At 63.8% G+C, this 56,398-nt stretch carries 53 protein-coding genes and 4 tRNA genes (1 of these 57 cut by a window edge); 41 read left to right on the forward strand and 16 right to left on the reverse strand.

Annotated features, from left to right (window positions below; all coding sequences use genetic code 11):
* Positions 1–133: 133 nt before the first annotated feature.
* Positions 134–3,370, reverse strand: coding sequence for an Rne/Rng family ribonuclease (locus HDG32_RS25110; RefSeq protein WP_184071587.1), 3,237 nt, complete (start codon positions 3,368–3,370; stop codon positions 134–136).
* 724 nt (positions 3,371–4,094) lie between these two features.
* Here HDG32_RS25110 and HDG32_RS25115 point away from each other — a divergent pair.
* Genes HDG32_RS25115 through HDG32_RS25130 form a run of 4 tightly spaced genes read left to right on the forward strand, consistent with a single transcriptional unit; the run spans position 4,095 to position 7,239 of the window.
* Positions 4,095–5,144 carry an RluA family pseudouridine synthase gene (locus tag HDG32_RS25115; protein WP_184071589.1) on the forward strand — a complete coding sequence of 350 codons (1,050 nt, stop codon included), beginning with the start codon at positions 4,095–4,097 and terminating at the stop codon, positions 5,142–5,144.
* Positions 5,137–5,796 (forward strand): HAD-IA family hydrolase, encoded by a 660-nt coding sequence (locus tag HDG32_RS25120; protein WP_184071591.1) that lies wholly within the window; start codon positions 5,137–5,139, stop codon positions 5,794–5,796. The genes HDG32_RS25115 and HDG32_RS25120 overlap by 8 nt, the downstream gene beginning before the upstream one ends.
* On the forward strand, positions 5,793–6,209 hold the full coding sequence (locus tag HDG32_RS25125) for a Rieske 2Fe-2S domain-containing protein (protein WP_184071593.1): 417 nt from the start codon (positions 5,793–5,795) through the stop codon (positions 6,207–6,209). The genes HDG32_RS25120 and HDG32_RS25125 overlap by 4 nt, the downstream gene beginning before the upstream one ends.
* Positions 6,210–6,237: 28 nt before the next feature.
* Positions 6,238–7,239, forward strand: a complete 1,002-nt coding sequence (locus tag HDG32_RS25130; RefSeq protein WP_184071743.1) for a S49 family peptidase — start codon at positions 6,238–6,240, stop codon at positions 7,237–7,239.
* A 111-nt stretch (positions 7,240–7,350) separates the two neighbouring features.
* On the opposite strand, the gene HDG32_RS25135 is transcribed toward HDG32_RS25130, so the two are convergent.
* A complete protein-coding gene (locus HDG32_RS25135; protein ID WP_184071596.1) occupies positions 7,351–8,070 on the reverse strand; it encodes an SAM-dependent methyltransferase in 720 nt (239 codons plus the stop codon).
* Entirely contained in the window at positions 8,067–8,684 is a 618-nt protein-coding gene (locus HDG32_RS25140) for a Maf-like protein (RefSeq protein WP_184027985.1), read from the reverse strand. The genes HDG32_RS25135 and HDG32_RS25140 overlap by 4 nt, the downstream gene beginning before the upstream one ends.
* Positions 8,685–8,992: 308 nt before the next feature.
* Here HDG32_RS25140 and HDG32_RS25145 point away from each other — a divergent pair, with 308 nt between their 5' ends.
* From HDG32_RS25145 to nagZ, 22 genes are all read left to right on the forward strand, one after another.
* Positions 8,993–9,649 (forward strand): DUF177 domain-containing protein, encoded by a 657-nt coding sequence (locus HDG32_RS25145; RefSeq protein WP_184071598.1) that lies wholly within the window; start codon positions 8,993–8,995, stop codon positions 9,647–9,649.
* Between the two features lie 102 nt (positions 9,650–9,751).
* Positions 9,752–9,931: a 50S ribosomal protein L32 gene (gene rpmF, locus HDG32_RS25150; RefSeq protein WP_006401275.1), complete on the forward strand. Its 180-nt coding sequence runs from the start codon at positions 9,752–9,754 to the stop codon at positions 9,929–9,931.
* A 123-nt stretch (positions 9,932–10,054) separates the two neighbouring features.
* The gene (gene plsX, locus HDG32_RS25155; protein ID WP_090801179.1) at positions 10,055–11,161 is read left to right on the forward strand and encodes a phosphate acyltransferase PlsX; all 1,107 of its coding nucleotides are present in this window, start codon (positions 10,055–10,057) and stop codon (positions 11,159–11,161) included.
* Positions 11,161–12,150, forward strand: a complete 990-nt coding sequence (locus HDG32_RS25160; RefSeq protein ID WP_184071600.1) for a beta-ketoacyl-ACP synthase III — start codon at positions 11,161–11,163, stop codon at positions 12,148–12,150. Before plsX ends, HDG32_RS25160 begins: the two co-directional genes overlap by 1 nt.
* Before the next feature lie 118 nt (positions 12,151–12,268).
* Positions 12,269–13,204, forward strand: a complete 936-nt coding sequence (gene fabD / locus HDG32_RS25165; protein ID WP_184071602.1) for an ACP S-malonyltransferase — start codon at positions 12,269–12,271, stop codon at positions 13,202–13,204.
* Between the two features lie 114 nt (positions 13,205–13,318).
* Positions 13,319–14,068 (forward strand): 3-oxoacyl-ACP reductase FabG, encoded by a 750-nt coding sequence (gene fabG, locus HDG32_RS25170; RefSeq protein ID WP_090801174.1) that lies wholly within the window; start codon positions 13,319–13,321, stop codon positions 14,066–14,068.
* A 152-nt stretch (positions 14,069–14,220) separates the two neighbouring features.
* On the forward strand, positions 14,221–14,460 hold the full coding sequence (gene acpP / locus HDG32_RS25175) for an acyl carrier protein (protein WP_004197638.1): 240 nt from the start codon (positions 14,221–14,223) through the stop codon (positions 14,458–14,460).
* A gap of 256 nt (positions 14,461–14,716) precedes the next feature.
* Positions 14,717–15,973 (forward strand): beta-ketoacyl-ACP synthase II, encoded by a 1,257-nt coding sequence (gene fabF, locus HDG32_RS25180; RefSeq protein ID WP_184028047.1) that lies wholly within the window; start codon positions 14,717–14,719, stop codon positions 15,971–15,973.
* Positions 15,974–16,095: 122 nt separating this feature from the next.
* The gene (locus HDG32_RS25185) at positions 16,096–16,488 is read left to right on the forward strand and encodes a hypothetical protein (protein WP_409259013.1); all 393 of its coding nucleotides are present in this window, start codon (positions 16,096–16,098) and stop codon (positions 16,486–16,488) included.
* 101 nt (positions 16,489–16,589) lie between these two features.
* A complete protein-coding gene (rpoE, locus tag HDG32_RS25190; protein ID WP_006051939.1) occupies positions 16,590–17,189 on the forward strand; it encodes an RNA polymerase sigma factor RpoE in 600 nt (199 codons plus the stop codon).
* Between the two features lie 93 nt (positions 17,190–17,282).
* A complete protein-coding gene (locus tag HDG32_RS25195) occupies positions 17,283–17,897 on the forward strand; it encodes a sigma-E factor negative regulatory protein (protein WP_184071604.1) in 615 nt (204 codons plus the stop codon).
* A gap of 4 nt (positions 17,898–17,901) precedes the next feature.
* Positions 17,902–18,942, forward strand: coding sequence for a MucB/RseB C-terminal domain-containing protein (locus HDG32_RS25200; RefSeq protein ID WP_184071606.1), 1,041 nt, complete (start codon positions 17,902–17,904; stop codon positions 18,940–18,942).
* A 37-nt stretch (positions 18,943–18,979) separates the two neighbouring features.
* Positions 18,980–20,491, forward strand: a complete 1,512-nt coding sequence (locus HDG32_RS25205; protein WP_184071608.1) for a DegQ family serine endoprotease — start codon at positions 18,980–18,982, stop codon at positions 20,489–20,491.
* Entirely contained in the window at positions 20,488–20,760 is a 273-nt protein-coding gene (locus HDG32_RS25210) for a glutaredoxin family protein (RefSeq protein ID WP_184061411.1), read from the forward strand. Before HDG32_RS25205 ends, HDG32_RS25210 begins: the two co-directional genes overlap by 4 nt.
* Before the next feature lie 229 nt (positions 20,761–20,989).
* Complete coding sequence (gene lepA / locus HDG32_RS25215; RefSeq protein ID WP_184071610.1) at positions 20,990–22,783, forward strand: translation elongation factor 4; 1,794 nt, start codon at positions 20,990–20,992, stop codon at positions 22,781–22,783.
* Positions 22,784–22,801: 18 nt separating this feature from the next.
* Positions 22,802–23,695 (forward strand): signal peptidase I, encoded by an 894-nt coding sequence (gene lepB, locus HDG32_RS25220; RefSeq protein WP_184071612.1) that lies wholly within the window; start codon positions 22,802–22,804, stop codon positions 23,693–23,695.
* Between the two features lie 185 nt (positions 23,696–23,880).
* Positions 23,881–25,161 (forward strand): ribonuclease III, encoded by a 1,281-nt coding sequence (gene rnc / locus HDG32_RS25225; protein ID WP_184071614.1) that lies wholly within the window; start codon positions 23,881–23,883, stop codon positions 25,159–25,161.
* A gap of 54 nt (positions 25,162–25,215) precedes the next feature.
* Positions 25,216–26,115 (forward strand): GTPase Era, encoded by a 900-nt coding sequence (gene era / locus HDG32_RS25230; RefSeq protein ID WP_026225953.1) that lies wholly within the window; start codon positions 25,216–25,218, stop codon positions 26,113–26,115.
* A complete protein-coding gene (gene recO, locus HDG32_RS25235; RefSeq protein WP_184071616.1) occupies positions 26,102–27,016 on the forward strand; it encodes a DNA repair protein RecO in 915 nt (304 codons plus the stop codon). Before era ends, recO begins: the two co-directional genes overlap by 14 nt.
* Complete coding sequence (gene pdxJ, locus HDG32_RS25240; protein ID WP_184071618.1) at positions 27,013–27,777, forward strand: pyridoxine 5'-phosphate synthase; 765 nt, start codon at positions 27,013–27,015, stop codon at positions 27,775–27,777. The genes recO and pdxJ overlap by 4 nt, the downstream gene beginning before the upstream one ends.
* A 24-nt stretch (positions 27,778–27,801) precedes the next feature.
* The gene (gene acpS, locus HDG32_RS25245) at positions 27,802–28,269 is read left to right on the forward strand and encodes a holo-ACP synthase (protein ID WP_184071620.1); all 468 of its coding nucleotides are present in this window, start codon (positions 27,802–27,804) and stop codon (positions 28,267–28,269) included.
* A 64-nt stretch (positions 28,270–28,333) separates the two neighbouring features.
* Positions 28,334–29,362, forward strand: coding sequence for a beta-N-acetylhexosaminidase (gene nagZ, locus HDG32_RS25250; RefSeq protein WP_184071622.1), 1,029 nt, complete (start codon positions 28,334–28,336; stop codon positions 29,360–29,362).
* Between the two features lie 110 nt (positions 29,363–29,472).
* Here nagZ and HDG32_RS25255 read toward each other — a convergent pair whose 3' ends face one another.
* From HDG32_RS25255 to earP, 4 genes are all read right to left on the reverse strand, one after another.
* Positions 29,473–30,855: a sigma-54 dependent transcriptional regulator gene (locus HDG32_RS25255; protein WP_184071624.1), complete on the reverse strand. Its 1,383-nt coding sequence runs from the start codon at positions 30,853–30,855 to the stop codon at positions 29,473–29,475.
* Positions 30,856–31,043: 188 nt separating this feature from the next.
* Positions 31,044–31,250, reverse strand: coding sequence for a CsbD family protein (locus HDG32_RS25260; protein WP_090801149.1), 207 nt, complete (start codon positions 31,248–31,250; stop codon positions 31,044–31,046).
* Between the two features lie 273 nt (positions 31,251–31,523).
* The gene (gene efp / locus HDG32_RS25265) at positions 31,524–32,081 is read right to left on the reverse strand and encodes an elongation factor P (RefSeq protein ID WP_027198331.1); all 558 of its coding nucleotides are present in this window, start codon (positions 32,079–32,081) and stop codon (positions 31,524–31,526) included.
* 395 nt (positions 32,082–32,476) lie between these two features.
* Positions 32,477–33,670, reverse strand: a complete 1,194-nt coding sequence (gene earP, locus HDG32_RS25270; RefSeq protein WP_184071626.1) for an elongation factor P maturation arginine rhamnosyltransferase EarP — start codon at positions 33,668–33,670, stop codon at positions 32,477–32,479.
* A 262-nt stretch (positions 33,671–33,932) separates the two neighbouring features.
* On the opposite strand from earP, the gene uvrC reads away from it, so the two are divergent.
* The 8 genes from uvrC to HDG32_RS25310 all read left to right on the forward strand — a co-directional run bounded on the left by uvrC (position 33,933) and on the right by HDG32_RS25310 (position 39,981).
* Positions 33,933–36,164, forward strand: a complete 2,232-nt coding sequence (gene uvrC / locus HDG32_RS25275; RefSeq protein ID WP_184071628.1) for an excinuclease ABC subunit UvrC — start codon at positions 33,933–33,935, stop codon at positions 36,162–36,164.
* Between the two features lie 203 nt (positions 36,165–36,367).
* Positions 36,368–36,961, forward strand: coding sequence for a CDP-diacylglycerol--glycerol-3-phosphate 3-phosphatidyltransferase (pgsA, locus tag HDG32_RS25280; protein WP_062127799.1), 594 nt, complete (start codon positions 36,368–36,370; stop codon positions 36,959–36,961).
* A gap of 197 nt (positions 36,962–37,158) precedes the next feature.
* Positions 37,159–37,234 (forward strand) — tRNA-Gly (locus HDG32_RS25285).
* A gap of 61 nt (positions 37,235–37,295) precedes the next feature.
* A tRNA-Gly gene (locus HDG32_RS25290) sits at positions 37,296–37,371 on the forward strand.
* A gap of 128 nt (positions 37,372–37,499) precedes the next feature.
* Positions 37,500–37,573 (forward strand) — tRNA-Cys (locus HDG32_RS25295).
* Positions 37,574–37,853: 280 nt separating this feature from the next.
* On the forward strand, positions 37,854–38,411 hold the full coding sequence (locus HDG32_RS25300; protein ID WP_260336590.1) for a hypothetical protein: 558 nt from the start codon (positions 37,854–37,856) through the stop codon (positions 38,409–38,411).
* A 180-nt stretch (positions 38,412–38,591) separates the two neighbouring features.
* Positions 38,592–39,341 (forward strand): TraB/GumN family protein, encoded by a 750-nt coding sequence (locus HDG32_RS25305; protein ID WP_184071630.1) that lies wholly within the window; start codon positions 38,592–38,594, stop codon positions 39,339–39,341.
* 139 nt (positions 39,342–39,480) lie between these two features.
* Positions 39,481–39,981: a GNAT family N-acetyltransferase gene (locus HDG32_RS25310; RefSeq protein WP_184071633.1), complete on the forward strand. Its 501-nt coding sequence runs from the start codon at positions 39,481–39,483 to the stop codon at positions 39,979–39,981.
* Positions 39,982–39,992: 11 nt separating this feature from the next.
* Here HDG32_RS25310 and HDG32_RS25315 read toward each other — a convergent pair whose 3' ends face one another.
* The 3 genes from HDG32_RS25315 to HDG32_RS25325 are packed head-to-tail and all read right to left on the reverse strand — an operon-like array spanning position 39,993 to position 42,021.
* Complete coding sequence (locus HDG32_RS25315) at positions 39,993–40,877, reverse strand: cytochrome c oxidase assembly protein (protein ID WP_184071635.1); 885 nt, start codon at positions 40,875–40,877, stop codon at positions 39,993–39,995.
* 39 nt (positions 40,878–40,916) lie between these two features.
* Positions 40,917–41,378, reverse strand: coding sequence for a copper chaperone PCu(A)C (locus HDG32_RS25320; protein ID WP_184071637.1), 462 nt, complete (start codon positions 41,376–41,378; stop codon positions 40,917–40,919).
* A gap of 28 nt (positions 41,379–41,406) precedes the next feature.
* Positions 41,407–42,021 carry an SCO family protein gene (locus HDG32_RS25325; RefSeq protein ID WP_184071639.1) on the reverse strand — a complete coding sequence of 205 codons (615 nt, stop codon included), beginning with the start codon at positions 42,019–42,021 and terminating at the stop codon, positions 41,407–41,409.
* 486 nt (positions 42,022–42,507) lie between these two features.
* On the opposite strand from HDG32_RS25325, the gene otsB reads away from it, so the two are divergent.
* Both otsB and otsA read left to right on the forward strand, forming a co-directional pair.
* The gene (gene otsB, locus HDG32_RS25330; protein WP_184006249.1) at positions 42,508–43,257 is read left to right on the forward strand and encodes a trehalose-phosphatase; all 750 of its coding nucleotides are present in this window, start codon (positions 42,508–42,510) and stop codon (positions 43,255–43,257) included.
* Between the two features lie 53 nt (positions 43,258–43,310).
* Positions 43,311–44,789 carry an alpha,alpha-trehalose-phosphate synthase (UDP-forming) gene (otsA, locus tag HDG32_RS25335; protein ID WP_184071641.1) on the forward strand — a complete coding sequence of 493 codons (1,479 nt, stop codon included), beginning with the start codon at positions 43,311–43,313 and terminating at the stop codon, positions 44,787–44,789.
* Positions 44,790–44,884: 95 nt separating this feature from the next.
* On the opposite strand, the gene HDG32_RS25340 is transcribed toward otsA, so the two are convergent.
* Entirely contained in the window at positions 44,885–46,720 is a 1,836-nt protein-coding gene (locus tag HDG32_RS25340) for an ABC transporter ATP-binding protein (protein WP_184071643.1), read from the reverse strand.
* Positions 46,721–47,415: 695 nt separating this feature from the next.
* On the opposite strand from HDG32_RS25340, the gene HDG32_RS25345 reads away from it, so the two are divergent.
* From HDG32_RS25345 to HDG32_RS25355, 3 genes are all read left to right on the forward strand, one after another.
* A complete protein-coding gene (locus HDG32_RS25345) occupies positions 47,416–48,480 on the forward strand; it encodes a glycosyltransferase family 4 protein (protein ID WP_090801132.1) in 1,065 nt (354 codons plus the stop codon).
* Between the two features lie 260 nt (positions 48,481–48,740).
* On the forward strand, positions 48,741–49,589 hold the full coding sequence (locus HDG32_RS25350; RefSeq protein ID WP_184071645.1) for a hypothetical protein: 849 nt from the start codon (positions 48,741–48,743) through the stop codon (positions 49,587–49,589).
* Positions 49,590–49,739: 150 nt separating this feature from the next.
* Positions 49,740–50,204, forward strand: coding sequence for a DUF2214 family protein (locus HDG32_RS25355; RefSeq protein WP_184071647.1), 465 nt, complete (start codon positions 49,740–49,742; stop codon positions 50,202–50,204).
* A gap of 84 nt (positions 50,205–50,288) precedes the next feature.
* On the opposite strand, the gene HDG32_RS25360 is transcribed toward HDG32_RS25355, so the two are convergent.
* The 5 genes from HDG32_RS25360 to HDG32_RS25380 all read right to left on the reverse strand — a co-directional run bounded on the left by HDG32_RS25360 (position 50,289) and on the right by HDG32_RS25380 (position 54,954).
* Positions 50,289–52,163 carry an ABC transporter ATP-binding protein gene (locus HDG32_RS25360; RefSeq protein ID WP_184071649.1) on the reverse strand — a complete coding sequence of 625 codons (1,875 nt, stop codon included), beginning with the start codon at positions 52,161–52,163 and terminating at the stop codon, positions 50,289–50,291.
* 519 nt (positions 52,164–52,682) lie between these two features.
* A tRNA-Val gene (locus tag HDG32_RS25365) sits at positions 52,683–52,757 on the reverse strand.
* Between the two features lie 48 nt (positions 52,758–52,805).
* On the reverse strand, positions 52,806–53,540 hold the full coding sequence (gene dnaQ / locus HDG32_RS25370) for a DNA polymerase III subunit epsilon (RefSeq protein WP_184071651.1): 735 nt from the start codon (positions 53,538–53,540) through the stop codon (positions 52,806–52,808).
* 80 nt (positions 53,541–53,620) lie between these two features.
* A complete protein-coding gene (gene rnhA / locus HDG32_RS25375; protein ID WP_184028269.1) occupies positions 53,621–54,067 on the reverse strand; it encodes a ribonuclease HI in 447 nt (148 codons plus the stop codon).
* Complete coding sequence (locus tag HDG32_RS25380) at positions 54,064–54,954, reverse strand: class I SAM-dependent methyltransferase (RefSeq protein ID WP_184071653.1); 891 nt, start codon at positions 54,952–54,954, stop codon at positions 54,064–54,066. The genes rnhA and HDG32_RS25380 overlap by 4 nt, the downstream gene beginning before the upstream one ends.
* Positions 54,955–54,972: 18 nt before the next feature.
* On the opposite strand from HDG32_RS25380, the gene gloB reads away from it, so the two are divergent.
* Positions 54,973–55,764: a hydroxyacylglutathione hydrolase gene (gene gloB, locus HDG32_RS25385; protein ID WP_184071655.1), complete on the forward strand. Its 792-nt coding sequence runs from the start codon at positions 54,973–54,975 to the stop codon at positions 55,762–55,764.
* 157 nt (positions 55,765–55,921) lie between these two features.
* Positions 55,922–56,398, forward strand: the 5' end (the start) of a protein-coding gene (locus HDG32_RS25390) for a transglycosylase SLT domain-containing protein (protein ID WP_184071657.1). Its footprint extends 1,212 nt past the window's final position; 477 of the gene's 1,689 nt are visible here — the first part of the coding sequence; the start codon lies at positions 55,922–55,924; its stop codon lies off the right edge, out of view.

The raw sequence follows: 56,398 nt of genomic DNA on the forward strand, positions 1-56,398 counted from the left end.
GATGGTGTCCATGACGATCTCCCATAAGGAAACAGCCCGATCAGCGTAAGCCGATCGGGCTGTTTCGGTCAGGCTGACCATCTCATTAAAGCCCGCCGGAAAGGGCGGGCTTTTTCACGAACAACGACGCGGCTTACTGCGGATGCTTGATCGTTTCGACCTGTTGCATCGGCGTGTGGTCGTCTGGCGGCAGCGCCTTGCGCTCACGGATCACGCGCGGCGGCTTGACCGTTTGCGCCGCCGCTTCCTGCGCGGCACGCAGCTTGTCGGCGTCGGTGTTAACCCAGATCAGGCCAGCCTGCTCGAGGATCGGCTGCAAGGCGTCGGCCGATGCGGCGGCGGGGGCTGCGCTGCGGACGGGGGCCGGCTGCGGGGCCGCGGCGACGGGCGCCGGTTCGACCACGGCCGGTTCCGTTGCGACGACCGGTTGCGGCTCGACGATTTCGGCCTGCGGTGCCGGCACGGCTGCCGCTGCCTCGACGATCGTGGCCGGAGCCGCGGTGTCGAGCGCAGCCGGGACGGCTCGCGGTTCGGTCGGGACGGTCGGCTGCACTTCCAGGGTCGGCTCGACTGCCGGGGATTCGGCATGCGCGGCGGGTTCGACCGAAGCGGCCGGTGTAACCGGTTCGCTCGCGGCCGACGCGGCTTGCTCTGCCTGCGCTGGCGCTTCGATAGCCGGCTCCGCCGCCAAGGGTTCGATCGACGCTGCCGGGGCCTCTTCGACCGGCACGACCTTTTCGGTCTTCGCGGCATTTTCCGCGGCGAGAGCCGGCGTTTCGGCTGCCGCATGCAGTTCGGCCACGACGGCGCTTTCCGTTGCGACGGCGGCGACCACCACTTCGACCGGGGTCACTTCCTTCGCTTCGCTGGCTGCAGGCGTGTGCTCGACCGGCTGCTGGGTGCGCACCGGCGTTTCGTCGCTGGCGGCAACGTTGTCGCCTTCGGCTTCCGCGACATCCGCCGCGAGATTGCCATTCACGTCCTCTTCACGCTCGCGACGACCACCACGACGGCCGCGGCGGCGACGACGACGCTCTTCGCCGTCACGTGCGACTGTTTCCTGATCGACCGGCACGCCGTTTTCACCCGCTGCGGCGCGGTTGCGCGCCAGTTCGTCGGCAGCTTGCGTGGCGGTTTGCGTCAGCGCCGAGGCGGCTTCCGCCTGCGGCTTGCGACGCTCGCCACGCTCGACGCGTTCAGCGCGCTCGCCACGCTCGCGACGCTCACCGCGTGCCGTGCCCTCGACGGCTTCCGCGCGCTCGGCGCCGCGGGTGTCGCGTTCGCGAGCCTCGCGCGGTTCACGCGCTTCACGCGGCTCGCGAGCCTCACGCAGTTCACGGCCTTCACGGGCCTCACGCGGTTCGCGTTGCTCACGCGGCGCGCGCGGTTCGCGGCCCTCGCGTGCCTCGCGGCCTTCGCGTTCCTCGCGACGCGGCGACGGCTGCTGACCTTGCGCCTGACGGCCGCCGGTCACGCCTTCGCCACGCGCTGCCGCGTCGCGACCGCCTGCGCCGCCACGGCGATTGCGGTTGCGATCGCCGCCGCGCTCGCCCGTGCGCTCACCGCGCTCGGTGCGTTCACCGCGTTGCGGACGGGCCTGCTTGTCGGTGGTGGCCGGCGCGGCGGGCGCCGGAGCAGCCGGCTGCATGCCGAACAGATTCTTCAGCCAGCCGATGAAGCCGCCACTGGCCGGCGTCACCGCGACCGGAGCGGGGATAGCCGCCGGGCGGGCCGGCGCGCTCGGAGCCGGCTTCTCGGGCGTGATGCCCTTGACCGCCGCTTCCTGCTTCGGCTTCACTTCCTCAGCGCGCTTGCTGTAGCCGGTTTCCGATTCGAGTTCGCGGGCCGCTTCTTCGGCCATCTTCCACGATGCGCGCGGCTCGTCGAGGCGCGCGTCGTCGTGACGCAGACGCTCGAGCTTGTAGTGCGGCGTGTCGAGGTGCTTGTTCGGGATCAGCACGACGTTGACCTTGAAACGCGACTCGATCTTGTTGATTTCGGCGCGCTTCTCGTTCAACAGGAAGGCGGTCACTTCGACCGGCACCTGGCAGTGGATCGCCGCGGTGTTTTCCTTCATCGCTTCTTCCTGAATGATCCGCAGCACTTGCAGCGCGGACGATTCGGTATCGCGGATGTGGCCCGTGCCGTTACAGCGCGGACACGTGACGTGGCTGCCTTCCGACAGCGCCGGACGCAGACGCTGACGCGACAGCTCCATGAGGCCGAAGCGCGAGATCTTGCCCATCTGGACGCGGGCGCGGTCGTGCTTCAGCGCGTCTTTCAGGCGCTGTTCGACTTCGCGCTGGCTCTTGGCCGATTCCATGTCGATGAAGTCGATCACGATCAGGCCGCCCAGGTCGCGCAGACGCAGCTGGCGAGCGACTTCGTCGGCGGCTTCGAGGTTCGTGCGCGCGGCCGTTTCCTCGATGTCCGCGCCTTTGGTGGCGCGCGCTGAGTTCACGTCGATCGCGACGAGCGCTTCGGTGTGGTCGATGACGATCGCGCCGCCCGACGGCAGCGGCACGGTGCGCGAGTACGCGGTTTCGATCTGGTGCTCGATCTGGAAGCGCGAGAAGAGCGGCACGTCGTCGTGGTAGCGCTTTACCTTGCCGACGTTGTCCGGCATCACGATGTCCATGAAGGCGCGGGCCTGGTCATGGATTTCGGTCGTGTCGATCAGGATTTCGCCGATATCGGGCTGGAAGTAGTCGCGAATCGCGCGGATCACGAGGCTCGATTCGAGATAGATCAGCATCGGCTGGCCGGCCGTGCCACTTTGCGACGCGGCTTCGATTGCGCGCCACAGCTGCATCAGGTAGTTCAGGTCCCACTGCAGCTCTTCGGCGCTGCGGCCGATGCCGGCCGTGCGCGCGATGATGCTCATGCCTTCCGGCAGTTGCAGCTGCGCCATGGTTTCGCGCAGTTCCTGACGGTCGTCGCCTTCGATCCGGCGCGACACGCCGCCGCCGCGCGGGTTGTTCGGCATCAGCACCAGATAGCGGCCGGCGAGCGAGATGAACGTGGTCAGGGCTGCGCCCTTGTTGCCGCGTTCTTCCTTTTCGACCTGGACGATCAGTTCCTGACCTTCCTTCAATGCGTCCTGGATGCGTGCGGAACGCATGTCGACGCCATCGCGGAAGTACTGGCGGGCGACTTCCTTGAACGGCAGGAAGCCGTGACGGTCTTCGCCGTAGTTGACGAAGCAGGCCTCGAGCGACGGCTCGATGCGCGTGATGATGCCCTTGTAAATATTGCCTTTGCGCTGTTCGCGACCGGCGGTTTCGATATCGATGTCGATGAGTTTTTGCCCATCGACGATGGCGACGCGCAGCTCTTCCTGCTGCGTCGCGTTGAACAACATTCGTTTCATTGAACGACTCCAGAGCGGCCTCGCCGGCCCAGCTGCGCGGTTGTCAGTCGCGAGAGCGGGGAGAGTAGGCGTGCCGCGTCTTATTGTGTTTTCACAAACACGCTGGAGCGGGAAAGATGGCGGGAGAATTGCCTGAGAGGGCACAGCCCGATAAAAAAGGGCACGGTGCCGCAGGGCACATGCGAACACGGCTTCAAATCATGGCCTGACACGCCGCGTTTAGCCAGCAGACCTTCATAAGTCTTCGCCCTCTGAAGCCGGCGCGCCAAATGGGCGCGCGAGCGAAGGGCCGAAGTCCGCGGTCATGCCGCAACGGGAAGTTCGCGCAGGCGGCGCGTCTTTTCCTGCTGGGGGTGTCTCGCCTTCTTTTGACGTCGCCATGTCTTGTACTTTCTACAAGACGCCTTGGGCGCACGCCGTATTTTCGCGACTTGCAGCTTCGTCCAGCTGGGCGTCATACCACCCGGATCACGAAGCTGAAAGCTAAATTCTTTTTTACCAAAATTCCGTTACCGTCGAAGCCGACCTTGACCGAACGCGCCTGCGGGCGCCGTCCCTGCCGGGAGCTGACTTCGTGCGTGCAACTTGTTGCATCTCATTTTCAGGGCGAGCAACCAGACCCCGGCGCAAGTAAAATAACGGTTTATCGCTTGCGCTCGCGCAATCCGCCGCATTCCGGACACTGCGCCGGCCGTCGCGGACTGCTGGGCAAATTATATTCAGAATGAAAGAGTTAGGCAAAACATCCCAGAGATCGGTTGCAGGCGCGGTCGAAGACTCGGTTTCAAGCGACCAGGTTTCGCTGATCGAAATCGACGACCGCTCGGCTGGTCAGCGCATCGACAATTTCCTGCTGCGCGTCTGCAAGGGCGTGCCGAAAAGCCATATTTATCGCATCCTGCGCAGCGGTGAAGTGCGCGTGAACAAGGGCCGGATCGACGCGCAGTACCGGCTCGAACTGGGCGATCTGGTGCGTGTGCCGCCGATCCGCGTCGCGCAGCCGAATCAGGCCGCAGCCCGCGTGCCCGTCCCCGCGCCGGACTTTCACATCCTGTTCGAAGACGAGCATCTGCTCGTGATCGACAAGCCGGCCGGCGTTGCGGTCCACGGGGGCAGCGGTGTCGCGTTCGGTGTGATCGAGCAGATGCGCGAGGCGCGGCCGCAGGCGAAATTCCTGGAACTCGTGCATCGACTGGATCGAGAGACCTCGGGCATCCTGATGCTCGCGAAGAAGCGCGCGGCGCTCGTCAATCTGCACGAGCAGATTCGCGATAACCGCATGGACAAGCGCTACTACGCGTGCGTGCACGGCGAATGGGCGAGCGACTGGGGTCGCCGCCGCGCGGTAAAGGAGCCACTTCACAAGTACCTGACCGCCGACGGCGAGCGCCGCGTGCGCGTGCAGGCCGATGGCCTCGCTTCGCACACGATCTTCAATCTGGTCGAGCGCTGGTCGGAGTATGCGCTGCTTGAGGCGGAACTGAAGACGGGGCGTACGCACCAGATTCGCGTGCATCTGCAGCATCTGGCACTACCGATCGTCGGTGACGCCAAATATGGCGATTTCGCGCTGAACAAGGCGCTTGCGCGCGCCAACGCGAAGCCCGGCATCAAGCGGATGTTTCTGCACGCTTACCGGCTCAAGCTCACGCATCCTGCGACGGGCGCGCCGCTGCAGCTGGAGGCACCGCTGCCTGCCGACTGCCGCGGCTTTATAGAACAACTCAACGAACTACGCACTGGGTTCAACCCGGAGACGACCTTGCATGGCTAGAGAGCAATTCGATCTGATCGTGTTTGACTGGGATGGCACGCTGATGGATTCCACCGCGCATATCACGCGCAGCATCCAGGCGGCGTGCCGCGATCTCCGCCTGCCGGTTCCCGCGGACGAAGCCGCGAGCTACGTCATCGGCCTCGGCCTGCGCGACGCGCTGCAGATTGCCGCGCCGACGCTCGATCCGGCCGACTACCCGCGGCTTTCTGAGCGTTACCGCTTTCATTTTCTTGTAAAAGACCAGACTACCGAGCTGTTCCCCGGCGTGCGCGAGATGCTCCAGGAGTTGCGCGAGGTCGGCTATCTGCTCGCGGTCGCGACCGGCAAGAGCCGCGTCGGGCTCAATCGCGCGCTTGACCAGGCGCGCCTGACGAGCCTGTTCGACGGCACGCGCTGCGCTGACGAAACCTTCTCGAAACCGCATCCGGCCATGCTGCACGAGCTCACCCGCGAATTGGGGCAGGATACGGCGCGCACGGTCATGATCGGCGATACGACACACGATCTGCAGATGGCGCTCAACGCCGGCGTGGCGGGCATTGGCGTGACTTATGGCGCGCATCCGGCGAATTCGCTGAATGCGATGTCACCGAAGTTCGTGGCGTCGAGCATCAGCGATCTGTCCGGTTGGCTGCGGGAGAACGCATGAGCGCCGACGGCGTGGATACTGCTACTGCCGCGGCTGCGCAGGCAGTGCGCATTTGCGCGGCCGACGAGCTGGTCGACGGTGGCGACGGCATCCGGCGCGACGCGCGGCTCGGCGGGCAGGATGCCGTAGTGTTTTTCGTCCGCTATGATGGCTGCGCCTACGGCTATTTGAACCGTTGCGCTCATGTGCCGATGGAGCTCGACTGGCAAGAAGGGCAGTTCTTCGAATCGTCCGGCTTATACTTGATGTGCGCGACACATGGCGCGATTTACGCGCCGGATACTGGCAAATGCGTCGGTGGTCCGTGTCGCGGGGGCAGATTGCGTCCCGTGCAGGTCGAGGAACGCGATACGCTCGAGGGCCGTGCGGTATTCTGGCTGCCTGACGGCGATTTGCTGCCGGTCACGCGCTGATTTCCTCTTCCATTTTTCAACTGCCCGCATGTCCGACAATTTGACCCCCGAAAAGAACCCTGCCTCGGGAGGCGGCTCCCGTGCATCCGCCGACCAGCCCGGCTGGGAAAGGGCCGCGCTCGAGCGCATCGCGCTCGCCGCGATCAACGAGCAACGCGCCGCGCGACGTTGGCGGATTTTCTTCCGCTTCGTGTTCCTCGCAGTGCTCGCACTGGCGGTATGGGGTGCGCTGAACCTCTCGGGCGAGCGGGTCGCCACGACTGGCCGTCATACGGCAATGATTTCGCTTGATGGCGAGATCGCAACGGATGCGAGTGCGAACGCCGAAGATATCAACACTGCACTCGATTCTGCGTTTGAAGATTCCGATGCAGCCGGCGTGATTCTTTATTGCAACAGCCCGGGCGGCAGTCCAGTGCAAGCGGGCATTATCAACAGCGAAATTCGGCGATTGCGCGGCAAATATCCGTCTATTCCGCTGTACGTCGTTGTCGGCGACATATGCGCGTCCGGCGGCTACTACGCGGCCGCGGCGGCGGAGAAGATCTATGTCGACAAGGCGAGTATCGTCGGTTCGATCGGCGTGCTGATGGACAGCTTTGGTTTCACCGGCCTGATGGACAAGTTGGGGATTCAGCGCCGACTGCACACATCGGGTGAGAACAAAGGCTTTTTTGATCCGTTTTCACCCGAAACGCCGAAGATGGACGAACATGCGCAGGTTATGCTCGATCAGATCCACGCGCAGTTCATCGACGCGGTGCGTCAAGGGCGCGGCAAGCGTCTGCATGAGACATCGGACATGTTCTCGGGTCTATTCTGGACGGGGCAGAAGAGCGTCGAACTTGGACTCGCGGACGGTTTTGGCGATGCAGATTACGTCGCGCGGGAGATCTTCAAGGCGCCGGATATCATCGATTACACGGTGAAAGAGAGCATTACGGATCGCGTTGCCCGCAAATTCGGCGCGGCCGTCGGCGCCGGCGCGGTTCGGGCGATGGCGCTCGGCGCGAAAATGAATCTGCGTTGAATCCACAGTTTTAAAAAGACGCCCGCGCGGTCGGTTTTGGCCGATCGCGCGGACTTTGCGTTGTGAGTTTCGGGCCCAGGTCGCCCTCAGCTGCCTGGCCGGCGCCTACGTTCAGGCCGCCAGAATCAGAAAAATCGCCGGCCGCTTATGCAGGTCGATCTCCGCCTTCTTTTTCCAGTCGGCGACGCTCCGGCTTGCGATCACTTCGCTCGGCAGCGTCAGATCGACCGCCACGCAGACCAGCGTCGACGGCGCGCAGGTCGCGAGCAAGGTATCGAGCAGCGCGCGATTCCGGTACGGCGTTTCGATGAAGATCTGCGTTTGCTTGCTCTTGCGCGACTGCTGCTCGAGATCGCGCAGACGTTTGGCGCGCTCGGTGACGTCGACGGGCCGGTAGCCGTGAAACGCGAAGCTTTGGCCGTTCAGCCCCGATGCCATCAGCGCAAGCAGAATCGAACTCGGCCCGACCAGCGGCACGACCTTTACGCCGCGCTCGTGCGCGCGTCGCACCAGCAGCGCGCCCGGGTCCGCGACTGCCGGGCAGCCAGCCTCGGAGACGAGGCCCGCATCGGTGCCCGACAGCAGCGGCGCGAGCAGCTTGTCGATTTCGCCGGCCGGCGTATTGACGTTCAGTTCGCGAATCTCGATTTCTTGAATCGGCCGATCGGGGCCGACTTTCTTCAGGAACGCGCGCGTGGTTTTGGCGTTTTCGCCAATGTAATAGTGCAGCAACGCCGCGCGGGCGCGTACGGGCGCGGGCAGCACCAGATCGAGCGCGCTTGCGTCGCCTTCGCCGAGCGTGTTGGGAATGAGGTAGAGCGTACCGGTCATCGGGCCCCCAAAAGCGGGTAGTTGGCCGCGAGCAGCATGTGCGACAGCGCGATGAGCGGCAGGCCGACGAGCGCGGTCGGGTCGTCGGAATGGATGGCCTCCAGCAGCGCGATGCCAAGCCCTTCGGATTTGGCGCTGCCGGCCACGTCGTACGGTGTTTCAGCGTGCAGGTAGGCGTCGAGCGCCGCGTCCGGCAGATCGCGAAAGCGCACGCGGGTGATCACGTCGATCGTTTGCGCGCTGTCCGTCGCGCTGTCGAACAGACACAGCGCGCTGTGGAACAACACGTCGCGGCCGCGCATCGCCTGCAATTGCGCGAGCGCCCTGTCGTGCGTGCCGGGTTTGCCGATCTGCAGGCCGTCGTACGTGGCGACCTGGTCGGAGCCGATGACGAGCGCATGTTCGTCGGCGGCGAGGCCTTGGGCGACCGCACGCGCTTTGGCTTCGGCGAGGCGCAGCGCAGTGGCTTCGGGCGTTTCGGCGGCGAGCGGGGTTTCGTCGATCGCAGGCACGACGACGTCGAACGGCACGCGCAGGCGTTCGAGCAACTCGCGGCGATACCGCGAACTCGACGCCAGAATCAGGCGTGGCGGGCGTTTGGAGGATTCAGGCATAGTTTGCGGGCAACGGGAGCGGCGGGTCGTACGGGGTCGCGCGAGGCTCCCGTACGTACGGCCTTAAGTGTTTGACTCGAAAAGACAAAACGGATATGATCTCGGGCTTTTCACGGTATGCTTGCACTTGAAGGGTCTCGGCGCGTTCAGCGGCTTTCGGCAGTCGGAAGGTTGAAGAAAGTCCGGCAGGGTGAACGCAACGGCCGCGGGCCCCACTGACTGCCCCGCACACCGGATTATCTTCGCGGCGGATCTGATCATCCTTCGCGAATCACCCCGGCAACATGCTTGCCGACGCAGGAGCGCACATGACTCAACATCCTGGCAAACCTGCAGGTCTGTCCGACCCGCATGAACTCGATCTGTTCGAATTTGCGCGGAGCGGGCGTCAGGCCGCGGGTGTCGTGCGCGTCTCGCAACTGCCGCGCATGTTAAACGAAGTCCCGGCGGAAGCGCCAGATCGCGACGCCGCGTTCACATGGCAGGCCGAAGGGACGACGCAGCCGGAATTGCAGGACGATGGCACCGAAGGTTCCCAGCCTTATCTGCGGCTGGCGATTCACGGTGCCGCGTGGCTCGAATGCCAGCGGTGCTTGACGCCGTATTCGCAGGCGTTCAACGTCGATGCAACTTACCGGATCGTCAATACGGAGGCGGAAGCCGAAGAGTTTCCGCTGGACGAGGATGAAGTCGAGGTGGTCGTCGGTTCGCGCCAGTTCGATCTCATCGACTTGATCGAAGAAGAGTTGCTGCTTTCCTTGCCGCTCGTGCCCAAACACGAGGTCTGTCCCGAAGTGCACGAGAGCCTTGTCTCGGGCACGGACGGTAGCGAAGGCGAGGGCGACGAAGCCGCGCAGGAAGAAGCTGGCGATGCCAGCAAGCCGGACCAGTCCAGCGAGCGGCGCAATCCGTTCGCGGCGCTCGAAAGTCTGAAACGCGACGAACCGGGCGGCAAGAAGCGCTAAACAGTTGCAGGGGGCGCGATGCGGGCGCATTGGCCATTCGGCCAGTGGTTAAGTCCGTGTCGGGCTGTGTTAGAATTCGGAAAATTTTTTGGAGTTTTAGTCATGGCAGTTCAACAAAACAAGAAGTCGCCGTCGAAGCGCGGCATGCATCGTTCGCACGATTTCCTGACGGCAGCGCCGCTGGCCGTCGAGCCGAGCACGGGCGAAGTGCATCTACGTCACCACATTAGCCCGAACGGCTACTATCGCGGCAAGAAAGTCGTCAAGACGAAGAACGACTAATCGTTGACTGCGATGCGCCCTGTGGCGTTTCGCGTAGCGATCGGCTCGCTTGACATTTTCCCGGTTCGGCAAAAAGGCGGCATTCAACTGCCGCTTTTTTGTGTCTGAAATTCGTCGCACTCCATGACAGTAAAGCTCACGATAGATTGCATGGGAGGCGACCACGGCCCGTCCGTGACCGTTCCCGCTGCCGTCAACTTCGTTCGTTCGCATCCCGACGCGCAGTTGCTGCTCGTCGGCATTGAAAGTGCGATTCGTGCGCAGCTGAAGAAGCTCAAGGCTCAGGATCTGCCGGCGCTGACCGTCGTACCTGCTACCGAGGTCGTCGCGATGGACGACCCGGTCGAGGTCGCGCTGCGCAAGAAAAAAGATTCGTCGATGCGCGTGGCGCTGAACCGCGTCAAGGAAGGCGAGGCGCAAGCCTGCATTTCCGCCGGCAATACCGGCGCGTTGATGGCGGTCTCGCGCTATGTGCTGAAAACGCTGTCGGGCATCGAACGCCCGGCCATCGCGTTTGCCCTGCCTAATCCCACCGGCTATACGATGATGCTCGACCTGGGCGCCAACGTCGACTGCGAGCCGCAGCATCTGCTGCAGTTCGCCGAGATGGGGCACGCGCTCGTGTCCGCGCTCGAAGGAAAAGAGCGGCCCACCATCGGCCTGCTCAACATCGGCGAAGAAGTCATCAAGGGCAACGACATCATCAAGCGCGCCGGCGAACTGCTGCGTGCGAGTACACTCAACTTTCATGGCAATGTCGAAGGCGACGACATCTACAAGGGCACCGTCGACGTGATCGTCTGCGATGGCTTTGTCGGCAATGTCGCGCTGAAGACGTCGGAAGGTCTCGCGCAGATGCTGTCCAACATCATCAAGGAAGAGTTCGGCCGTTCGTGGCTGACCAAGGTGATGGCGGTGCTCGCGCTGCCGGTATTGATGCGCTTCAAGAAACGCGTCGATCATCGGCAATACAACGGCGCCGCGCTGCTCGGCTTGCGCGGTCTCGTGATCAAAAGCCACGGTTCAGCCGATGCCTACGCGTTTGAGTGGGCTATCAAACGCGGGTATGATGCCGTCAAAAACGGCGTGCTGGAGCGCCTTGCGCGAGCGATGGAAGAGAACGCGAGTTCTCTCGAACAGGCGGCGCGCGACGCAAGCGGTGCGGGTCACGCAAGCCCGATCGCAGGCCAGCCGGCCGAGCCCTACGCTGCGCAATCCTCGAAGGCATAATGGCTCAATCCACAATCTACTCCCGCGTGCTGGGCACCGGCAGCTGTCTGCCGCCCAACCGCGTCACCAATCAGGATCTGGCTGAGCGTCTCGCCAGGCAAGGCGTTGAAACGAGCGACGAATGGATCGTCGCGCGCACGGGCATCCATGCGCGTCACTTCGCCGAGCCGGACGTCACGACCAGCGACCTCGCGTTGATCGCCTCGCAGCGAGCGATCGAAGCGGCGGACGTCGATCCGCAGTCCATCGACCTGATCGTCGTCGCCACCTCCACGCCGGACTTCGTGTTCCCGAGCACCGCCTGCCTGCTGCAGAACAAGCTCAGGATCAAGAATCACGGTGCCGCGTTCGACATACAGGCGGTCTGCTCCGGCTTCGCCTATGCGGTGGCGACGGTGGACGCCCTGATTCGCAGCGGCCAGCATCGCACGGCGCTCGTGGTCGGCGCGGAAACTTTCTCGCGCATTCTCGATTTCAACGACCGCACCACCTGCGTGCTGTTCGGCGACGGCGCCGGCGCAGTGATCCTGCAAGCGTCCGACGCACCGGGCGTGCTTTCGAGCGCGCTGCACGCGGACGGCAGCCATTCGAACATTCTGTGCACGCCGGGCAACGTGAATGGCGGCGTGGTCGCCGGCAGCGCCTTCCTGCACATGGACGGTCAGGCGGTGTTCAAGCTTGCCGTCAACGTGCTCGAGAAGGTCGCGATCGAAGCATTGGAAAAAGCCGATCTGAAGCCCGAGCAGATCGACTGGCTGATTCCGCATCAGGCCAACATCCGCATCATGCAAAGCACCTGCCGCAAGCTCGGCCTGCCGCAGGAGCGCATGGTCGTCACGGTGGGCGAGCACGGCAATACGTCGGCGGCGTCCATTCCGCTTGCACTCGACGTCGCGGTGCGCGACGGCCGCATCAAGCGCGGCCATAACGTGCTGATCGAAGGCGTCGGCGGCGGCTTCACGTGGGGCGCGTCGGTCATCCGCTACTGAGCGGGACGACGCATTCCGGGGCGTCGCTGGCGGCGCCCGTGCGGCCGGAATAACACCGCGCGCCATCTGGCAGCCGCGGCTGGCCGCCACATCCGATTAAACAGATTTTGGGGACGATATGAAATTCGCGTTCGTTTTTCCTGGGCAGGGTTCGCAGGCGGTCGGCATGCTCAACGCATTCGCCGATTACGCGATCGTGCGTGAGACGGTTCAGGAAGCCTCCGACGCACTCAACCAGGACCTCGGCAAGCTGATCGCCGAAGGCCCCGCCGAAGATCTCAATCTCACCACCAATACCCAGCCGGTCATGCTGACCGCGGCCTACGCTATCTATCGCGCGTGGCAGCAGGCGGGCGGCCCGGCGCCGGCGCTCGTCGCCGGCCATAGCCTTGGCGAATACACGGCGCTCGTCGCGGCCGGCGCGCTTGCGTTCCGCGACGCGGTGCCGCTCGTGCGTTTCCGTGCGCAGGCGATGCAAACCGCGGTACCGGTGGGCGAAGGCGGCATGGCCGCGATTCTCGGCCTCGACGACGACACGGTGCGCGCGGTCTGCGCGGAAGCGTCGTCGGCGGGCGTCGTCGAAGCGGTCAATTTCAATGCGCCGGCGCAAGTCGTGATCGCGGGCCACAAAGCCGCGGTCGAGAAAGCCTGCGAAGTCGCGAAGGCGAAGGGCGCGAAGCGCGCGCTACCGCTGCCGGTGTCGGCGCCGTTCCACTCGTCGCTGCTCAAGCCGGCGTCGGATCAATTGCGCGAATACCTCGCGAGCATCGACGTGCAGGTGCCGTCGATTCCCGTCATCAACAACGTCGACGTCGCCGTGGTCAACGAGCCGGCCAAAATCAAGGACGCGCTCGTGCGCCAGGCAGCTGGTGCGGTGCGCTGGGTCGAATGCGTACAGGCAATGGCAGCGCAGGGCGTCACGCACGTGATCGAATGCGGCCCGGGCAAGGTCCTTGCGGGTTTGACCAGGCGCATCGACGGCAATCTCGTCGGCGCGTCGGTGTTCGATCCGGCGTCGCTCGAAGAAACGCTGAAGCTCGTGACGGCAGACTGAGCGCGCATTCGCGAACGGGTATCGACAGAGCAATGCCGCGCTGGCGCGGCATCCCTCGACAGACGAATCAACAAGAATCAATGAGCCCTATTTGAAGGGCATCCGGACTGACAGATGGAAAAGACTCTCGACAAGCAGATCGCAATCGTGACGGGCGCATCGCGCGGCATCGGCCGTGCGATCGCGATGGAACTCGCGCGTCAGGGCGCGACGGTGATCGGCACCGCGACGAGCGAAAGCGGCGCGACGGCGATCACCGAAGCGTTCAAGGCGGCGGGCGTGAACGGCCGCGGCGCGGTGCTCGACGTCAACGACGCGGCCGCGGCCGAAGCGCTGATCGACGGCACCGTCAAGGAATTCGGCGCGCTGAACGTGCTGGTGAACAACGCCGGCATCACGCAGGATCAACTGGCGATGCGCATGAAGGACGACGACTGGGACGCCGTGGTCGACACCAACCTGAAGTCGGTGTTCCGTCTGTCGCGTGCGGTGCTGCGCCCGATGATGAAAGCGAAGGGCGGTCGGATCATCAATATCACGTCGGTGGTCGGCTCGGCCGGCAACCCGGGGCAGATCAACTACGCGGCCGCGAAGGCCGGCGTCGCGGGCATGACGCGCGCACTCGCGCGCGAGATCGGCAGCCGCGGCATCACGGTCAATTGCGTGGCACCTGGTTTCATCGATACCGACATGACGAAGGCGCTGCCCGAAGAGCAGCAGACCGCGCTGAAAACGCAGATTCCGCTCGGCCGTCTCGGCAGCCCGGAAGACATCGCGCACGCGGTCGCGTTCCTCGCGTCGCCGCAAGCGGGCTACATCACCGGCACGACGCTGCACGTGAACGGCGGCATGTATATGCAGTAACCAATTTCGGTTACTATCCGCGCCTTGATGCGTTTGCGGAAAGCACGAGGCGCATGCGTTGACAGGAACCCGATGCGCCGCTTTTTTGCCGGGTCAAACCTGATAAAATGCGCGCACCTGTATTTTTGAACTTCTTTTCCCTTGGAGGGGTAATGGACAATATCGAACAGCGCGTCAAGAAGATCGTCGCGGAACAACTGGGCGTTGCGGAAGCGGAAATCAAGAACGAAGCGTCGTTCGTGAACGATCTCGGCGCCGACTCGCTCGACACCGTTGAACTCGTGATGGCCCTCGAAGACGAATTCGGCATGGAAATTCCAGATGAAGAAGCCGAGAAGATCACCACCGTTCAGCAAGCGATCGACTACGCTCGCGCAAACGTCAAGGCCTAAGGTCATTCGCGCCTGCGTTTCTGCACGGGCCGCGCATGACGCCCTGCCGTGCCGCTTGCCGGCGCCAGCAGGGTCGACGCTATCGGGCGTGTCCATTGGCACACCATACGTCGCACCGCTTGCCACGCAGGAGCCAGCGATGTTGACAGCGCAACTTTCCGCGCGATTGCCGACTTAAACAGCCACAGGGCACACAGGGCGATTCCTGTGGCCGCTGTGGCTTTTGCTTTTTGTCATCTATGAAAAAGGGGTTACCGTGAGCCGCCGTCGTGTTGTTGTTACAGGCCTGGGGCTGATTTCGCCTGTTGGCAATAATGTTGCCGATGGCTGGGCCAATCTGGTCGCCGGCAAGTCTGGGATTGCCAATATCACGAAGTTCGATGCGTCGAACTTCTCGACTCGTTTCGCCGGCGAGGTGAAGGGCTTCAATATCGAGGACTACATCCCCGGTAAGGAAGCGCGCCACATGGATACCTTCATCCATTACGGCGTGGCTGCGGGCATCCAGGCGATGCAGGACAGCGGCCTCGAAGTCACCGACGAGAATTCGGAGCGCATTGGCGTGGTGGTCGGTTCGGGCATCGGCGGTCTGCCGATGATCGAAATCACCCAAACCGAATTGCTCAATCGCGGCCCGCGTCGCATTTCGCCATTCTTCGTGCCGGCTTCGATCATCAACATGATCTCCGGCCACCTGTCGATCAAGTTCGGCATCAAGGGTCCGAATCTGTCGATCGTTACCGCGTGTACGACCGGTCTGCACTGCATCGGCGAGGCTTCGCGCCTGATCGAATATGGCGACGCCGACGTGATGATCGCGGGCGGCGCGGAATCGACCGTGTCGCCGCTCGGTATCGGCGGCTTTGCGGCGGCGCGCGCGCTGTCGCAACGCAATGACGATCCGGCTACCGCGAGCCGTCCGTGGGACAAGGACCGCGACGGCTTCGTGCTGGGCGAAGGCGCCGGCGTAATGGTGCTCGAAGAATACGAGCACGCGAAGGCGCGTGGCGCGAAGATCTACGCGGAAATCGGCGGCTACGGCATGAGCGGCGATGCGTATCACATGACCGCGCCGCTCGAAGACGGTGACGGCGCACGCCGCTGCATGCTCGCAGCGCTGAAGAACGCGGGCATCAACGGCGATCAGGTGAGCTACCTGAACGCGCACGGCACGTCCACGCCACTCGGCGATCTGGCGGAAACGACCGGCATCAAGCGGGCGTTCGGCGACCACGCGAAGAACATGGTCGTCAACTCGACCAAGTCGATGACGGGTCACCTGCTGGGCGGCGCTGGCGGTCTGGAGTCGGTGTTCACGGTGCTCGCCGTGCATCACCAGGTGTCGCCTCCGACCATCAATATTTTCAACCAGGACCCGGCCTGTGATCTCGATTACTGCGCGAACACCGCGCGGGAAATGAAGATCGACGTCGCGCTGAAGAACTCGTTCGGGTTCGGGGGCACGAACGGCACGCTGGTGTTCAAGCGCGCCGGATCGCCTGATCTCGGGTGACGCGTCGGTTCACGACGCCGGCTTCGCCGGCGCTTTCCCCCGCACCAGCAACATTGGGTAGGGCAGCGCAGCGGATCACGCTGCGTCGCTCTATCGCAATGCGTGCCGCGGTGGGAGCGTTCGTGCTGATTGCGACCTTAGCCGTTTATACCTGTCTCGCGCCGCGAGTGGGCGCTTGGCAGGCCGCTCCGTTGACGCTCGCCGTCGCAGCACTGCTCATGCTCTGCGCGGCGAGGCATGACGCGGCGCAGGCCATCGCGCTGCATGTCGCGATGGGCGAGATTTCCGCCTGGAACCACGCGGGTGAGTTGCTCGCGCGGGGCCGCATGGTCGGTTGCGCGCAGTGGAGCGGCCGTTTGCTGGTGCTTGAGCTCGATCCCGAGGGTGGTCGAAGGCGCGGCCTCATGCGCGCACCGACGGGTCGCAGGCGCTCCCTGCTGCTCGCCGCGGACGCGCTGCCGTCCACTGTTTTCCGCGAACTTTCCGTGCTGGGCCGGCGTGCGGCCGGCGCCTGACTGTAACGACTGTAACCGCTGTTACCGTAGTAACGTGCCCTCACGAGGGGGACGCTACAATGGTCCCCCGCCATGCGCCCTATAGTTAACGGATTTATCAGGTGAGCGAAAAAGAAATTGATCAGGTGCTGGTCGAGCGCGTCCAGAAGGGCGACAAGGCCGCGTTCGAGCTTCTGGTCTCCAAATACCACCGCAAGATTCTCCGGCTGATCTCGCGTCTCGTGCGGGACCCCGCCGAAGTCGAAGACGTCGCGCAAGACGCTTTTATCAAGGCGTATCGCGCGTTGCCGCAGTTTCGCGGCGAGTCGGCGTTTTATACGTGGTTGTACCGGATTGCGGTCAATACCGCGAAGAACTACCTTGCCACCCAGGGCCGGCGCGCGCCGACCTCGACCGAAGCGGATGCTGAAGAAGCTGAAACTTTCTCCGATGCCGACCAACTAAGGGATATCAACACACCTGAGTCGATGTTGATGAGCAAGCAGATCGCAGAGACGGTCAATGCTGCGATGGCGGTTTTACCGGAAGAATTGCGCACCGCCATTACTCTCCGAGAAATTGAGGGTTTGAGTTACGAGGAAATCGCCGAGATGATGGGTTGCCCGATTGGCACAGTCAGATCACGAATTTTCCGCGCTCGCGAAGCCATTGCGGCAAAATTGCGACCGTTGCTTGACACACCCGAAGGCAAGCGTTGGTAGACGTTTCCGAACGTCCAGCTGGCTTGGCGGGGCAGCGGTGCAATATCTGGATTAGTGGTGTCACTACGGGGTATTTGGAAGATGGAGAGCATCATGGGGTCGGTCTCGATGCAATCGCAAGCAGGCTCGCACGGCGAGCGTCTGTCCGCTTTCGTCGACGGTGAGTTGTTCGGCGAAGAGCATCTGAATCTGGACAAGTTTCTTGCGGAGCTGGGCGGCGATGATCGCGCTGCCTGGTCGAGCTACCACCTGATCGGCGACGCGCTACGTTCCGACGATCTGGCAGTCAGCCCCGCACGGAGCGGTGCCTTTCTGAGCGGGTTTGCCGCGCGTCTTGAAAGCGAGCCGCATGTGCTGGCGCCCGCCGCCGCGTCTGCATCGGTCGCGCGCCGCCTGCTCGGGCTGCGCCGGAGAGTCGTGCCGGCTCTTGCCGTCGCTGCCGCGGCCGCTACGTTGACCTGGATCGTCGTGCCGCAGCTGCAGGGCGTGCCGGGTGGTCCGGGTGCGCAGCTCGCTTCGCTCCAATCGCACGGCGACGCGGTGCAGCGTGTCGCCATGGCCTCGGTGCCCGCGCAAGACTCCAACATCATTCGCGACGCGAGCCTCGATCAATACCTCGAAGCTCATCAGCAATTCGCGCAACAACCGGCGATGGCAGGCTCGATGCCGGTGATTCGCGCTGCCTCAGTCTCCACGCAGGGCCAATAGTTTGATGCAGACTCCGCGGTTCAATATAACGACTATCTGGGGGCGGTTGCCAGCATTTCTGTTCTGCGCAGCCGTGTTGTTGTCCGCTGCACCGCGGGTCTTCGCACAAGACGATCCTGCCGTCGCCCGTCGCACGGCCGCGGAACTGCTCGATCGCATCCATCAGGCCGCCCAGCAGCAGAACTACGAGGGCGCGTTCGTCTATCAGCGCGGCAGTTTCGTGCAGACGTCGCGCATCGCACATTACTCCACGCGTACGGACGGCGAGTTCGAGCAGCTCGAAAGCCTCGACGGCAAGCCGCGCAAAATGCTGCGTCACAACGACGACATGTACACGTTCTTGCCGGAGCGGCGTATCGTGGTCTTCGAAAAACGGCAGAACAAGGACTCATTCCCTGCGCTGCTGTCGGTGAACGGCGAGCAGGTGCTGTCCGTCTACGAGCCGAAGATGCTTGACGACGACCGCGTCGCGGGCGTCGACAGCCTCGTGATGGAACTCGATCCGAAAGACGCGTACCGCTTCGCGTACAAGCTGTGGGCAGACAAAAAGTCCGGTCTGCTGTTGCGCGCGCAGACGCTCGACCCGAGCGGTCAGGTGCTCGAGCAGTTGTCGTTTTCGCAGGTCCGCATCGGCGTGCCGGTCGACAAGACGGGCATCGTCAACGGCATCCGCAATCTCACGGGCTGGACGGTAGTGCGTCCGCCAGTCGAGCCGGTCGACATGGCCGCGCAGGGTTGGCAAATCATGCCGTCGGTACCGGGCTTCCATATGATCCGCCAGTTGCGTCGTCCGATGGCGTCGCGCGAGGCGGGGCAGCCTCCGATCCCGGTCGACCAGGCCGTGTTTTCCGACGGCCTCGCAGCGATTTCGGTGTTCGTCGAGCCCGTCGAGAAAAATACGCGTAAGGAAGGCACGGGCGATAGCGGCGCGACGCACGTACTGGTCAAGCGTCAGGGCGACTTCTGGATTACCCTGCTCGGTGAAGTGCCCCAAACCACATTGCAGCAGTTCGCGTCTGCCATAGAATACAAAGCTCCGAAGTAACCCTTCCGAATCCTGAAATCCCTCGGCTTGCTACGATATGACGACTTTCTCGGTGCGCAAATTCCTCGCGGCCGTAGTGGTGGCAGCGTGTTTGCCGCTTGTGCCGCATATGGCATCGGCGGCTCCCGCTGCCAACCTGCCCGACTTCACCGACCTCGTCGACAAGGTTGGCCCGGCGGTCGTCAACATTCGCACGACAACGCGCGTGTCGAACGGTAGTTCCCGCGGCGGCCTGCCGCCGGGTATGGACGACGGCGACATGTCGGAGTTCTTCCGGCGCTTCTTCGGGATTCCGTTGCCGCAGTCACCGCAATCGCCGCACGGGGGTGATAACGGGGGCGGCGGCGGCGGTAGTGGCGGCAGCCCGGATTCACCGGACAACTCGGACGCCGAACAGAACAGCGGGGTAGGCTCGGGCTTCATCCTGTCGGCGGACGGCTACGTGATGACCAACGCGCACGTCATCGACGACGCGGACACGATCTACGTGACGCTGACCGACAAGCGCGAATTCAAGGCGAAGCTGATCGGCGTCGACGACCGTACCGACGTCGCGGTCGTGAAGATCAACGCGTCGAACCTGCCGACCATCACGATCGGCGACTCGAACAAGGTGCGCGTCGGCGAATGGGTCGTCGCGATCGGTTCGCCGTTCGGTCTCGAAAACACGGTGACTGCCGGTATCGTCAGCGCGAAGGGGCGCGATACCGGCGACTACCTGCCGTTCATCCAGACTGATGTGGCCGTCAATCCGGGCAATTCGGGCGGTCCGCTGATCAACATGCAGGGCGAGGTGATCGGCATCAATTCGCAGATCTATAGCCGCACCGGCGGGTTCATGGGCATTTCGTTCGCGATTCCGATCGACGAGGCGATGCGCGTGGCCGATCAGCTGAAGAGTTCGGGCAAGGTGGTGCGCGGCCGCATCGCGGTGGCGATTGGTGAAGTGACGAAGGACGTCGCCGAGTCGCTCGGTTTGCCGAAGGCGCAGGGCGCGCTTGTCAGCAGCGTGGAGCCGGGCGGACCCGCCGATAAGGCCGGCGTGCAGCCGGGCGACATCATCCTGAAGTTCAACGGTCATTCGGTCGACACGGCGACGGACCTGCCGCGCATGGTCGGCGATACGAAGCCGGGCACGAAGACGTCGATCACGATCTGGCGCAAGGGTCAAACGCGCGAACTGCCGGTCACGATCGCAGAAATGCAGCCGGACAAGGTCGCGAAGGCGGATCAGAAGAAGCCGCAAGCGCCGAAGCAGCGCGCGACCAACGCGCTCGGCATCGCGGTCAGCGACATTCCCGCCGATCAGCAGAAAGCGCTGAAGATTCAGAACGGCGTGCAGATCGATGCGGTCGACGGTCCGGCCGCGCGTGTCGGGCTCCAAAAGGGCGACATCATCCTGCGGGTTGGCGATACGGATGTGACGAGCGCGAAACAGTTCGACGAGCTGACTTCACACCTCGATTCGCAGAAGATGGTCGCGTTGCTGGTTCGTCGCGGCGACAACACGCAGTTCGTGCCGATTCGTCCGCGCAGCGCGCAGAAATGACGAAGACGGCATCGCTCACGCTCTATGGGCGCGCGTGGTGCCATCTGTGCGAGGACATGCGCGCTGCGCTCGAGCCAATGCTGGCCGAGTTCGGAGCGCAGCTGGCGGTGATCGACGTCGACAGCGATCCGTTGCTCGAAGCGCGTTACAACGAGTTGGTGCCGGTGCTGGTTTGCGATGGCGTCGAACTGTGCCACTACCATCTCGACGAAGCGCCCGTGCGGGCAGCATTGGCTGCACATGCGTCGCGTGTCGCGGCGGCATCCTGATACACACCCGCGCGGCATCTGGTTTCGCGCGATCCATGCGCATTTTTGCCGCGGCTCACTGCGATGCGCGCGGTAATTTTCTCGCATCCTCTACGCCGTCTTGAGGCCTGCGCTTCGCAAGATGCGCCGGCCGATGGGCTTTTCGGCTAAAATAGATAAGATTTTCACCTACTTACAAGGCGTGCTCCGCTATTGTCCGGGGCGCGCCTTTTCGCTTGATCGGCACTGAATGGATCATATTCGTAACTTCTCGATCATCGCGCACATCGACCATGGCAAGTCGACGCTCGCCGATCGCATCATCCAGATTTGTGGTGGTTTGTCCGACCGCGAGATGGAAGCTCAGGTGCTCGACTCGATGGATCTCGAGCGCGAGCGCGGCATTACCATCAAGGCGCAAACCGCCGCGTTGTCGTATCGCGCGCGCGATGGGCAGCTCTACAACCTGAACATGATCGACACCCCGGGGCACGTCGACTTCTCGTACGAAGTCAGCCGCTCGCTGTCCGCGTGCGAAGGCGCGCTGCTCGTCGTCGACGCGAGCCAGGGTGTGGAGGCGCAAACCGTCGCCAATTGCTACACGGCCATCGAACTCGGTGTCGAAGTGTTGCCGGTGTTGAACAAGATCGATCTGCCGGCGGCGGACCCCGAAAACGCGATCGCCGAGATCGAGGACGTGATCGGCATCGACGCGACCGACGCGACGCATTGCAGCGCGAAAACGGGCCTCGGCGTCGAAGACGTGCTCGAAGCGCTGATCGCGAAAGTGCCGCCGCCGAAGGGCGATCCGCAAGCGCCGCTGCAGGCTCTCATCATCGACTCGTGGTTCGACAACTACGTCGGCGTCGTGATGCTGGTGCGCATCGTCAACGGCGCGCTGCGTCCGAAGGACAAGATCCGGCTGATGGCAACCGGCGCGCAGTATCCGGTTGAACATATCGGCGTGTTCACGCCGAAGTCGAAGGATCTCGAATCACTGTCGGCGGGGCAGGTGGGCTTCATCATCGCCGGCATCAAGGAACTCGCGGCGGCGAAGGTCGGCGACACGGTTACGCTCGTGAACCAGCCGGCGGCCGTGCCGCTGCCGGGTTTCAAGGAAGTGAAGCCGCAGGTGTTCGCGGGTCTGTATCCGGTCGAAGCGAATCAGTACGACGCGCTGCGCGATTCGCTCGAAAAGCTGAAGCTGAACGACGCGTCGCTGCAGTACGAACCGGAAGTGTCGCAGGCGCTCGGTTTCGGTTTCCGCTGCGGCTTCCTCGGTTTGTTGCACATGGAAATCGTGCAGGAACGTCTCGAACGTGAGTTCGACATGGACCTGATCACGACGGCGCCGACCGTGGTCTACGAAGTCCTGCAGCGCGACGGCACGACCCTGATGGTCGAGAATCCGGCCAAGATGCCGGAGCCGTCGAAGATCGAGGAAGTGCGCGAGCCGATCGTCACCGTGAACCTGTACATGCCGCAAGACTACGTCGGCGCGGTGATCACGCTGTGTACGCAGAAGCGCGGCAACCAGATCAACATGCAGTATCACGGTCGTCAGGTTCAGCTTACGTACGAAATTCCGATGGGTGAAGTCGTGCTCGATTTCTTCGACCGTCTGAAGTCGATTTCGCGCGGTTATGCGTCGATGGATTACGAGTTCAAGGAATACCGCGCGTCGGACGTCGTGAAGGTCGACATGCTGATCAACGGCGACAAGGTCGATGCGCTGTCGGTTATCGTGCACCGTTCGCAAAGCCAGTACCGCGGCCGCGAAGTGGCGGCGAAAATGCGCGAGCTGATTCCGCGTCAGATGTACGACGTAGCGGTTCAAGCCACGATCGGTTCGAACATTATTGCGCGCGAAAACATTAAAGCGTTGCGTAAGAACGTGCTGGCAAAATGCTACGGCGGTGATATCACGCGTAAGAAGAAGCTGCTTGAAAAGCAGAAGGCGGGCAAGAAGCGAATGAAGCAGGTGGGCTCGGTTGAAATCCCGCAAGAGGCTTTCCTCGCTATTCTGCGTGTCGAAGACAAATAAGTTGAATAACGGAACCCTATGAATTTTGCGTTGATTCTTTTTGTGCTCGTCGTTTTGACGGGTGTCGCATGGGTCGCGGACAAACTGGTTTTCCTGCCGAAACGGCGCCGCGAGGCGGAAGCCGCAGTCGCCGAATTCGATAGTCAGCAGGCACGCATCGGCGAGCGTTTCGCCGATGAAAACGCCGCGCAAACGCGCGCGCGTCTGCGCGACGACAAGCTGCGTCAGCCGTGGTGGCTCGAATATACGGCGAGCTTTTTTCCGGTGATTCTGGTGGTGTTCGTCGTGCGCTCGTTCGTGATCGAGCCGTTCAAGATCCCATCGGGCTCCATGGTGCCGACGCTGCTGGTGGGCGACTTCATCCTCGTCAATAAATTCGAATATGGTCTACGTTTGCCGATTACCAACACGAGGATCACGCAGGGCAGTCCGGTCCATCGCGGCGACGTGGTGGTGTTCCGTTATCCGAAAGACGAATCGGTCGACTACATCAAGCGCGTCATTGGTCTGCCCGGCGACGTGATCGAGTATCAGGACAAGAAACTCACGATCAACGGCAAGCCGGTGCCTGAAACGCCGTTGCCCGATTATCTCGACGAAGAGCGTCTCGGTTATGCGAAGCAGTTCGAGGAAGATATCGACGGCCGCAAGAACGCGATTCTGAATAATCCGGCGGTGCCGCCGTTCATCATCGGTGCGGAAGATTATCCGTATCGCGACAACTGCCAGTACAACGCGCGTGGCGTGATCTGCAAAGTGCCGCCGGGCAATTTGTTCATGATGGGCGATAACCGCGACAACAGCGCGGATAGCCGGTACTGGGGTTTTGCGCCTGAACGCAATATCGTCGGCCGCGCATTTTTCATCTGGATGAACTTCAGCGATCTGCGGCGCATCGGCCCTTTCCAGTGAGTCGCGTGCATTGATCGCTTCATGAGCGCTTCTCACACGCCGCGCGAATAACCGGCACCCGGTTATCTCGGTCGCGGCGTGTTGTCATGCTACTTTAAGAACTCGCGGTAACGTCGTTTCACCACGCTTTTTCCGCTGGCGCCCCGTGTTTCCGCCGGGTCAGGCGCCCGCGTTATACTCTGCCCATGCCCCTATCTCCGTTGGAAAGCCGTTTGCGCTACGAATTTCGCAATGCGGAATTGCTGCGCCAGGCTCTAACACACCGCAGTCATAGCTCCACGCATAACGAACGGCTCGAATTTCTCGGCGACTCCGTTCTGAATTGCGCGGTGGCTGCGCTTTTGTTCCAACGTTTCGGCAAACTCGACGAAGGCGACCTGTCTCGCGTGCGCGCCAATCTGGTCAAACAGCAGTCCCTCTACGAGATTGCTCAGGCACTCAATATTTCGGAGGGCCTGCGCCTCGGCGAGGGCGAGTTGCGCAGCGGCGGCTTCCGCCGCCCGTCGATCCTCGCGGATACGCTCGAGGCGGTGCTCGGTGCGATATTTCTGGACGGCGGATTCGAGGCTGCGCAGACGGTCATCAAGCGCCTTTACGTACCGATTCTCGACCATATCGACCCACGCACGCTTGGCAAAGACGCGAAGACGCTGCTGCAGGAGTATCTGCAGGGCCACAAGATCGCGTTGCCTACTTATACGGTCGTCGCCACGCATGGTGCGGCGCACAATCAGCAGTTCGAAGTGGAATGTACGGTGCCGAAGCTGGACGTCAAGGTGTCTGGCTCCGGCGCGAGCCGTCGCGCGGCGGAGCAGGCGGCCGCAAAGAAGGCGCTCGACGAAGTGATGGCCGCGGCGCCTGCCGTGGTCGCGAAGCCGAAGCGCTCGAAGGGCGCGCGTGCCGCGAAAAATGCCCTGCAGGAAATCGTGCCGGGCGTGACCGGCGTACAGGCTGCACTGGATTTGCGCACACCGGATCGCAAGAGCGCGCGCGGTGAAGGGCGCGCGGCTGTCGCGCTGGAAGGGCACGCCGACAAACCTTTCGTGGAAAAATCAGCCGCTGAAAGACCGGCGGCCGAGCGTGCCGGGCCGGGTCCCGCCGGTGCGCCGTTGGCTGTAATTCGTGCCGCGCATGTGGAGTACAGCGGACAGGACAAGCCGGAGCGCGCCGAAAAGTCCGAAAAGACGGAGAGGGCCGACAAGGTTTCGATCCACGCGGGCGAGAAACCTGTCGACAAGCCGGCCGAAAAACCCGCAGCGGACCAAACCCCCGACCTCAAAGCCGACACGCCGTCACACGCTCGCAGCGCAGACCGTCAGCGCAGCCGCGAGGCCGCGCCGGGGACTGCTGCGTCGAGCGTGACCGCCGCGCCCGCGTCGGTTGTCTCGGTGCCCCCGGCACCTGCCGAACACGAACCCGGCGTCGCCGACGCGGTGCAAACGCGCGTCGCCGATGCGGGCCATTGATTGCCATCGGCGTGCGCGTCGCGCGCGCCGGACTGAACCTGCCGTAGTCCGAATATGAACGCTCCCACTCCCACTGGTTTTCGCTGCGGCATGGTCGCGATCGTCGGCCGCCCGAATGTCGGCAAGTCCACGCTGATGAACGCGCTGGTCGGCCAGAAAGTCAGCATCACGTCGCGCAAGGCGCAGACCACGCGCCATCGCATTACCGGCATCAATACGCTCGAAGACGCCCAGTACATCTTCGTCGACACGCCCGGTTTTCAGACCAAACACAGCGGCGCCCTGAACCGCTCGCTGAATCGCGCCGTTACGTCGACGCTGACCTCGGTCGACGCGATCCTGTTCGTCATCGAAGCAGGCCGCTTCGGCCCTGACGACCAGAAGGTACTCGATCTGATCCCGGCGAAGGTCCCGACGCTGCTGATCGCGAACAAGCTCGATCGCGTGTCGGATAAAGACTCGCTGTTCCCGTTCATGCAGCAGATGAGCACGCTGCGCGAGTTCAACGAGATCGTGCCGCTCTCGGCGAAAAATTCGGACGACATCAAACGTCTGATGGCCACCGTCAAGCCGTTCCTGCCGGAAGGCGAGCCGATCTACGGCGAGGACGACCTGACCGATCGCAGCGAGCGCTTCCTTGCCGCCGAAATCCTGCGCGAGAAAGTCTTCCGCTGGACCGGCGACGAGCTGCCGTACACGAGCACCGTGCTGATCGAGAAGTTCGAAACCGAAGGGCGGCTGCGCCGTATCTTCGCGACGATCCTCGTCGATCGCGACATGCACAAGGCGATGATCATCGGCCAGAAGGGCGCGAAGCTGAAGCAGATCAGCACCGAGGCTCGCCTCGACATGGCAAAGCTGTTCGACGGGCCGGTGTACCTCGAAACCTTCGTCAAGGTGAAGAGCGGCTGGGCCGACAATGAAGCCGGGCTTCGTGCGTATGGGTACGAATGACGCGTGGATGACGCTCAATTCAGACGAGGCTTCGGATCAGCCGGAGCACGAACCGTCTCGGCCCGCGCGTAGCGCGAGGAAATCGTCGGCCGACGCAAAAAGCCCAAAAAGCGCGAAAGGCGCACCCGCCGACGATGGCGAGCCACGCAAAACGCCGGCGCGCCGCGTGCCGCGCACCTCCACATCCGAATATCGGATCACCGAGCAGCCCGCGTTCGTGCTGCATAGCTATCCGTATCGCGAGACCAGCCTGATCATCGACGTGCTGTCGCGCGATCACGGCCGTCTCGCGCTGGTCGCAAAGGGCGCGAAGCGCCCGCACTCCGCGCTGCGCGGCGCGCTGCAAACGTTCCAGCCGCTGTCGCTCGCGTGGTCGGGCAAGTCCGAAATGCGCACGCTGACCGGCGCCGAATGGGTCGGCGGCATGCTGCCGCTGACCGGCGACGCGCTGCTGTGCGGTTTCTACGTCAACGAACTGCTGGTGCGTTTCTGCGCGCGCGAAGACCCGCATCCTCAGTTGTTCCATCACTACGTCGTCACGCTGACGCGGCTCGCGCACGATGAGCCGCCGGTGCAGGTGCTGCGCTCGTTCGAACGCGTGCTGCTACGCGAGACCGGTTACGCGATGGCGCTCGACCGCACGGTCGCACGCAAAGCGGTGCTCGCCGACGGCCGCTACGTGTTCGATCCCGAGCGCGGGGTACGCGAGGCATCGGACGAATGGCCCGCGCAGTGGCCGGTAGTGACGGGACAAACCTTGCTCGATATGGAAAAGGACGATTACCATCGAGCGCAGACCGTCGCGCAAAGCAAAACGCTGATGCGCTTCCTGCTCAACACCTATCTCGGCGGCGCGCCGCTTGCCACCCGCCAGATCCTGATCGACCTGCAGAACCTATGAGCTTCTTCCTGACTTCGCCGACCGCGATCGACCTCGGCGTGAACATCGACCACGTCGCCACGCTGCGCAACGCGCGTGGCACGTCCTATCCCGATCCGATCCGCGCCGCGCTGATGGCCGAAGAAGCCGGCGCCGACGCGATCACGCTGCATCTACGCGAAGACCGCCGGCACATCATCGATGCGGATGTTCGCAAGCTGCGTCCGCTGCTGAAAACGCGCATGAATCTCGAATGCGCGGTCACGCCGGAAATGCTCGACATCGCGTGCGCAGTGCAACCGCACGACGTCTGCCTCGTGCCGGAAAAGCGCGAGGAGCTGACGACCGAAGGCGGTCTCGACGTCGCCGGACAGTTCGAGGCGGTGCGCGCCGCATGCAAGCAACTGGCGGACGCGAGCTCGCGCGTGTCGCTCTTCATCGACCCCGAGGAGACGCAGATTCGCGCCGCGTACGAAGCCGGCGCGCCGGTGATCGAGCTGCACACAGGCCGTTACGCGGAAGCTCATGATCCCGCGGAACAGCAGCGCGAATACGAGCGCATCGTGCGAGCAGTCGAATTCGGCGCGACGCTCGGCCTCAAAGTGAACGCGGGCCACGGCCTGCACTACACGAACGTGCAGCAGATCGCGGCGATCGACGGCATCGTCGAACTCAACATCGGCCATGCGATCGTCGCGCACGCGATCTTCGCGGGCTGGGACAACGCGGTGCGCGAGATGAAGGCGATCATGGTCGCCGCGCGTCTCGGCGCGCGCGCGTAACGCAACCTGGCGACGGACGCACGCATGGCAATCTACGGAATCGGCACCGACATCGTTCAGGTCAGCCGCGTAGCAGCGGTGATGACTCGCACCAATGGCCGTTTCGCGGAGAAGGTGCTCGGTCCCGACGAACTACGCGTGTACCACGCGCGCCACGCCCGTTCGGCGGCGCGCGGTCTCGCGTTTCTCGCGACGCGCTTCTCGGCGAAAGAGGCGTTCTCGAAGGCAATCGGCCTCGGCATGCACTGGCCGATGAGCTGGCGCGCGCTGCAAACGCTGAACCGGCCGAGCGGCGAGCCGATGGTGGTCGCCTCTGGCGAGCTGGCCGACTGGCTCGACGCGCGCGGCATCACGGCGCGCGTGACGATCAGCGACGAGCGCGACTACGCGGTGTCGTTCGTGATCGCGGAGACGCAGCGGCCGGGCGATACGGAAGCTTCGTTGGCGGCGTCGGCGTCGCGGGCTTCGTCCGCCCGTTCCGCCACAGAATGAAAAGGTTGAGCGCGGCCGCTGGCGGTCGCGTTTGTGTTGTCTCACAGTTTTCCAGCGGAATTCGATGAAAACCACACCCGGACCGGTGATGCTCGACGTGGTCGGCAAAACGCTGAACCGCGATGACAAAAGGCGTCTCGCTCACCCGATGACCGGCGGCGTGATCCTGTTCGCGCGCCACTACGAGAGCCGCGCGCAACTGGTCGGGCTGACCGATGCCATCCGCGCGATTCGCCCGGATCTGCTGATCGCCGTCGATCACGAAGGCGGCCGCGTGCAGCGCTTTCGCACCGACGGCTTCACGGTGCTGCCGTCGATGGGTAAGCTCGGCGCACTGTGGGACCAGGACGTGCTGCACGCGACCAAGGTGACGACCGCGGTCGGCTATATCCTCGCCGCGGAACTGCGCGCGTGCGGTATCGACATGAGCTTCACGCCGGTGCTCGACCTCGACTATGGGCACTCGCAGGTGATCGGCGATCGCGCATTCCATCGCGATGCGCGCGTGGTCGCGCTGCTCGCGAAGAGTTTGAACCACGGCCTCGCGCTCGCCGGCATGAGCAATTGCGGCAAGCATTTTCCAGGGCACGGATTCGCGCAGGCAGATTCGCACGTCGCGATGCCCGTCGACGAACGCCCGATCGAAGAAATCCTCGGCAACGACGTCGCGCCGTACGACTGGCTCGGTCTGTCGCTTGGCGCGGTGCTGCCCGCGCACGTCGTCTATCCGCGGGTCGATGCGAAGCCGGCCGGCTTCTCGCGCATCTGGTTGCAGGACATCCTGCGCGGCAAGCTTGGCTTCGAAGGCGCGATCTTCAGCGACGATCTGTCGATGGAAGCCGCGCGCCAGGGCGGCACGCTGACCGAAGGTGCGCAAGCGGCCCTGGAGGCCGGCTGCGACATGGTGCTGATCTGCAACCAGCCGGACGAAGCGGAGAAGGTGCTCGACGCGCTGCGCGTCACGCCGGCGAGGGAATCGCCGCGGCGGCTGAAGCGCATGCGGCCGCGCGGTAAAGCGCTCACGTGGAGCAAGCTGATGGCCGAGCCACGGTACGCCGAAGCGCAGAGGCTGCTGCGCAGTACGTTTGCATAAACGGAAATGGCGCCTTGAAGCAATTCAAGGCGCCATTTTTTATCAGCTTCGAACGGTGCGAGCCGCCGTCAGGCTTTGCTTGACAACCGCAGCACGCGCGATCCGATCGCTCAGTTCAAGCGCATGCGCTGCAACTTGTTGTACAGCGTCTTCGGGCTGATTCCCAGCAACGACGCCGCTCGATGCCGCGTGCCGCCAACCGCGTCGAGCGTCGCGCGAATCAGCATTTCTTCGACGTCCGCGAGGGGCGTACCGACGGTCACCTGCACGCGACTGCCGTTCAGATCGCGGCCGTTCGCCGTGCTGGCTTCGTCGGCGCGCAACGACTCGATCACGTCGCCCGATGCCTGATAAGCGCGCCGCACGCGCTCCTGCAGTTCGCGCACGTTGCCCGGCCAATCGTACGCGAGGCATTCGCGCAGGAAATTCGGCGCCGCCTGCTTCGCGACCTCGGCCGTACCGCGCGCGGTCGCTTCCACATTCAGTTCGTCGACGGCTGCCTGCGCAATCAGCAGCGGATCTTCACCACGCTCGCGCAGCGGCGGCAGCATGACCGCGGCGGCTTCGAGGCGCAGCGCGAGGTCCTGATGCAGCGAGCCGTCCGCGACCGCCGCGCGCGGCGACTTGCGCGTCGACGCGATGAGCCGGAAGTCGGTCACGATCTGGCTGGTACCGCCCACGCGCATGAAGGTCTGCGAATCGAGCGCGCGCAACAGCGCTTCCTGCTGCGTGCGCGGCAGCTCGGTCATTTCGTTGATGAACAACGTGCCGCCGCTCGCCTGTTCGAAGAGGCCCGGCTCGCGCTGCTCGGCGCCGCCGAACGCTCCGCGTTCGTGACCGAACAGCATGCTGTCGAGCGAGCGATTGAGCCCGCCCGCGGTCGCGCCGCGGCAATCGAACGTGACGAACGGGCCTTTGCGGCGGCGGCTCATGTCGTGCAGCGTGCGCGCGGCGATCTGCTTGCCGGTGCCAGCCTCGCCGGAGATCAGCACCGCGGCTTCTGTCGGCGCGAGACGCTCGATGGTGTCGTACACGTGCTGAATGGCGCCGCTGCGACCGAGCATCGAGCCGAAGCGCCCAAGCTGACGCAGCGCCGCGCGCAGCGCCTGGACCTCCTCGGTCAGCTCATAAGGCCGCGGAATGCGCGCGAGCAGGCTGCGCAGGCGCGGAATGTTGACCGGCTTCAGCAGATAGTCCCAGATACCGTGCCGCAAGCCCTCGATCGCACTCTCGACGGTCGCATTGCCGGTCATCACGATCACCGGAAGCGCGCCGCCCGGCGGATGCGCGGGCAGATGCTGCAACAGATCGAGGCCGCTGCCGTCCGGCAGATTCAGGTCGACGAGCACGACGTCAGGGATGAAGCGCGTCAATGCGCCGCGGGCCTCGGCGAGCGTGGTCGCGGTGTCGACTGAAAAGCCGTCGGCGGCGAGGATTGCCGACAGACCGGACAGGCTATTGGGATCGTCTTCAACAATCAGGGCGTGTGGCATGGCGAGCGCAATTTTATGAATGGGTTGAATGCCCGGTGCGCCGCCAACGCTGATGGCGCGCACCGCGGACTCTGGGGGCTCGATGACAGGGCTAAACGAACGGTCCTTGGGCGATGAAAAAACGACAGCCGCCGGCACTGCGCCTTGAGTCACGCGGGCCGGCGCCTGTAGTTCCTTCACTGGTCCTGTCAGAAATCCCGGTTGCTATCGAAAAACCGGCGCACTTCGAGTTCCGCCTGTTCACGGGTTTTGCCATAGCGTTCCTGAATCAGACCAGCGAGCTTGTCGGCCCGGCCTTCGGCCTTGGTCAACTCGTCGTCCGTCAGTTCGCCCCATGCGGTCTTCGCCTTGCCGATCATCTGTCTCCATTTACCTTCAGCGATGTCGTTGTTCATGGTGCCTCTCCCAGGAGTGGAAAATGAGCGATACTCGCGTAACTCTCTCCACCTAGCAGAGATCGTGCCAAAGAGCGTGGACGAAATCGATCAAGGGCTGCCGCGCGCCCAACGCGAAATCCGGATGTCGCGATGGTAATTTTGAGAAATTTGCCGGTAAAGTTTTCCTAAACCATACACGGCGCGACAGAAAAGAAAAAGCGCCCAAAAATTGAGCGCTTTTTGTGCAGGCCGGCAGGGCGCCGGCGCTGGCGGGGTGACGCAGGCGGGCGCTTAGGCGCGGCTGCGGTACTCGTGCGTACGCGTGTCGATTTCGATCTTGTCGCCGATGTTGCAGAAGAGCGGCACTTGCAGTTCGAAGCCGGTGTTCAGCTTGGCGTTCTTCAGCACCTTGCCCGACGACGTATCGCCCTTGACGGCCGGTTCCGTGTAGATGATTTCGCGCACCAGCGTGGTCGGCAGTTCGACCGAGATCGCCTTCTCGTTGTAGAACACGACTTCGCAAGCCATGCCGTCTTCGAGGTAGTGCATCGCGTCGCCCATCATTTCGGCTTCGACTTCGTACTGGTTGTAGTCGGCGTCCATGAACACGTACATCGGGTCGGCGAAGTACGAGTACGTCACTTCCTTGCGCTCGAGCACGACGACGTCGAACTTGTCGTCCGCCTTGTACACGGCTTCCATGCCTGCGCCGGTCAGCAGGTTCTTGAACTTCATCTTGACGACGGCGGAGTTACGGCCCGATTTGTTGTATTCGGCCTTTTGCACGACCATTGCGTCTGCGCCGATCATCACGACGTTGCCGGTGCGGAGTTCCTGTGCGGTCTTCATAAAACTGTCCTGTACGAGATAAATAGCTTAACTGTTGCTCAACGGCATACGGCGCAAGCGGCTTCGGCGTTTCGCCCACCGCCTGCCGCGCGCCGCGGGAAGCGGCCGCGCAGCCCGGATGCGTGAAACGGGACCGGCTCGCGGCGAAAACCCGGGGGCGTGATGCCTCGGCGTTCCGCCTGTCCGTTACCTGATTTTTACCCTGTTCGGGCGTGTACACGAGTGGCGCCGATCTGCAACACGCCCAAACATACGTCCCTTTTTTGACATTCGCGTGCCCGACCGGAAGATTGGGACGCGTGCTGTGTTTTTCGAGGGGACCGGTCAGACGGGCTGACCATGGGATAGTTGGTCTAATCGGGCCGCGCTTGCGTCGTCGGCCGTTGGATAACCGCTTATTTTAACTGAGTTTTTGCGAACGAGGTCAGATTTCCGGCGAGATCGCCGACTTGCGCGAGTTCGACCGCCCAGCCAGCGGCGCGCCGTTTCAGGGCCGGATAGTGGCGCTGGAATTCCGCCCAGTCCGGCTGACCAGCGCCGTTCCACGCGTGCCAGAAGCGCTCGAGCGCGGCGCGCGCGTCAGCTGGGAGCGTGCGGGTGTAGTGCGCGAGTGCGGCGTCGAGCTTTGGCAGATGGGCGTCGTCGGCCTGCGGGTAGATGTGCCAGACGAACGGCTTGGCGGCCCACTGCGCGCGCACGAACGAGTCCTCGCCGCGTACGAAATTGACGTCGCTCGCCCAGAGCAGTGCGTCGTAGCCAGGCTGTTCGGTGAACGCGAGCGCGTGCGCGCTGAGGTTGCCGAGCGTCGCATGGGTGCCCGCTGCAAACGACGGTAGACCGAAAAAGCGCGCCAGCGCGCCGGAAATGCGTCCTTCGGGCACCAGCAGCACGATCGGGCTTGCGTTGTCGCGCCATTGTTCGAGCAGGCTGTCGATGGCCGGGTTTTCGTAGGCGAACAGCGACACGACCGTCGCGTCGGCGGGCGGCGGCGCGTGGCCCGTGACGTTGCGCCACCAGTCGGTGCGCGCGGCGGGCGATGCTTCGAACGCGGCGCGCGCCGCGTCGAGATCGCGCTCCTTCAGGACGCCACCGGTGCGGGGGCCGAGTCCGGGGAAAAAGAAGGTCTTGCTGAGTGCGTAGCGCGGATGCGGCGACGGCCGCAGATGAAAATCGGCGATCCAGTCCTCGGCGCTCAGATATTCGAGGTTGAACCAGAGCGGCACGCTCGTTCGCTCTGCCATCGCCGTGATATAGACGGGCGGCAGTTCGCAGCCGAACGCCTCGATCACGACGTCGGCGACTTCGAGCGTATCGCCAACATGGGACGGCTCGTGCCAATGCTCGACGACGATGCCGTCGAGCGTCTGCCGCGCACGCTCAAGCTCGAGCGACGGGCACAGCCTCCTGAACGCATGCAGATCGTCGACGAACACGCGCACCTGCCAGTCGTGCTCGCGCGCGAGTTGGCGCGCAAGGCGCCAGCACACGCCGATGTCGCCGAAGTTGTCGATCACCGCGCAGAAGATATCGCAGGCGATCGGGTTGGCAGGGGCGGCGGGTGATCCGGAATCGGGCGCGACGGAGGACATGGCAGCTCGGCTGGCTCGGTGACTCCGGCGAACGGAGCGGGTTCGAACGAACGCGGAATGTTCTAAACTGGCGATTCTAAAGCCTCGCTCGCGATCGCGCGCGCCCTTTGTCCGCCATGCGGGCCGCATCGGCGACAGGCGACATGACCCCCGGCGCACGATGCCGGGCACCCGGCGGCGCAATCAGTGCAATCGGTGCAATCGGTGCGAGCGGTGCAAGCGGCGAGGCAGCGCGAGACAGTCCCACCCCAATCGATCCCGCATGACCGAACCCGAAGCCAGCGACGCCCCCGACACCTTCGAGCCGAAAACAGTGCTCGCCCAACTGCCGCATCTGCCCGGCGTCTACCGCTATTACGACACGAGTGGCGCGGTGCTTTACGTCGGCAAGGCGCGCGATCTGAAGAAGCGCGTATCGAGCTACTTCACGAAGACGCAGCTGTCGCCGCGTATCGCGATGATGGTCACGCGCATCGCGCGCATCGAGACCACGGTCACGCGTTCCGAGGCCGAGGCGCTGCTGCTCGAAAACAATCTGATCAAGGCGCTCACGCCGCGTTACAACATCCTGTTTCGCGACGACAAGTCGTATCCCTATCTGAAGCTGACCGGCCACAAGTTTCCGCGCATGGCCTATTACCGCGGCTCGGTCGATCGCAAGAACCAGTACTTCGGCCCGTTCCCGAGCGCCTGGGCGGTGCGCGAGAGCATCCAGATCCTGCAGCGCGTGTTCCAGCTGCGCACCTGCGAAGACTCGGTGTTCAACAACCGCACGCGGCCGTGTCTGCTGCATCAGATCGGCCGTTGCACGGCGCCGTGCGTCGCGAACATCAGCGAGGAGGATTACGCGCGCGACGTCGCCAACGCGTCGCGCTTTCTGCTCGGCCGTCAGGGCGAGGTGATGAAGGAGCTCGAGCAGAAGATGCATGCGTTCGCGAGCGAGCTGAAGTTCGAGCAGGCCGCGGCGGTGCGCAACCAGATGAGTTCGCTGTCGACGGTGCTGCATCAGCAGGCAATCGAAGTCGGCAGCGACAGCGACGTCGACATTCTCGCGGTAGTCGCGCTGGGCGGCCGCGTGTGCGTGAATCTCGCAATGGTGCGCGGCGGACGACATCTCGGCGACAAGGCGTACTTTCCCACGCACGTGGAGAGCGCGTTGACGGCGGAGGAAGGCGGGCTCGAAGAAGACGGCGATCAGGACGATGCATCGGCGGATGCGCGAGCGGTCGCGCCATCGGCCGCGGCGGCGAGCGCCTCGGCCGATGCGCTCGCGATCGCTCAGGACATGCCGTCGGAAGACGAGGACGCCGATGGTAGTGAAGAAGACGCGATCGACGAGGTTGCCGAAGCGACCCCGGACGCCGTCAGCGACGAAGGCGCGGACGAAGGCACCGACGGGAACGCAGAGTCCGGCCCCGCGGCGAAGCGCCGCAAAAGCCGCGCGGCAGGCGGCATCGAATCCGAAGTGCTCGAAGCGTTCATCGCGCAGCATTACCTCGGCAATCGCGTGCCGCCGGTGCTGGTGGTCAGCCACGCGCCGGCGCGCGAACTCGTCGACGTGCTGATCGAGCAGGCGGGCCACAAGGTGACCGTACTGCGTCAACCGCAAGGACAGCGGCGCGCGTGGCTCGCGATGGCCGAGCAGAACGCGCGGCTCGCGCTCGCGCGCCTGCTCTCCGAGCAGGGCTCGCAGCAGGCGCGCACGCGCGCGTTGACCGACACGCTCGGCATGGAGTGCGACGACCTCGCGCATCTGCGCATCGAATGCTTCGACATCAGTCACACGATGGGCGAGGCGACGCAGGCGTCCTGCGTCGTCTTTCACCACCACAAGATGCAGTCGTCCGAGTATCGCCGCTACAACATCGCCGGCATCACGCCCGGTGACGATTACGCGGCGATGCGCCAGGTGCTCACGCGCCGCTATGAAAAGATGGTCGCGCAGGCCGCCGCGAATGCGAGCGACGAAGCCGCCGAATCGCAAAGTGACGCGGCCGCCGATCCCGCGCTCGCCGCCGATGCCGCCGAGCCGGCCGCGGCCGGCGGCGTGCTGCCGACCATCGTGCTGATCGACGGCGGCAAGGGGCAGGTGGAGATCGCGCGGCAGGTGTTCACGGAGTTGGGGCTCGATACTGGCATGCTCGTCGGCGTCGCGAAGGGCGAGGGGCGCAAGGTCGGTCTCGAGACGCTGATTTTCGCTGACGGCCGCACGCCGCTCGAACTCGGCAAGGAAAGCGCCGCGCTGATGCTGGTTGCGCAGATCCGCGACGAAGCGCATCGTTTCGCGATCACTGGCATGCGCGCCAAACGCGGCAAGACGCGCCAGACCTCGCGGCTCGAAGAACTCGAAGGCGTAGGGGCGAAGCGGCGTCAGCGCCTGCTGGCGCGCTTTGGCGGCTTGCGCGGCGTGGTGGCCGCGAGCGTCGAGGATCTCGCGAGCGTCGAAGGCATTTCGCAGGCGCTCGCCGAGCAGATCTACCGGCAACTGCATTGAATTGGCGGGCCACGCCGCGCCGTGATCGGAACGACGGTTCGTCGGACCCGCGGCGTCGCGCTGCGGATGCGCTGGCTGCGAACCACGCGCCGGGGGCGGCTCGCTTGCCGCCCCCGCGCGGCCATGCCTGGGCGCGCTTGCTTGTGGCAGGCCCTGTGACACGGCACAATTGCAACTCACTCGTCAGACGCTGCGCCTGCCCCATGCCGTTTAATTTCCCGATATTCCTGACCTGGCTGCGGATCGTGCTGATTCCGCTCGTCGTCGGTGTGTTCTATTTGCCCGACATGATGATGAGCCCCGCGCACCGCAATCTCGCGGCCGCGACGATCTTCATCCTGGCGGCGCTCACCGACTGGTTCGACGGCTTTCTGGCCCGCAAATGGAATCAGACCTCGGCATTCGGCGCGTTTCTCGATCCGGTCGCCGACAAGCTGATGGTGACCGCGGCGCTGCTCGTGCTCGTGCAACTCACGCGGATCGATTCCGCGATCGCGCTCGTGATCGTCGGACGTGAAATCGCGATCTCGGCCCTGCGCGAATGGATGGCGCAGATCGGTGCGTCGAAGAGCGTCGCGGTGAACTCGCTCGGCAAGTTCAAGACCGCTTGCCAGATGGTCGCGATTCCGATGCTGCTGTTCTATGGCCCGCTGCCGCTCGGTGGCGGCGTGACGGTCGACACGCGCGTGTGGGGCCTGTGGCTGATCTATCTGGCTGCGTTCCTGACGATCTGGTCGATGCTGTACTACATGAAGCTCGCGTGGCCGCAGATTCGCGAGCGCGGCGGCATTGCGTGACGGTGTGAATAGAAGAGCACGGGGGGCGCAAAAGTGTGTTCGAACCCCGCACTACTACGAGAGAAATATTTTCTTTAACACAGACGGGCAAAGGGGTTGACACGTTTCAGTCGATTCTCCATAATCTCGTTTCTCCGATGCACGCAACGTGAAACACCGGAGACGCAGTAAAGCACTAGCGGTAAATGCAGCACAACGCGGGAATAGCTCAGTTGGTAGAGCGCAACCTTGCCAAGGTTGAGGTCGCGAGTTCGAGCCTCGTTTCCCGCTCCAGTATTCGAAGCATCGCGTTGTTTGGCGAAGTAAAAAAGGCAGCGCGGTGAAGCAGTTCAATGCGGGAGTAGCTCAGTTGGTAGAGCGCAACCTTGCCAAGGTTGAGGTCGCGAGTTCGAGCCTCGTCTCCCGCTCCATACATCAGGGGAAGCAGCGCTTCCCTTTTTGTTTGGAAGGCCGCTCGTTCTGAACTTCCAGAGCTTCGGTTCTTCTGGTTATCACCAGATAAATCTGCGAACCCGTGTCCAGGTTCCAGTCCGCTTGTGGCGCGATAGCAAAGCGGTTATGCAGCGGCCTGCAAAGCCGTTTAGGCCGGTTCGACTCCGGCTCGCGCCTCCAGTCTTTGATGTAAAGCGAAAGCCCCGACTTGTCGGGGCTTTTCGTTTTTCTGTTCCTCTCTTCGCCAGCCTTGTCGATCGTCGTCATCAAGGTGAGCGGAGCGGTCGATCCGACTGCGTGCCGCAGACGTTCCTCCGAATCGATCAGAAATTGAGCGCGGATTTAATCGACTGCACGGCAGCGGTGTTCAGGAAGCAGTAGTTCTCTTGCGGCGTACCGCCGGACATATACATCGACCAGCGAGAGAGGGCCATCGGGCTGGAACCAGACGCACGAGCAGGTGACGGTGCTGCGGGCGACGCCATCGCACATCTATTTCGAATCGAAGATCTCGGGTTCGACGCAGGCGCCACGCGAAGTGATCGCCGGAGCGGACCGGAGCCGCGAGCGCAGCGTGAACGGCACCGATACAGTCGTGAACCGGCCGTTCGCGTTTCCGTTGTCGCCGGGTAAGAGCTGGACGGTCGAATACGCCGGGCAGCATCCGAACCGGGTATTCGCTTCGCAGAAGTGGAACTCGCAGTATCGGGTGGTCGGAACGGAAACCGTCGAAGTGCCCGCCGGCAAATTCCAGGCGATCAAGATCGAAGCCGAAGGCGACTGGGTCGCGCAACTCGAGCCGCGGCAGACGGTCACGCAAGCCACCCAGGTCGAGCACGGCGACACCGCGATGATCACGCATGCGCAGAAACTCGGTCCTGTTCAGGCGACGGGACGCACGTATAAAAGCGTTTTGGTATGTGCCGGAAGTCGGCCGTTGGGTGAAATCGGTGGAAGAGTATTACGGCAGCAATGGCGTGAGAAACGAGCGCTATACGACCGAACTCGAGTCGTTTAAAAAGAGCGGGCAATAATCGGGTTCAGGCGTTTGATGCGTTCGCGCATTCATTGGGGCAGCGCATTCCGCTCAACGGCGTGTCCGGCGCGCGCACGGGAAGGGCAACGCACGCCGGCGCGCCTCATCCAGGCCGGGCGATAGAATCGCACCACTGTCATCGCCCGTTTTCATTGAAGCCGCATGTATTTCCAACTCACCGGCACTCAGGTCCGCCTGCTCGGCTCGATGCATCTGTTTCCCGCGACGAACCGTCGAACGCCGCCATGGGTCGCCGAAGCCTATGACTGGGCCGACGCGCTCGTATTCGAGTCCGACCCAGCAACGATCCTGCCGTTTCTCAAAGCCGACGCACACCCCGACGCCGCGCAACTGCGGCCCCGGATGCGCGACGAAGCCTGGACGCAACTGCAGGCGCTGTGGCCGACCGATGGCCTGCTCGCGCCGCTTGAAACACTGCGTCCGTGGGCCGCGCTGATCGTCGCGCCGACGCTGCTGCAGCAGGTCGTCGAGGGTGTCGAGCCGCGCATGTTGCGCTCGGCGCTCGCGCAGGCGAAGCCGTATCGCTATCTCGAGTCCGCGCGGGACGTCGCAGTCGCGCTCGAATCGATTCCGCTCGAAGCCATTGCCGCGGCGCTCGACATGCTGATGGCCGACCGCGGCGAACCGCAGCGCACGCTCGAACGGATGCACGCGGCGTGGCTGGAGGGCGATCTGCACGCGATACAGCAAATCGCCGTCGAAGCGCCGATGTTCAATCTGGCCGGCATCCGTCAGGCGATTCTCGACGTGCGCAATCGCGCGTGGGCCGCGCGGCTGAGCGAGTTGCTGGACGTTCGCGAGCGCACGCTGGTGGTCGTCGGCGCGCTGCATCTATGCGGCCCCGGCAATCTCCCCGACTGTCTCGCGCGACCCGTGCAAGCGGTGTTCTGAACGCGTGCGCGGCTTTCGCGACTGAATACAGCCGTGTCGACCGCCCGGATGCCAGGCCTGCGCATGCTCGATGACGAGGCGCGCGGCATAATTGCGGATCGTTGCCCGCGCTGTCGCGCATTGACCCTGAAAGCTACCGATGACTGAACCGCAACACACCGCCGCCGCGCGGCTCGCCCAGCTCGAATGGCGCTGGAAGCCGTTCGGGAACCTCACGAGCGTCGAAGTCTATGAGATGCTGGCCGCCCGCAGCGCGGTGTTCGTCGTCGAACAGAACTGCGTGTATGGCGATATCGATGGGCTCGACGTCGAAGCCTGGCATCTGCTTGCGTATGGCACCGGCGACGGTGCGGCGCGGCCGCCGTTGGCCGGCTATCTGCGCGTGTTGTTGCCCGATGCGGCGGATGCCGATGCGCGCATCGGCCGGGTGTTGACGACCGCGCCGTTTCGCGGCATCGGTCTCGGCAATGCGATGCTCGAACGCTCGCTCGTGCAAATCCGTGCGCAGTGGCCCGATACGCCGATCCGTCTGCACGCGCAGGCGCATCTGCAAGGCTTTTACGGTGCGTTCGGCTTCGAGCCGGTCTCGGAGGTTCACGACGAAGACGGCATCCCGCATGTGTGGATGCGCGCGCTGTGAACGCGAACGGGTCAGCGGGGCACGTTCGTGGTCGTCGACGCCGCATGCGTGAGCCCGCGCGCCGCTTTTGCATGCCGCTCGGCGCGCAGGCGTCCGCGAGACGACAGCCGCATCCAGTGACGCAGCGCGATCAGCGCGCCGACCACGCTCATCATCGAACCCGGAATCCATAGCAGGAGTCCGCCGATCTGCTGATCGCGCATCGGGCTCAGCCACGTGAACGCCCGGCCGCAGATCGAGTAGATCGGATACAACTCGTGCGTCGTAAAAAAGATGAATGCGCCGAGAACGATCTGCGGCGGAATCGCCGCGATCACGACGAGCACGCGCTTGCCCGGAGACAGACGCGCGGGCGGCGCCGGACGCGGATCGAGTACGAGCCACCAGAACAGCAGGCCGTCGATCGCCATGCTCCAGTTCATTACGCGATAGAGCCGCCAGTCGAGCATCGCGACGAAATGGATCGGCGACAGCAGCCAGAAATAGATCAGCCCGACGAATAGCGTGAGCGCGACGACCGGGTGCATGACGACGTCGAGCGCCGTGCGCACGAGCGGTGTTTGCAGCGCGGGCCGCACGAAGCGCTGTCGCCAGCGCAACGGAATTCCCGCGCGCAACGCCGCGCCCGGATACGACAGCGCAATGAAGAACGGCCCGAGATGATGCAGCACCAGATGCTGCAAGCGATGCATGAAGAATTCATGCTCGAAGAAATAATCGAGCCGCGTATGCAGCACGACATACAGCGCGACCAGTCCGAGCCAGAATGACAGACGCCGCGCGAACGACAGCCGCGCCTTGCGCGCGCCGCGCACGAACAGGATCGCGGGGATCAGCAACGCGATCACGACGGTCGGCGAAAACTCCCAGGGATCGAGCCAGTAGAGCAGGTTCATGGCGATGGCGCGTGCGGTGGCGGCGGCCCGTCGTGCCGCTTACCTGGTCTGGCCCGGCGACTTGACCGCGAACGGCGCGCTCACTGTTTCGCCGTCGGAGAACTTCAGCGTCAGACGCACGGTGTCGCCCGGCGCGACCTTGTGCTTCGCGTCCTCGAGCATCACGTGATAGCCGCCCGGCGCGATCGCGACCTGGCCATGCGCGGGCACCGTCAGCTTGTCGACCATCACCATCTTCTGCGTCGAACCGTTCGATACGGTTTGATGCAGCATCGCATCGCCGTAGTCGTCGCTCGATACATCGACGAGGGCGATCGGCTTGTCGCTCGCGTTGACGAGCGTCGCATAGCCGGCCGCGGGCAGGTTGTTCGGCAGCCAGCGCACCCACGCGTCCTTGATGCTGATCGCGTGAGCATCGGCCGCTTGCGCGGCCGACGCGGCGCCGAGTGACAGCGCGAGCGCGCAGGCGAGGGAAGCGATTGGTTTGAGCTTGATCGTCATGATGGAATGGAGTGGGATCAAAGAAGAATCAGGATTGGTCATCGATGATGCGGCGCAGGTCCTGCGCGATCGCATCGGGCGTGTCGTGATCGGTGGCGAGCAGGCGCGCGCGGCCCCGGCTGTCGAACACATAGACGGCGGAGCTGTGCGTGACCTCGTAGTTGCCGTTCGGGTCGCGCTTTTCCATCTGATAAGCGACACGATAGCGCTTGGCCAGCGACTCGATCTGCCAGTCGGTGCCGCTCAGCGCTTCGGCGTGCTGTGCGTCGAACGCGCCGACATAGTCGTGCAAGGCCCGCGGCGTGTCGCGCGCGGGATCGACGGTGATGAACAGAATGCGCGCTTTCTGCGCATCGGGACCGAGCTTGCCGAGCACCTGCATCAGACGGCCCATCGTTTCGGGACAGACGTCCGGGCAATGCGTGTAGCCGAAGTAAACCAGCGACGTGCGGCCCCTGAACGACGCGGCGTTGACGGGACGGCCGGTGTCGTCGGTCAAGGTGAAGTCCAGATCCGGCAGGTGGCCGGTCACGTTGGTCAACTGCCACGGCTCGGCGCGCTGTGTGCAACCGGTCAGCGCGGCGAGCGCGACCAGCGTGCCCAGCGCAGTTGCCGCCGCAAGCCGGCGTGCCAACCCGTGCATCAAGCGGTGCGTGAGTCGCTTGGGTCGTGAGCCGGACAGGTTCGGCCGCTGGCGCTGGGGTGGCAGGATCGGGAACAAAGCAGGGTTCAATGACTCGATTGAAGAGCAGGCAACGCGAACCGATGGAGCAGGGGGCCGCACCGCCGCCCGATCATGCCGCGCAAGATTCGCGCGCGACACGCGATTGATTGAGAGCATGCAACGATGTCCATCACACCGACGGTCCGCGTGGCAGCGACTGTAGCGCAAAATTGGCGCCAGCGTCGCGCAGCGCGCCGGGCGCACGATTTGCGAGTCAATTTGACGCAGCTTGCTGAAAGCCGGTTGAAGCCCGATCGTTGCGCTTTTGAACGCAATCGACAGAAGCGGATGGATAGATCGCCCATCGGGCTTGAGTCCCAGCTTACTTTCTCGAAAAATTGACGGATGCGCGGTAAGATGCGCACACTTTTCCGGCCATAGATGGCTGAAAGGCGAACCCAGGCGATGCAAGCACTTCCGGCTGTTCTGTCTCCGAGCGAGACGGCATTTTTCTTCGACTTCGATGGCACGCTCGTCGAACTCGCCCCCACACCGGACGGCGTGCTGGTGCAGCCGCGCGTGATCGACCTGCTGCGCGAACTGCGCAGTCTGACGAATGGCGCGGTCGCGGTGGTGTCGGGGCGCGGCATCGACAGCATCGACAGTTTTCTCGGCATGCCCGATCTGCCGGTCGCGGGTCTGCACGGCGCCGAGCGGCGCGATGCGAATGGCGACACGCAGCGCATCGGCTTTCACGACGAGCGCCTGTTGCGCATGGAGCAGGTGCTCGCGCAGGTCGTCAACGAACATCCGGGCATGCTGCTCGAGATCAAGGGCGCGGCGCTCGCGCTGCACTACCGCAACGCGCCGGACCGCGAGCCGGTCGCGCGCGAGGCGACCGAGCGGCTCGTCGCCGATTACCCCGCTTCTTACGTGCTGCAGCCCGGCAAGATGGTCTACGAGATCAAGCCGAAGGACGTCGACAAGGGCCGCGCGACGCGCGCGTTCCTCGACGAGCTGCCGTTCACCGGCCGCACGCCGATATTCGCCGGCGACGATCTGACCGACGAGAAGGGCTTCGCGGTCGTCAACGAGCGCGGCGGTCTGTCGATCAAGGTCGGCGCGGGCGAAACGATGGCGCGCACGCGCGTCGAATCGGTGTCGTCACTGCTCGACTGGCTCGAAACCATCGTCGCGGCGGCGCGCGGCGCATGACGCCGGCGGCCCCGTTCAACGAAAACAACATACTGCATCGGGAATCGCGCTTCATGAGCCGACTGATCATTGTTTCGAACCGGGTGGCGCCTATTTCGGAGGGCGGTCCGGCGGCGGGCGGTCTGGCGGTCGGCGTGTACGACGCGCTGAAGGAGACCGGCGGCATGTGGTTCGGCTGGAGCGGCGACGTGCTGTCCTCCGGCCAGCCGCAGATCAAGCTCGAGGAGCGGGGTCCGGTGACCTTCGCGACCGTCCCGCTGATGCGGCGCGATTACGACCAGTACTACCGTGGTTTCTCGAACGCGACGCTGTGGCCCGCGTTCCACTATCGATCCGACCTGCTGCATTACGACCGGCACGACTTCGAAGGCTACTGCCGCGTCAACGCGTGGCTCGCGCAGCAACTCGTGCCGCTCCTGCGCGAAGACGACGTGATCTGGGTGCACGACTATCACCTGATTCCGTTCGCTCAGGCGCTGCGCTCGGCAGGCGTGAAGAACCGCATCGGGTTTTTTCTGCACATTCCGTTTCCGGCCGCGCAGGTGCTGCTGACGGTGCCGCCGCATCGCGAGCTCGTCGAGGCGCTGTGTTCGTTCGACCTGCTCGGCTTCCAGACCGGTCCCGATCTGCGCGCGTTCTGCGACTACGTGATCAACGAGGGGGGCGGCTCGATCGACGCGTCGGCGAAAGGACCGCTGAGTGTGCATGCGTTCGGCCGCACGTTGCGCGCCTCTGCGTATCCGATCGGCGTCTATCCGGACGAGATCGCCGACCTCGCGAAGGCGGGCGAACGCGGCAAGCCGGTGCGCACGATGAAGGCGACCCTGCATTCGCGCAAGCTGATCATGAGCGTCGACCGGCTCGATTATTCGAAGGGGCTGGTCGAGCGGTTCCGTGCGTTCGAGCGCCTGCTCGAGCATACGGCCGCGCAGCGCAACAAGGTGTCGTTCCTGCAGATCGCCCCGCCGACGCGCGCCGACCTGCACGCGTATCAAGACATCCGGCTACAGCTCGAAGGCGAGTCGGGACGGATCAACGGACGTTTCGCCGAGCTGGACTGGACGCCGATCCTATACATCCACAAGCAGTACGAGCGCTCGGTGCTGGCGGCGCTGTTCCGTACCGCGCACGTCGGCTACGTGACGCCGTTGCGCGACGGCATGAACCTCGTTGCGAAGGAATACGTGTCGGCGCAGGATCCGGAGAATCCCGGCGTGCTGGTGCTGTCGCGCTTCGCGGGCGCGGCGCAGGAGCTCGACGGCGCGCTGATCGTCAATCCGGTCGATATCGACGGCATGGCCGAAGCGCTCGCGCGGGCGCTCGACATGCCGCTCGCCGAGCGCCAGGGGCGCTATCGCGACATGATGGCGCAACTGCGCGAGAACAACGTGTCGGTGTGGCGCGATAACTTCATGGGCGATCTGCAGAGCGTCGAGGGCGCGAAGCGCGCCAGAAGCGGGAAAGCGCGCGCGGCCACGGGTGCTGCGGGCGCCGCGCGGAAGAGGGCGGCGCGCGAGAGCGTGACCGGCTAAGCCAAGCCGGGCCGCGAGACAGACAGCAAAAAGCCGCCCCAGGGAGCGGCTTTTTTTCAAGCGATGCGATGCGCAGCGCGTGGACCAGGCGTGCGTCAGGCTACGTGCTGTTCGTCGACCTTCTTGCCGCCGATATGCAGCGTCTGGCCCTTGCCATACTGCTTCGAGAGCAGGTCGCGATAAAGGCCCGGACGCTGGCGCAGTTCTTCCGGCGTGCCGTCGTCGATGACCTTGCCGGCGCTCATCACGATGATCCGGTCGAAGTTGTTCAGCGTCGACAGACGGTGCGCGATCGCGATCACGGTGCGGCCGACCATCAGGCGGTCGAGCGCCTTCTGGATCGCTTCCTCGGACGCGCTGTCGAGCGCGGACGTGGCTTCGTCGAGCAGCAGGATCGGCGCGTTTTTCAGAATCGCGCGCGCGATTGCGATGCGCTGGCGCTGACCGCCCGACAGCTTCACGCCGCGGTCGCCGACGATCGTGTCGTAGCCTTCCGGCATCGCTTCGATAAAGTCCGCGCAACGCGCCTCGCGCGCGGCGGCGAGCACTTCCTCGCGGCTCGCGTCCGGGCGGCCGTACGCGATGTTCTCGTACACCGTGCGATGGAACAGCGAGATGTCCTGGGGCACCAGCGCAATCGCGTGGCGCAGGCTGTCCTGGGTGATCGACGCGATGTCCTGGCCGTCGATCTTGATCGCGCCACCCTGGGTCTCGTAGAAGCGCTGCAACAGCGCGAGCACGGTCGATTTGCCGGCGCCCGACTTGCCGATCAGCCCGACGCGCTGACCCGGTTCGATATCGAGGTCGAAGTGATCGAGAATCGGCCGGCGGCGCGGATAGGCGAACGTGACGCCGTCGAACGTGACGCGGCCGCCCTGCGGCACGAGTTCGGTCGCGTCGTCGCGATCGGGCATGCCGTGCGGTTCGAGCAGCGTGCGCACGGCCTCTGCGAGTCGCGCGACGTGCTGCGTGACGTCGACGAGCGCGACGGCGAGATCGCGCGTGCCGTGCAGGATCGTGAAGCCGAGCGAGCTGACGAGCACGATGTCGCCCGAGGTCGCGCGGCCCTGGTCCCACAGCCATAGCGCCCAGCCGAGCAGGCCGGCCGACAGCAGCGCGGTGACCACGGCGTGCAGCAGACGCAGCTTTTCCAGGTACAGCAGGCTTTGCTGGCGCGCGTCCATTTCCGACTTGACCGTCGAAGCAAAGCGGTGCTGTTCGCGGAACGTCATGCCGAACGCGCGCACGAGCCCCATATTGCTGATCACGTCGACAAGCTCGCCGTCGACCGATGCCGCCTTGGTCGCGAAATTATGGTGACGCGCGGAACCGCGGCCCGCGAGCTTGTACAGCACGACCGACAGGATCGCCGAGCACAGCATCAGGCCGGCGGCCATCAGCGGGTTCACCGCGATGATCATCACGATCGCGCCGAGCACCGCGATGCACGGCGGCAGCACGTTCCACGCGGTGGTGTTTTCGGCGGTGTAGACGGCGTTCGAGGTCGCGGTGATCCGGCTTGCCAGCATGCCGGGCTGCTTTTCGGCGTAGTAGGTCGGCGAGTGGCCGCTCAGGTACTGAAACAGGTCGCGCCGCAAATCGCCCGTCACGGCGACGAACGTGTGCGCGGCGAACCAGCCGCCGATCCGCCACAACAGGTTGTCGGCAGCGATCAGGCCGACGAGGATCGCGAACGCGCCCCACAGCGGTCCCGGATGATGCCTGCCGCCGCCGAGCACGTCGATCAGATGTTTGATCGCGTACTGCGAAGCGAGTGCGCAGCCCACGGCCGCAAACACGCTGCACAACACGATCGCATGCGCGAGCGGATGGCGGCGGATAAAGCGGAAGAGAAACGCAAGTGGCCGGTGCGCATAGCTCGCGAGCTTGGCGTTCTGGGCGTTACGCTGGGCGATGGTCAAGTGTTCCAATTGAGCTGAGATCGATGTGTTGCGGGTTGTGCATGCAATGCGCGGACCACACGGACAAGCATGGCTCTCCGTGAAGCCGATGTTTCGCATTGTAAACATGCAAAGGCGATTGCGCCCTGTGTATCCGGGCTTTGACGCGATTGATTTCGCGATGGACCTCCGCGATCTGCGTCGTCCCAACACACCAGCCGACGGGCCATTCAGGCAGATTGCGGAAAATTTCGAGATATAATTACAGATTGCATTCAACCGCGCTGCGGCAATTTTGCAATTCCTACCGGCAACGTTGATGGGGAAGAACTCGCAGACACGGTACCGCCGCGCCTCCCGAAACCTCGTGGATACTGTAGAACTATCTTTGAAAACAAGGGTTTGCAAAGTGTTTCGCGTTTGTAACAACGTAAAGACTTTGAAATGCTGCGGTGCTGCAACAATCCGGGCATCGATAATGCGTGCTCGTTAGCCCGGCAATTTTTCTGACAGTTTGTCAACGTCGGTGCAACGGGCGCGTTTACTCGCACATGCCCAGTCGCTGATCCACTTGTCCGGGCTCGTTACCAAGCGATCCATCGCAGGATTTCTCAAAAGAATCAGGCCCGCGCCGGCATTTCCGGCCAGACTGCCCTGGCGAGCAAGCGAGTCGCTTTTTCCAAATGCAGTACTTTTGCCTGATTTTTTACTAGGAGTTCGTCAATATGCGAATCGCTCAAATCGCTCCGCTGCACGAGGCGGTTCCTCCCAAGCTGTACGGTGGTACGGAACGCGTGGTGTCCTATCTGACCGAGGCGCTGGTCGAGCAGGGCCACGACGTCACGCTGTTTGCAAGCGGTGATTCGCAAACCTCGGCGAAGCTCGAAGCTTTCTGGCCGCAGGCGCTGCGCCTCGACCCGACGATCCGCGACGTGATGGCGCCGCACATGCTGCTGCTCGAAGAAGTGCGCCGCCGCGCGGACGAATTCGACGTGCTGCATTTCCACATCGACTACTACCCGTTCTCGCTGTTCGCGCGTCAGCCTGTGCCGTTCGTCACGACGCTGCACGGCCGTCTCGATCTGCCTGAACTGCAGCCGATCTTCAACACGTTCAATGACGTGCCGGTCGTGTCGATCTCGGACAACCAGCGCATTCCGCTGCCGCAGGCGCACTGGCTGCAAACCGTCTATCACGGTTTGCCGGAAGACGTGCTCAAGCCGATTCCCAACGTCGAACCCGGCTACCTCGCATTCCTGGGCCGCGTCTCGCCGGAGAAGGGGCTTGACAGGGCGATTCGCATCGCCGGGCAGGCAGGCATGAAGCTCAAGGTCGCCGCCAAGATCGACAAGGCCGACCGTGCCTACTACGAAGAAGTCATCAAGCCGCTGATGTCGTTGTCGCACGTCGAGTACATCGGCGAAATCGGCGAAGCTGAAAAGCGCGAGTTTCTCGGCAATGCGCACGCACTGGTGTTCCCGATCGACTGGCCGGAGCCCTTCGGTCTCGTGATGATCGAGGCGATGGCTTGCGGCACGCCGGTGATCGCGTTCAATCGCGGTTCGGTGCCGGAAGTGATCGAAAACGGCGTGTCGGGTTTCGTCGTCGAGGACGAAATCAGCGCGGTCGCCGCCGTCAAACGTCTGCACACGCTGCCCCGCGCTGGCGTGCGCAAGGCGTTCGAGGCGCGCTTCTCGTCGAAGGTGATGGCGCAGAACTACGTCGCCACCTATGAAGAACTGCTGCGTCGCAAACATCGCACGGTGCTGCGCGAAGTCAACGCGGGCTGATTGGCGATTGTTCCGCCGCGGTTGTTTCGCGGTAGATAAAACGCTGTCGGCAGCAACTCGTTGCACGCTTCCTTCGTTGCTCTGAACGCCCCGCCGGCACGTCGCCGGCGGGGCGTTGTTGCATGCGCGCTGCGTTTTTCGTCGGTGCACAACTGAAAATACGGGTTTCCGCGCGGCGCGAACGAGCCAGTCTCGGTAATATCCCTATAATTGCCGTGCCGCAAATTGGGCTGCGGTGCCGCCGACGACAGGAGGATGCCTTGGCGAGAACGAAAGAGACGCGCGCGAACGCCGCGCCCGGCGCCGGAACGATTTTTACGTTGCGCGCCATCGGTCTCGTGCTCGCCGCCCGCTGGTTTTTCTCGATGTCCGAGATGAAGCTGACCACCGCGCTGACCGCGATGGCGTCTTCACCGTGGGCATGTATCAACCTCGTTTTTCTGTTCCTGCTGATCTTCCTGCCGGGCGCGCGCGCCGTCGCGGAGCGTCCGTTCCATCCGTTGCCGCAATGGCTGCGTCAGGCGCTGCGCCTGTTCGCGTTCCTCGGGTTTCTGTTTGCGCTGTGGTCGGTCGGCGCGTTCGTCGCGAGCGCAGGCTGGCGTCGCGCGATGCAGGCGGTCGCGGCCAGCAACGGTTGGCTCGTCGCGGCGCCGGTGCTGTATGCGATCGTCTTGTGGATCTGCCGGCCGCTGCCGTTGTGGCGCACCAATGTGGCGGCGCGGCGCTTTGCGATCGGCCGCTATGCGGTGTCGCTCGATCCGCTGACCCGCACCGTCGTCGTATGGGCTGAGCGGCGCAAGGTGGGGCAATACGATGCGCGCGAATTGTCGGTGCGCTGGGCGAGCGGTTCCAATGCGCGCGCGACGCCGGCGCCCGCGGTCGCGTTCGGCGCGGCGGGCAAGGCCGGCGCGTCAGCGGCGCCGATAGGGTCGGTCGCGGCGCCCTCGCTTGCGCGCAGCGCGTTCGGCGTACGTCCGAAGGTCGAGTTGCTGTGGGATTCGCCGGCCGCCGCGGGTCATAACCGGCAGACCGTTTTCCGCGCCGCGCTGACGACCGAAGGCGATCGCGTCGCCGCCCGCGCGCTCGACACGACGCTGCGCCAGGTCTGACGCTGCATGTTTTGTGCTATCGGTCACATCGCGTGGCCGATGCACGCATCCCGAAGCGAAGCTTCGTCGATAATGCAATCAAGGCGCCCGGCCTGCAGGCGGGCGAGTGGGACACTCATCGATCGTATCGCGTCTTTCGCAGGAGTCGCCATGCTGGTTCGCTGGTTGCTTGCCGCCCTTCATCTGCTCGCGTATGGTTTTGCGCTCGCGTCGATTCTCAGACGCACGTGGTCGCTGCGTCGCGCGTCGGTGCCCGCCGCGTTGCGTTCGGTGTTCCGCGCCGATTCAGGCTGGGGCATCGCCGCGCTGGTGCTGATCGTGACCGGCCTGATGCGCATGTTCGGTAGCTATGAGAAGGGCGCCGACTACTACCTGCACCAGCCGCTCTTTCACGTGAAGATGACGTTGCTGGTGCTGATCCTGATCCTCGAAGTGCCCACGATGCTCGGCCTGATGCGCTGGCGCGCGTCGATCCGCAGCGGCGCGGCGCCGAATCTGAAGAAGGCGCGATCTTACGCGCATTTCAGCGTGATCCAGACCGTGCTGCTGGTTCTGATGGTGTTTGCCGCGACCGGAATGGCGCGCGGCATCGGGTTGCCCGCCGGCGCGGTGTAGCGCGGCGGGTCTTCTATTGCCAAGGGCTGGTGGCGCCGGGCGTGGCATCGTTTGCCGTGAAGCCTGGTGCATGCCTGCGTCGCGCTAGCCGACCAACAAGCCAGAATCGTCGACCCGGTCGGCTTTGACCTTTGCCGACTCGCGCACGAGCTCCGGCTCGCCGAGACCCTTGATCAGTTCCAGCGCCTGACGCTCGAACAAGCGACGGTACAAGCCGTTGTCGCGTTTGATCAGCGCGTCGTGGCTGCCTTCCTCGATCACCTTGCCCTTGTCGAGCACGAGGAGCCGGTCGAGCGCGCGCACCGTCGACAGCCGATGCGCGACCACCAGCGTCGTGCGCCCCTGCATCAGCCGCTCCATCGCGCGCTGGATCAGCACTTCGCTTTCGCTGTCGAGGCTCGACGTGGCTTCGTCCAGAATCAGGATCGGCGCGTCGGCGAGAAAAGCCCGCGCGATCGCGACGCGTTGACGCTCGCCGCCCGATAGCTTGATGCCGCGTTCGCCGACCAGCGTGTCGTAGCCGTTCGGCAGCGCGGCGATGAAGTCGTGCGCGCTCGCGAGCCGCGCGGCCCGCTCGATGTCGGCGCGGCTCGCGCCGGGCCGTCCATACGCGATGTTCTCGGCAAGCGACCGGTGAAACAGTAGCGGCTCCTGCTGGACGATCGCGATCTGGCTGCGCAGCGACGCTTGCTGGACCTGCGCGATGTCCTGGCCGTCGATCGTGATCCGCCCGCCCGAAATGTCGTGAAGGCGCTGGATCAGCTTGATGAAGGTCGTCTTGCCCGAGCCGGAATGACCGACCAGCCCGACGCGCTCGCCCGGCGCGATGCGGATGGAAAAGTCGTCGTAGAGCGGCCGGCTGTGCGCGCCATAGTGAAACGACACCTGCTCGAAGCGGATCTCGCCGTCGCGGATCGCGATGGCGCCGGCGCCGGGACGATCTTCGACGCCGAGCGGCTGACTCTCGAGCGACACCAGTTCCTCCATGTCGTTGACCGAGCGCTGCAGGTTACGGATGTGCATGCCGATGTCACGCAGATAGCCTTGCAGCATGAAGAACATCGTCAGCGCGAACGTGATGTCGCCGACGCTCGCTTCGCCGCGTGCCCACAGCAGTAGCGCCACGCCGAGAATCGCCGCCTGGATCGCGGCCAGCATGCCGCCCTGGAGGCCGCCGTTGAGCGTGCCGCGCACCCACGTGCGGCGTGTGCGTTGCCGCCATTTGCCGATCACGTGCGCGAGGCGCGCTTCCTCGCGCGCTTCCGCGCCGAATGCCTTGACGACGCCGTTGCAGCTGACCGCATCGGCGAGCGCGCCGCCCATGCGTGTGTCCCACGCGTTCGCGAGACGCGCGGACGGCGCGACGAAGCCCAGCGACACCGTCACGGTCACGCCGATATACAGCAGCGAGCCGATGCCGACGACGATGCCCATCATGAGCCAGCGCGAGCCGAGCAGCAGGGTCGCGCCGATCAGCATCGCCAGCGATGGCAGCAGCGCGATCAGCAGCGTGTCATTCAGCAGGTCGAGCGCCCACATGCCGCGCGTGATCTTGCGCACGGTCGAGCCGGCGAAGCTGTTCGCGTGCCAGTCGGTCGAAAAGCGCTGCACGCGATGAAACGCGCGCGCGGCGATCTCGCTCATCATCTTCAGCGTGAAGCGGATGATGTTGAAGTACACGCCTTGGCGCAGCAGCGTCGCGGTGAGGCCGAGCGCGGCGAGCGCGCCGAAGGCCGCGAGCGCGTGATGCCAGACGGGCGCCGACGACGCCGGACCGGCCGCGATCGCGTCGACGAGACGTCCGGCGAAGACCGGCGTCAGGATGTCCGCGCCCGCCGTGAACAGCGCGAGCGCCGCGATCACGACGATGCGCCCCGGCTGTTGCGCCCAGTGACGGAAGGTGAAGCCGAGGACATCCTTGAAGGCTTGTCCGCGAAAGTCGAGTTTTCTGTTGGCCATTTGCTTTGGGCCCGGCGAAGCACGAGCGCGCCGAGATTCCAGTCAGAAGCGAAAAAGGGGTAGACAGCCAGCGGATGCCGGAATCCGCGCGGCAAGGCGCGAAAAAATACGACGGCAAACAACGGCAACGGAACAACGGACTGTCTGGAATGAACGCGGTCCGCCTGCCGAGGCGGCGGCGCATCAGCGACAACGCTGCGGCTTCAAGGTCGCATCGGTCGTGGCGGACGGGCCGGCGGTCGTGGAACCATGCGGGGGAGCGCGCGATGCACTGCAAACATGTGGCGCTTCCCTGAGATGGTTCAAGATGGAGAAACCGGACGGAGCCGGACCGGGCGAATGCCCGTTTGCCGAATATAGCAATAGTGCGGGGCGCTCGCCAACCTACGGAACGACGTGGTTCTATAGCCAACGATATCTCGTATGGCGCACGCGACGTTATTTGCCGGCAAATAGAAAAAGGGCTTACGCATTGCTGCGTAAGCCCTTTTGTCTTCGGTGATCGACACACCAAGAATCTGGTGGGTAGTACTGGGATCGAACCAGTGACCCCTGCCGTGTGAAGGCAGTGCTCTACCGCTGAGCTAACCACCCGAAGAGATCGAAATTATGCCAGGGAATTTAGGGTTCGTCTAGTCTTTTTTAAGCAGTTTGCTCATCAGTTGCCGGCGCGGGTTCAAGACGCCATACGCTCGCGCCTTTGAGCGCCTTGTCGAGATCGTCGAGTACGGCTTCGTGCGCGGTGCTTTCGTCGTCGCTCGCAGCGATCACGACCAGCTCTAGCGAGTCGAGTGCGACGCGCGGCGCATGCGTATCGCCGCCGGCCTGCGCTTCGCCGAGCATGTCGATGACGAGGCTTTCCTGACCGCGCGTCATCGCCAGATAGACCTCGGCGAGCAGTTCCGAGTCGAGCAGCGCGCCGTGCAGCGTACGGTGCGCATTGCTGATGCCGAAGCGGTCGCACAGCGCATCGAGCGAATTGCGCTTGCCGGGGAACATCTGCTTGGCTTGCGCGAGCGTGTCGATAATCTCGCCGCAGTGCATGCTCACTGGCGGCAGACCGAGCAGCGCGAACTCGGCGTCGAGAAAGCCGATGTCGAATGGCGCGTTGTGGATGATCAGGTCCGCGTCCTGGATGAAATCGCGGAACTGGTCGATGATCTCCGCGAACTTCGGCTTATCGCTCAAAAATTCCGTGGTGAGGCCGTGCACCGCGAGCGCGCCCGGATCGCTGTCGCGCTCGGGGTTGATATAGAAGTGCAGGTTGTTGCCGGTCAGCCGGCGGTTCACGAGCTCGACGCAACCGAGTTCGAGAATCCGGTCGCCGCCGCGGGCGTTCAGGCCGGTAGTTTCGGTATCGAGGATCAGTTGACGCATGTCGGATTAGCCTGCTTCGAAAAAATTGCGGAAAAAAGCGGGGAGGGCGGCGCGCGGTGTTGCCGATGCGCGCACGCTCTTTACATCTCGGCGAGCGATGCCACGCCGCGATTGGCCAACTGATCGGCGCGCTCGTTTTCCGGGTGGCCATTGTGGCCGCGCACCCAGCGCCATTCAATCTCGTGTTGCGCGACGAGCGCATCGAGCCGCTTCCACAGATCGGCGTTCTTGACCGGCTGTTTCGCCGCGGTGACCCAGCCTTTCTTCTTCCAGCCGTGAATCCACTCGCTGATGCCTTTCTGTACGTACTGCGAGTCGGTGTGCACGATCGCCTTGCACGGGCGCTTCAACGCCTCGAGCGCGGAAATCACGCCCATCAGCTCCATGCGATTGTTGGTCGTGTTGGCCTCGCCGCCGAACAGTTCTTTTTCCTGGCTGCCGAAGCGCAGCAACGCGCCCCAGCCGCCAGGGCCGGGATTGCCCTTGCAGGCGCCGTCGGTATAGATGTCGATGTGATCTGGAGTCATTCGGTGTGGTTTCGTGTGTTCGGGGTGGCGGCGGGCGCGAGGCCTGCCGCGAGCACGGGCTTTTTCACTTTGAGCGGCCCGACGAGACGCATGCCGCGCACGCGCTTGATCGCCTTGATCATGTAGGTGGCGCCGAAAATCGGCCACCAGCGGTCGCCGGCGGCTTCCATGAAGCCGTAACGCGCGAGCCATTGATCGCTCGCGAGCGGCGGACGATAGCAGCCGAAGCGCCCGCGTTCAAGGTCGAAGCCGAGCAGCTTGATCCAGTCCTTCAGGCGCGTGAACGCGATCAGATCGACGGCGGAGGGCACGAACGGGCGGCCTGTCATCTTGCCGATCGACTGCCGTACTCCCCACAGCGACAACGAGTTGAAGCCGAGGATGATCAGTTGGCCTTCAGGCACCAGCACGCGTTCGGCTTCGCGCAGCAGCCGATGCGGGTCGCTGGTGAATTCGAGCGTATGCGGCATCACGAGCAGGTCGACGCTTTGCGCTTCGAACGGCAGATCGAGCAGGTCGCACCAGACCGCGCTGCGCCCGGCCGGCGCGTGCAGACCAGGGGCGCCTCGCGCGGCGTTCGCGGGGTTGTCGTCGCCAGCGTCGCCAGCGTTGCCCGCGCTGCTGATGCCGCTCACGCTGCCACGACGTGCCCAGCGCGGATACGTGTACGGCGCGCTCGCGCCGCTCGCCGCGTCGAGCACGAGGCCGCGGCACGGCATGCGGTTCTCGCGCAACGCGTCGAGCTGCGGCAGGCCGAGTTGCAGCGCATGATAGCCGAACACGTCCGACACCACGCGATCGAGCTGGGTTTGCTCCCAGTCGAGCACGTAGCGGCCTGGCGGCGAATCGGTCCAGGCGGGCCAGTCTATAATCGCTCGGTCAGTCATATTAAAAATGCGTCGCCTATGAATGCGCTCGAGTACGTACCGGTCCCGGCGTTTGAAGACAATTACATCTGGGTCATTGCCGACGGACACCACGCGGTCGTCGTCGATCCGGGCGAAGCCGCCCCTGTGCGCGCCTGTCTGGCCCAACGAGGCTGGCGGCTGAGCGCTATTTTACTCACGCACCATCATCAAGACCACGTCGGCGGGGTGGCCGATCTGCTGAACGGCCAGGACGTGCCGGTCTACGGCCCCGCCGGCGAAGCGATCGCGCACCTGACACATCGTCTCAAAAGTGGCGATCACGTGACGATCGCTGTACCCGCACTTGAATTCAGCGTGCTCGACGTGCCCGGTCACACGAGCGGGCACATCGCCTATTTCCAGGCGGCCGATACGCGCGGCACGCCGCACGTGTTTTGCGGCGACACACTGTTCGCGTGCGGTTGCGGGCGCCTTTTCGAAGGCACGCCGCAGCAGATGCTGAATTCGCTCGATGCGCTCGCCGCGCTGCCCGGCGCAACCGAAGTGCATTGCGCACACGAATACACGCTGTCGAACATTCGCTTCGCGCTCGCTTGCGAGCCGCACAATGCCGAACTGCAGGCGTGGCGCGACAAGGCGAACGAGTTGCGCGCCCGCCACCAGCCGACGCTGCCGACCACGATCGCGCACGAGCTCGCGGTCAATCCGTTCCTGCGCGCAGGCGAGCCGGCGATCCAGTCGAACCTCGAAGCACGATTGCACGAAACGGTGTCTGACCGGCTGAAGGCCTTCACATTGATGCGCGAATGGAAGAACCGCTTCCGTTGATCCGGAGCGCATTCGGCGGTTCTTCACGCGATGAATCGGAAAAATTCGCCAAGCCCCAGATTTGGTTGATTTTTTTCTTGATTTTCCAATTGACGGAAACGTTGACGTTTCGTACTATCGGCTGCAAATTCCAGCCCTTGTGGAAACCGAGACGTTCATGCGATTTATCTTAAGTGCGTTATTGGTCCTGACACTCGCCGCGTGCGCGAGTCAGGGACCGACGACGAATACCGCCACTAACCCCGCCAGCCAGCAGGCCGTAGCCGACGCCCTTCGCAAGAACGCCACCGCTAAAGAAACCATCAACGTCGACCAGAACTCCGTCAATCAGTTGACGAGCCAGGACGCCGATCTGTGGGGCCGCATTCGCCGTGGCTTCCAGATGCCGGACCTGCAGAGCGACCTCGTCGACATGCAGCTGAACTGGTATCTGCAGCGTCCCGATTACGTGCAGCGCATGACCGAGCGCTCGCAGAAATACCTGTATCACATCGTCGAGGAACTTGAGTCGCGCCATATGCCGACCGAGCTCGCGCTCCTGCCGTTCATCGAGTCTGCATATAGCCCGCAGGCTTTGTCGGTCGCCAAGGCTGCGGGTATGTGGCAGTTCATGCCGGGCACGGGCCGGACCTAC

This window comes from Paraburkholderia sp. CI2, from assembly GCF_014201055.1.
Classification (GTDB): domain Bacteria; phylum Pseudomonadota; class Gammaproteobacteria; order Burkholderiales; family Burkholderiaceae; genus Paraburkholderia; species Paraburkholderia tuberum.

Excerpts from the sequence above, each read along its gene's own strand:
- rnc (WP_184071614.1), top strand. The coding sequence starts at position 23,881 with ATGCCCCTATCTCCGTTGGAAAGCCGTTTGCGCTACGAATTTCGCAAT.
- HDG32_RS25135 (WP_184071596.1), bottom strand. The coding sequence starts at position 8,070 with ATGACCGGTACGCTCTACCTCATTCCCAACACGCTCGGCGAAGGCGAC.
- otsB (WP_184006249.1), top strand. The coding sequence starts at position 42,508 with ATGCAAGCACTTCCGGCTGTTCTGTCTCCGAGCGAGACGGCATTTTTC.
- HDG32_RS25160 (WP_184071600.1), top strand. The coding sequence starts at position 11,161 with ATGGCTCAATCCACAATCTACTCCCGCGTGCTGGGCACCGGCAGCTGT.
- pgsA (WP_062127799.1), top strand. The coding sequence starts at position 36,368 with ATGCCGTTTAATTTCCCGATATTCCTGACCTGGCTGCGGATCGTGCTG.
- HDG32_RS25125 (WP_184071593.1), top strand. The coding sequence starts at position 5,793 with ATGAGCGCCGACGGCGTGGATACTGCTACTGCCGCGGCTGCGCAGGCA.
- HDG32_RS25120 (WP_184071591.1), top strand. The coding sequence starts at position 5,137 with ATGGCTAGAGAGCAATTCGATCTGATCGTGTTTGACTGGGATGGCACG.
- HDG32_RS25255 (WP_184071624.1), bottom strand. The coding sequence starts at position 30,855 with ATGCCACACGCCCTGATTGTTGAAGACGATCCCAATAGCCTGTCCGGT.
- fabD (WP_184071602.1), top strand. The coding sequence starts at position 12,269 with ATGAAATTCGCGTTCGTTTTTCCTGGGCAGGGTTCGCAGGCGGTCGGC.
- HDG32_RS25110 (WP_184071587.1), bottom strand. The coding sequence starts at position 3,370 with ATGAAACGAATGTTGTTCAACGCGACGCAGCAGGAAGAGCTGCGCGTC.
- HDG32_RS25325 (WP_184071639.1), bottom strand. The coding sequence starts at position 42,021 with ATGCACGGGTTGGCACGCCGGCTTGCGGCGGCAACTGCGCTGGGCACG.
- HDG32_RS25380 (WP_184071653.1), bottom strand. The coding sequence starts at position 54,954 with ATGACTGACCGAGCGATTATAGACTGGCCCGCCTGGACCGATTCGCCG.
- HDG32_RS25305 (WP_184071630.1), top strand. The coding sequence starts at position 38,592 with ATGTATTTCCAACTCACCGGCACTCAGGTCCGCCTGCTCGGCTCGATG.
- gloB (WP_184071655.1), top strand. The coding sequence starts at position 54,973 with ATGAATGCGCTCGAGTACGTACCGGTCCCGGCGTTTGAAGACAATTAC.
- HDG32_RS25310 (WP_184071633.1), top strand. The coding sequence starts at position 39,481 with ATGACTGAACCGCAACACACCGCCGCCGCGCGGCTCGCCCAGCTCGAA.
- earP (WP_184071626.1), bottom strand. The coding sequence starts at position 33,670 with ATGTCCTCCGTCGCGCCCGATTCCGGATCACCCGCCGCCCCTGCCAAC.
- acpS (WP_184071620.1), top strand. The coding sequence starts at position 27,802 with ATGGCAATCTACGGAATCGGCACCGACATCGTTCAGGTCAGCCGCGTA.
- uvrC (WP_184071628.1), top strand. The coding sequence starts at position 33,933 with ATGACCGAACCCGAAGCCAGCGACGCCCCCGACACCTTCGAGCCGAAA.
- rnhA (WP_184028269.1), bottom strand. The coding sequence starts at position 54,067 with ATGACTCCAGATCACATCGACATCTATACCGACGGCGCCTGCAAGGGC.
- recO (WP_184071616.1), top strand. The coding sequence starts at position 26,102 with ATGGGTACGAATGACGCGTGGATGACGCTCAATTCAGACGAGGCTTCG.
- fabG (WP_090801174.1), top strand. The coding sequence starts at position 13,319 with ATGGAAAAGACTCTCGACAAGCAGATCGCAATCGTGACGGGCGCATCG.
- HDG32_RS25145 (WP_184071598.1), top strand. The coding sequence starts at position 8,993 with ATGACTCAACATCCTGGCAAACCTGCAGGTCTGTCCGACCCGCATGAA.
- lepB (WP_184071612.1), top strand. The coding sequence starts at position 22,802 with ATGAATTTTGCGTTGATTCTTTTTGTGCTCGTCGTTTTGACGGGTGTC.
- HDG32_RS25130 (WP_184071743.1), top strand. The coding sequence starts at position 6,238 with ATGTCCGACAATTTGACCCCCGAAAAGAACCCTGCCTCGGGAGGCGGC.
- rpmF (WP_006401275.1), top strand. The coding sequence starts at position 9,752 with ATGGCAGTTCAACAAAACAAGAAGTCGCCGTCGAAGCGCGGCATGCAT.
- HDG32_RS25260 (WP_090801149.1), bottom strand. The coding sequence starts at position 31,250 with ATGAACAACGACATCGCTGAAGGTAAATGGAGACAGATGATCGGCAAG.
- HDG32_RS25315 (WP_184071635.1), bottom strand. The coding sequence starts at position 40,877 with ATGAACCTGCTCTACTGGCTCGATCCCTGGGAGTTTTCGCCGACCGTC.
- otsA (WP_184071641.1), top strand. The coding sequence starts at position 43,311 with ATGAGCCGACTGATCATTGTTTCGAACCGGGTGGCGCCTATTTCGGAG.
- HDG32_RS25195 (WP_184071604.1), top strand. The coding sequence starts at position 17,283 with ATGGGGTCGGTCTCGATGCAATCGCAAGCAGGCTCGCACGGCGAGCGT.
- HDG32_RS25205 (WP_184071608.1), top strand. The coding sequence starts at position 18,980 with ATGACGACTTTCTCGGTGCGCAAATTCCTCGCGGCCGTAGTGGTGGCA.
- acpP (WP_004197638.1), top strand. The coding sequence starts at position 14,221 with ATGGACAATATCGAACAGCGCGTCAAGAAGATCGTCGCGGAACAACTG.
- pdxJ (WP_184071618.1), top strand. The coding sequence starts at position 27,013 with ATGAGCTTCTTCCTGACTTCGCCGACCGCGATCGACCTCGGCGTGAAC.
- plsX (WP_090801179.1), top strand. The coding sequence starts at position 10,055 with ATGACAGTAAAGCTCACGATAGATTGCATGGGAGGCGACCACGGCCCG.
- efp (WP_027198331.1), bottom strand. The coding sequence starts at position 32,081 with ATGAAGACCGCACAGGAACTCCGCACCGGCAACGTCGTGATGATCGGC.
- HDG32_RS25345 (WP_090801132.1), top strand. The coding sequence starts at position 47,416 with ATGCGAATCGCTCAAATCGCTCCGCTGCACGAGGCGGTTCCTCCCAAG.
- HDG32_RS25200 (WP_184071606.1), top strand. The coding sequence starts at position 17,902 with ATGCAGACTCCGCGGTTCAATATAACGACTATCTGGGGGCGGTTGCCA.
- nagZ (WP_184071622.1), top strand. The coding sequence starts at position 28,334 with ATGAAAACCACACCCGGACCGGTGATGCTCGACGTGGTCGGCAAAACG.
- HDG32_RS25140 (WP_184027985.1), bottom strand. The coding sequence starts at position 8,684 with ATGCCTGAATCCTCCAAACGCCCGCCACGCCTGATTCTGGCGTCGAGT.
- HDG32_RS25360 (WP_184071649.1), bottom strand. The coding sequence starts at position 52,163 with ATGGCCAACAGAAAACTCGACTTTCGCGGACAAGCCTTCAAGGATGTC.
- dnaQ (WP_184071651.1), bottom strand. The coding sequence starts at position 53,540 with ATGCGTCAACTGATCCTCGATACCGAAACTACCGGCCTGAACGCCCGC.
- HDG32_RS25210 (WP_184061411.1), top strand. The coding sequence starts at position 20,488 with ATGACGAAGACGGCATCGCTCACGCTCTATGGGCGCGCGTGGTGCCAT.
- lepA (WP_184071610.1), top strand. The coding sequence starts at position 20,990 with ATGGATCATATTCGTAACTTCTCGATCATCGCGCACATCGACCATGGC.
- HDG32_RS25355 (WP_184071647.1), top strand. The coding sequence starts at position 49,740 with ATGCTGGTTCGCTGGTTGCTTGCCGCCCTTCATCTGCTCGCGTATGGT.
- HDG32_RS25115 (WP_184071589.1), top strand. The coding sequence starts at position 4,095 with ATGAAAGAGTTAGGCAAAACATCCCAGAGATCGGTTGCAGGCGCGGTC.
- era (WP_026225953.1), top strand. The coding sequence starts at position 25,216 with ATGAACGCTCCCACTCCCACTGGTTTTCGCTGCGGCATGGTCGCGATC.
- HDG32_RS25320 (WP_184071637.1), bottom strand. The coding sequence starts at position 41,378 with ATGACGATCAAGCTCAAACCAATCGCTTCCCTCGCCTGCGCGCTCGCG.